The organism is Brevibacterium salitolerans (assembly GCF_039531405.1).
Classification (GTDB): Bacteria; Actinomycetota; Actinomycetes; order Actinomycetales; family Brevibacteriaceae; genus Brevibacterium; species Brevibacterium salitolerans.
In genome coordinates this window covers 1-49,176 of record NZ_BAAAPZ010000020.1, presented here as the reverse complement: position 1 = coordinate 49,176, position 49,176 = coordinate 1, and the positions used below count along the sequence as shown (strand labels likewise).

The 49,176-nt window shown below is 70.9% G+C and carries 37 protein-coding genes; 13 read left to right on the top strand and 24 right to left on the bottom strand.

The window, feature by feature from the left end:
* Positions 1-688: 688 nt before the first annotated feature.
* Positions 689-1,540 carry an HNH endonuclease signature motif containing protein gene (locus tag ABD240_RS17155; RefSeq protein ID WP_425547068.1) on the top strand — a complete coding sequence of 284 codons (852 nt, stop codon included), beginning with the start codon at positions 689-691 and terminating at the stop codon, positions 1,538-1,540.
* 179 nt (positions 1,541-1,719) lie between these two features.
* Here the strand turns inward: ABD240_RS17155 and qcrB are convergent, their stop codons facing one another.
* The 4 genes from qcrB to ctaE are packed head-to-tail and all read right to left on the bottom strand — an operon-like array spanning position 1,720 to position 5,944.
* Positions 1,720-3,354, bottom strand: a complete 1,635-nt coding sequence (gene qcrB, locus ABD240_RS17020; protein WP_291796109.1) for a cytochrome bc1 complex cytochrome b subunit — start codon at positions 3,352-3,354, stop codon at positions 1,720-1,722.
* A complete protein-coding gene (gene qcrA, locus ABD240_RS17015) occupies positions 3,351-4,421 on the bottom strand; it encodes a cytochrome bc1 complex Rieske iron-sulfur subunit (RefSeq protein ID WP_291796106.1) in 1,071 nt (356 codons plus the stop codon). The genes qcrB and qcrA overlap by 4 nt, the downstream gene beginning before the upstream one ends.
* Positions 4,422-4,467: 46 nt before the next feature.
* Positions 4,468-5,253: a cytochrome bc1 complex diheme cytochrome c subunit gene (qcrC, locus tag ABD240_RS17010; protein WP_291796103.1), complete on the bottom strand. Its 786-nt coding sequence runs from the start codon at positions 5,251-5,253 to the stop codon at positions 4,468-4,470.
* A 49-nt stretch (positions 5,254-5,302) separates the two neighbouring features.
* On the bottom strand, positions 5,303-5,944 hold the full coding sequence (ctaE, locus tag ABD240_RS17005; RefSeq protein WP_486303410.1) for an aa3-type cytochrome oxidase subunit III: 642 nt from the start codon (positions 5,942-5,944) through the stop codon (positions 5,303-5,305).
* Positions 5,945-6,286: 342 nt separating this feature from the next.
* Here ctaE and trpD point away from each other — a divergent pair, with 342 nt between their 5' ends.
* Positions 6,287-7,294: an anthranilate phosphoribosyltransferase gene (trpD, locus tag ABD240_RS17000; RefSeq protein WP_425547069.1), complete on the top strand. Its 1,008-nt coding sequence runs from the start codon at positions 6,287-6,289 to the stop codon at positions 7,292-7,294.
* Here trpD and ABD240_RS16995 read toward each other — a convergent pair.
* From ABD240_RS16995 to ABD240_RS16985, 3 genes are read right to left on the bottom strand one after another with little or no spacing between them, the layout of a single operon-like run.
* A complete protein-coding gene (locus ABD240_RS16995) occupies positions 7,281-9,020 on the bottom strand; it encodes a DEDD exonuclease domain-containing protein (RefSeq protein ID WP_291796098.1) in 1,740 nt (579 codons plus the stop codon). The genes trpD and ABD240_RS16995 overlap by 14 nt on opposite strands.
* A gap of 39 nt (positions 9,021-9,059) precedes the next feature.
* A complete protein-coding gene (locus ABD240_RS16990; protein ID WP_291796095.1) occupies positions 9,060-9,482 on the bottom strand; it encodes a hypothetical protein in 423 nt (140 codons plus the stop codon).
* The gene (locus ABD240_RS16985; RefSeq protein ID WP_291796092.1) at positions 9,479-10,258 is read right to left on the bottom strand and encodes an alpha/beta hydrolase; all 780 of its coding nucleotides are present in this window, start codon (positions 10,256-10,258) and stop codon (positions 9,479-9,481) included. The genes ABD240_RS16990 and ABD240_RS16985 overlap by 4 nt, the downstream gene beginning before the upstream one ends.
* Positions 10,259-10,383: 125 nt before the next feature.
* On the opposite strand from ABD240_RS16985, the gene ABD240_RS16980 reads away from it, so the two are divergent.
* Both ABD240_RS16980 and ABD240_RS16975 read left to right on the top strand, forming a co-directional pair.
* Positions 10,384-11,085 carry a lysophospholipid acyltransferase family protein gene (locus tag ABD240_RS16980; RefSeq protein ID WP_291796089.1) on the top strand — a complete coding sequence of 234 codons (702 nt, stop codon included), beginning with the start codon at positions 10,384-10,386 and terminating at the stop codon, positions 11,083-11,085.
* Between the two features lie 220 nt (positions 11,086-11,305).
* The gene (locus ABD240_RS16975; protein WP_291796118.1) at positions 11,306-11,869 is read left to right on the top strand and encodes a MerR family transcriptional regulator; all 564 of its coding nucleotides are present in this window, start codon (positions 11,306-11,308) and stop codon (positions 11,867-11,869) included.
* An 80-nt stretch (positions 11,870-11,949) separates the two neighbouring features.
* On the opposite strand, the gene ABD240_RS16970 is transcribed toward ABD240_RS16975, so the two are convergent.
* The 3 genes from ABD240_RS16970 to ABD240_RS16960 form a co-directional block, all read right to left on the bottom strand.
* Positions 11,950-12,828, bottom strand: a complete 879-nt coding sequence (locus ABD240_RS16970; RefSeq protein ID WP_291796086.1) for a ParA family protein — start codon at positions 12,826-12,828, stop codon at positions 11,950-11,952.
* A gap of 61 nt (positions 12,829-12,889) precedes the next feature.
* Positions 12,890-15,898, bottom strand: coding sequence for an AAA family ATPase (locus ABD240_RS16965; protein WP_344338794.1), 3,009 nt, complete (start codon positions 15,896-15,898; stop codon positions 12,890-12,892).
* On the bottom strand, positions 15,895-17,106 hold the full coding sequence (locus tag ABD240_RS16960; protein WP_344338792.1) for an exonuclease SbcCD subunit D: 1,212 nt from the start codon (positions 17,104-17,106) through the stop codon (positions 15,895-15,897). Before ABD240_RS16960 ends, ABD240_RS16965 begins: the two co-directional genes overlap by 4 nt.
* Positions 17,107-17,279: 173 nt before the next feature.
* On the opposite strand from ABD240_RS16960, the gene ABD240_RS16955 reads away from it, so the two are divergent.
* From ABD240_RS16955 to ABD240_RS16945, 3 genes are read left to right on the top strand one after another with little or no spacing between them, the layout of a single operon-like run.
* Positions 17,280-20,681 (top strand): pyruvate carboxylase, encoded by a 3,402-nt coding sequence (locus ABD240_RS16955; protein ID WP_344338790.1) that lies wholly within the window; start codon positions 17,280-17,282, stop codon positions 20,679-20,681.
* Positions 20,674-21,165: a peptide deformylase gene (def, locus tag ABD240_RS16950; protein WP_291796073.1), complete on the top strand. Its 492-nt coding sequence runs from the start codon at positions 20,674-20,676 to the stop codon at positions 21,163-21,165. The genes ABD240_RS16955 and def overlap by 8 nt, the downstream gene beginning before the upstream one ends.
* A gap of 32 nt (positions 21,166-21,197) precedes the next feature.
* Positions 21,198-22,061 carry a 3-hydroxybutyryl-CoA dehydrogenase gene (locus tag ABD240_RS16945; RefSeq protein ID WP_291796070.1) on the top strand — a complete coding sequence of 288 codons (864 nt, stop codon included), beginning with the start codon at positions 21,198-21,200 and terminating at the stop codon, positions 22,059-22,061.
* 75 nt (positions 22,062-22,136) lie between these two features.
* Here the strand turns inward: ABD240_RS16945 and ABD240_RS16940 are convergent, their stop codons facing one another.
* From ABD240_RS16940 to ABD240_RS16930, 3 genes are all read right to left on the bottom strand, one after another.
* A complete protein-coding gene (locus tag ABD240_RS16940) occupies positions 22,137-22,589 on the bottom strand; it encodes a hypothetical protein (RefSeq protein ID WP_344338788.1) in 453 nt (150 codons plus the stop codon).
* Between the two features lie 38 nt (positions 22,590-22,627).
* Positions 22,628-24,010, bottom strand: coding sequence for a dicarboxylate/amino acid:cation symporter (locus ABD240_RS16935; protein WP_291796062.1), 1,383 nt, complete (start codon positions 24,008-24,010; stop codon positions 22,628-22,630).
* A gap of 75 nt (positions 24,011-24,085) precedes the next feature.
* The gene (locus tag ABD240_RS16930; protein WP_344338786.1) at positions 24,086-25,417 is read right to left on the bottom strand and encodes an aspartate aminotransferase type Ic; all 1,332 of its coding nucleotides are present in this window, start codon (positions 25,415-25,417) and stop codon (positions 24,086-24,088) included.
* 63 nt (positions 25,418-25,480) lie between these two features.
* Here ABD240_RS16930 and ABD240_RS16925 point away from each other — a divergent pair, with 63 nt between their 5' ends.
* Positions 25,481-26,566: an Ldh family oxidoreductase gene (locus ABD240_RS16925; protein WP_344338785.1), complete on the top strand. Its 1,086-nt coding sequence runs from the start codon at positions 25,481-25,483 to the stop codon at positions 26,564-26,566.
* The gene (locus ABD240_RS16920) at positions 26,563-27,453 is read left to right on the top strand and encodes a class I SAM-dependent methyltransferase (protein ID WP_344338784.1); all 891 of its coding nucleotides are present in this window, start codon (positions 26,563-26,565) and stop codon (positions 27,451-27,453) included. The genes ABD240_RS16925 and ABD240_RS16920 overlap by 4 nt, the downstream gene beginning before the upstream one ends.
* Here ABD240_RS16920 and ABD240_RS16915 read toward each other — a convergent pair.
* A complete protein-coding gene (locus tag ABD240_RS16915; protein WP_344338783.1) occupies positions 27,404-27,871 on the bottom strand; it encodes an Hsp20/alpha crystallin family protein in 468 nt (155 codons plus the stop codon). The two genes, ABD240_RS16920 and ABD240_RS16915, sit on opposite strands and share 50 nt — an antisense overlap.
* A 473-nt stretch (positions 27,872-28,344) precedes the next feature.
* Here ABD240_RS16915 and ABD240_RS16910 point away from each other — a divergent pair, with 473 nt between their 5' ends.
* Positions 28,345-33,501: a DUF7507 domain-containing protein gene (locus tag ABD240_RS16910; RefSeq protein WP_344338781.1), complete on the top strand. Its 5,157-nt coding sequence runs from the start codon at positions 28,345-28,347 to the stop codon at positions 33,499-33,501.
* A gap of 52 nt (positions 33,502-33,553) precedes the next feature.
* On the opposite strand, the gene ABD240_RS16905 is transcribed toward ABD240_RS16910, so the two are convergent.
* The 8 genes from ABD240_RS16905 to ABD240_RS16870 form a co-directional block, all read right to left on the bottom strand.
* Complete coding sequence (locus tag ABD240_RS16905) at positions 33,554-34,744, bottom strand: YbfB/YjiJ family MFS transporter (RefSeq protein ID WP_344338779.1); 1,191 nt, start codon at positions 34,742-34,744, stop codon at positions 33,554-33,556.
* Complete coding sequence (locus ABD240_RS16900) at positions 34,741-35,790, bottom strand: NAD(P)H-dependent flavin oxidoreductase (protein ID WP_344338776.1); 1,050 nt, start codon at positions 35,788-35,790, stop codon at positions 34,741-34,743. Before ABD240_RS16900 ends, ABD240_RS16905 begins: the two co-directional genes overlap by 4 nt.
* A gap of 118 nt (positions 35,791-35,908) precedes the next feature.
* Positions 35,909-36,865, bottom strand: coding sequence for a TIGR01777 family oxidoreductase (locus tag ABD240_RS16895; protein ID WP_344338774.1), 957 nt, complete (start codon positions 36,863-36,865; stop codon positions 35,909-35,911).
* Positions 36,862-37,545, bottom strand: a complete 684-nt coding sequence (locus ABD240_RS16890) for a TetR/AcrR family transcriptional regulator (protein ID WP_291792224.1) — start codon at positions 37,543-37,545, stop codon at positions 36,862-36,864. The genes ABD240_RS16895 and ABD240_RS16890 overlap by 4 nt, the downstream gene beginning before the upstream one ends.
* Positions 37,546-37,658: 113 nt before the next feature.
* Positions 37,659-38,099, bottom strand: a complete 441-nt coding sequence (locus tag ABD240_RS16885) for a transglycosylase family protein (protein WP_291792227.1) — start codon at positions 38,097-38,099, stop codon at positions 37,659-37,661.
* A gap of 188 nt (positions 38,100-38,287) precedes the next feature.
* Positions 38,288-40,669: an ATP-binding cassette domain-containing protein gene (locus ABD240_RS16880; protein WP_344338771.1), complete on the bottom strand. Its 2,382-nt coding sequence runs from the start codon at positions 40,667-40,669 to the stop codon at positions 38,288-38,290.
* A gap of 20 nt (positions 40,670-40,689) precedes the next feature.
* Positions 40,690-41,847 carry a winged helix DNA-binding domain-containing protein gene (locus ABD240_RS16875; protein WP_344338768.1) on the bottom strand — a complete coding sequence of 386 codons (1,158 nt, stop codon included), beginning with the start codon at positions 41,845-41,847 and terminating at the stop codon, positions 40,690-40,692.
* Between the two features lie 11 nt (positions 41,848-41,858).
* Positions 41,859-42,212, bottom strand: coding sequence for a hypothetical protein (locus ABD240_RS16870; RefSeq protein WP_291792237.1), 354 nt, complete (start codon positions 42,210-42,212; stop codon positions 41,859-41,861).
* Positions 42,213-42,312: 100 nt separating this feature from the next.
* Here ABD240_RS16870 and ABD240_RS16865 point away from each other — a divergent pair, with 100 nt between their 5' ends.
* The gene (locus ABD240_RS16865; RefSeq protein WP_291792239.1) at positions 42,313-42,657 is read left to right on the top strand and encodes an RNA polymerase-binding protein RbpA; all 345 of its coding nucleotides are present in this window, start codon (positions 42,313-42,315) and stop codon (positions 42,655-42,657) included.
* 69 nt (positions 42,658-42,726) lie between these two features.
* Here ABD240_RS16865 and ABD240_RS16860 read toward each other — a convergent pair whose 3' ends face one another.
* Entirely contained in the window at positions 42,727-43,488 is a 762-nt protein-coding gene (locus ABD240_RS16860; RefSeq protein ID WP_291792240.1) for a polyprenol monophosphomannose synthase, read from the bottom strand.
* 230 nt (positions 43,489-43,718) lie between these two features.
* Positions 43,719-44,711, bottom strand: a complete 993-nt coding sequence (locus ABD240_RS16855) for a metal-dependent hydrolase (protein WP_344338764.1) — start codon at positions 44,709-44,711, stop codon at positions 43,719-43,721.
* 36 nt (positions 44,712-44,747) lie between these two features.
* On the opposite strand from ABD240_RS16855, the gene ABD240_RS16850 reads away from it, so the two are divergent.
* On the top strand, positions 44,748-46,439 hold the full coding sequence (locus tag ABD240_RS16850) for an exonuclease domain-containing protein (RefSeq protein ID WP_344338762.1): 1,692 nt from the start codon (positions 44,748-44,750) through the stop codon (positions 46,437-46,439).
* Positions 46,440-46,493: 54 nt separating this feature from the next.
* The gene (gene secA2, locus ABD240_RS16845; RefSeq protein WP_344338759.1) at positions 46,494-48,782 is read left to right on the top strand and encodes an accessory Sec system translocase SecA2; all 2,289 of its coding nucleotides are present in this window, start codon (positions 46,494-46,496) and stop codon (positions 48,780-48,782) included.
* Positions 48,783-49,176: the final 394 nt, after the last annotated feature.

The following is a 49,176-nucleotide window of genomic DNA, read 5'->3' as shown; positions in this document are numbered from 1 at the left end:
GTGGAGGAGCGGACTCTTGATCAGCTCATGTTCGATCTCGCGGCACTGGCAGCACCGGCAACCTATGTCCCCCTCGACATTCACGCACCCGACTGCACACGCACTGCTACGTGTGCGGGAACGGAAGCTGTACGCGCTACCACGCCGGCCGGAGGTATCGGCGACTGCGCCGGTGGCGGTGAGGGGAGAGCCGCGACCGTTGCTTGCGCTGACGGCAGGCACTCTGCACTGGCCTCACCCTCCCTGCAGTCTTCACCGGAAGGGTCTCTGCCGCCGGTGGTGGAGAAACGCCGGATCCGGCTCACCAACCCTGCTGGTGGCCCACCGATAGAGACCTATGCTGTGGTGCATGTGCCACTCCAGGGTGATCGTGCCCGGCCCGGCACGATCACTGCTGCTCATGCGCTGGTGATCGCTGATTCCCGGAGACGACGCCTCCCACCCCCACCAGCAGTAACGACAACCACGGCACCAGCAGAAAGCGCAACAGCCGCGGTCAGACCCGATATTGACAGGTGAAAGCGCCCCAGAACCCACAACCACGGAGAGAACCCCACCCCCAGCCGCGGGGAGGAGTGTGCCTACACCTGGGTCTCCCGCGGGACAGCCCGTCGAGGCCGTGTTGCCGCCGCTTGTGCGGGTGCAGTGTCCGACTGAGGGTGAGTGGCTTTCCCAGCAGGCCACGGTCATGGTCACCGTGCCCGTCCTCCACCTCCTCACTTCACCCACCTCGACCGGAGAGGCCTCAACGGGAGAGGTCCCGGCCGGGGAGGTGCCTGCCGAACTCACTGGTCTCGCACCCATCCCTGCCGACGCTGCCCGTCAGATCGTCTCCACCCAGTCGGTGCTCTACCGGATCCTCACCGACCCCCTCACCGGCACCGTCCTGGATGAGACCGCACAGACCTACACCATCCCGGCCAACGTCCGCCGGACAGTGACGGCGAAGCACGAGCAGTGCGCGGCCCCCGGCTGCACACGGACCGCGCTGCGTTGCCAGGCTGATCACATCCTGCCCTTCAACCATCTCCTGCCCACCCAGGGTGGGCTCACAGTTCCGGAGAACCTGCAGCCGTTGTGTCAGCCGTGTCATCAGCTCAAGACCCAAGGCCTCTTGACCGTGAAGAAGGACGGCGGGGGTGTGAGCCGGTGGTCGGGGCCCTTGGGGCGCGAATCCGTGACTCTCGCCCCGCCCAGTCCTCATGAGGTGCAGGCAGCGGTACAGCTCCAGAGCCTGCTCCACGGGAGAACACACGACAGCGGCGCTGCGGACGAGAGCACGTCAGCGCGAAAGAGCAGTCCGTCAGTCGAGGCAAACGAGGCGGGTACGACCACGGCTGCTGGTGCGGCTGCTGGTGTGGCTGCGGGCACTGGGCTAGTCGGGATCACTGAACCGAGCCCCGGGAATCCGGGAGTAGCCGTAGTGCATGCAACAATGGGTGGGAGCGGTGCCGAGTCGCGCCGCACCGACGACACCGGTGCGCAGAGTGCCAGCACCCGGCCTGCGATCTGGAGACAGGACGAAGCACCCCCGTTCTGACACGATTCCCGCCTTCCGTTCCCAGCCCTCTTCTGCGTAGCCGCTTTCAAGCACCGCACCGCCCCGTGGCACCGCGTGAATCTGACCATGAACAGACCGAGGCCCGGCGGGATGTTTCCATCCCGCCGGGCCTCGGTCTGTGTCATACCTGGGACATGCGTCCCGTCAGCGGCTGAGGATCACTTCTCCAGCTGCTCGGAGTGGCTGCCGCCCTCGACCTCGTGGTGGTCGTGGTGGGCCGCATCCAGCTCGGCCTTCGTCACCGGGGTGACGCGGTCCTCGTAGAACGCCTTGGCCATGCGAGCGCGGATGCGCTCACCGCGGCTGATCTTGCCGTCCTTGCCGGGCTGCGCCGGGAGCGGCGCGGGAGCCTCGAACGCGGTCAGCTTCCACATCTCCTGCGGCGTGAGGGCCGTGTGGCGCTCCTGGAACTCACCGTGCGGAAGGCGGATGACCTGTCCGGACTCGTGCCCGTGGAGGACGAGCTCACGGTCCTTCCGCTGCAGGCTCATGCAGATCCGGCGCGTGAGGAAGAACGCGATGACCGGTCCGACGAAGAAGAGCACGCGGAAGATGTAGATCATGTCGTTGAGCGACATGTGGAAGAACACCGCCACGAGGTCGCCCGAGGCGCCGGCCCACATCACGCAGTACCAGACGATTGCGGCCACGCCGAACCCGGTGCGGGTGGGGGCGTTGCGCGGTCGGTCGAGGATGTGGTGCTCGCGCGTGTCCTTGGTCAGCCAGGACTCGAGGAACGGCCACAGAGCCATCGCACCGAAGAAGACGCCCATGATGACCACGGCGATGTTGATGTTGAGGCTGATCGGGTACCCGAAGATGTAGAACTCCATCCAGCCCGGCATGAGTCGGAGGATGCCGTCCGCCCAGCCGATGTACCAGTCGGGCTGGGTGCCCGCGGAGACGGGGGAGGGGTCGTAGGGACCGTAGTTCCAGATCGGGTTGATCGTGAACAGACCGGAGATCAGCGCCAGCAGACCGAAGATCATGAAGAAGAAGCCGCCGCCCTTTGCGGCGAAGGTGGGGAGCACGGGCTCGCCCACGACGTTCTTCTCCGTGTGTCCGGCACCGGGCCACTGCGTGTGCTTGTGGATGACCACGAACATGAGGTGGATGCCGATGAGCGCGATGAGCACCGCCGGCACGATCATGATGTGGAGCGTGTACAGCCGGGACACGATGTCGATGCCGGGGAACTCGCCTCCGAAGAGGAAGAACGAGATGTACGTGCCCACGAGCGGCAGTGACTTGAGGATGCCGTCGATGATGCGGAGGCCGTTGCCGGAGAGCAGGTCGTCCGGCAGCGAGTAGCCGGTGAAGCCGGCAGCCATGCCCATCGCCACGAGGGCGACGCCCACGAGCCAGTTGAGCTCACGCGGCTTGCGGAAGGCACCGGTGAAGAAGATGCGCAGCGCGTGGATGGACAGCGCGGCCATGAACAGCAGCGCCGCCCAGTGGTGCATCTGCCGGATGAAGAGTCCGCCGCGGATCTCGAACGAGATCTCGAGCGTCGACTGATAGGCCTCGGAGATCTCCATCCCGTAGAGCGGGGTGAAGGGGCCGTGGTAGACGACCTCGGCCATAGCCGGCTTGAACCAGAAGGTGAGGAACGTGCCGCTCAGGACGAGGACGATGAAGCTGTAGAGCGCGACCTCGCCGAGCATGAACGACCAGTGCGCGGGGAAGATCTTGCGGCCGAACTCGCGGACGGCAACGGAAGCCCCGGTGCGCTGCTCCGTCCATGCGGCGGTCTTGCCGATGGCGGTGGTGGGCTGCTGTGTCGCGAGGCTCATGCGCTGGTCTCCCTCGTGTTGATCTCCCAGAAGGTCGGACCCACAGGCTCGGTGAAGTCGGACTTCGCGACGAGGTATCCCTCGTCGTCCACCTCGATGGGCAGCTGGGGCAGCGGCCGCTTGGCGGGTCCGAAAATGACCTTGCAGTGGTTGGTGACGTCGAAGGTCGACTGGTGGCAGGGGCACAGCAGGTGGTGCGTCTGGTGCTCGTACAGCGCGACGGGGCAGCCGACGTGCGTGCAGATCTTCGAGTACGCGACGATGCCGTCGACGCCCCAGTCCTCGCGCTCCGGGTCCGTGTTGAGCTCACGCGGGTCGATCCGCATGAGGAGGACGGCGGCCTTCGCCTTCTCGTCGAGACCGTGGAAGGCGTCCGCGGCGTGCGGATCCTCCTGGACCAGGTTCTCCGGGATGACGTGGAACGCGGAGCCGATCGTGACCTCGGAGGCCTTGATGGGGTGCAGCTCCTCGGCGCTGGGGATCATGCCGATGTCCTTGCAGAGGCGGACGCCGGGGCCCCACAGGGTTTTGAAGAGCGCGTCACCGGGGAGCGGGCCCAGATCGCGGAACACGAGGATCGCAGGCAGCGGCGCGATTGCCACGGCCGCGATGAGCGTGTTGCGGAGGAGGGACCGGCGTGCGATGCCGGACTCGTTCTTCGCCTGGTCGATGATCTCCAGGGCGATCGCCTGGTCCTCCTCGGAGCCGGCGATGTCATGCCGGTCCTCGACGACCTCGACGTCCGTGATCAGGTTCTTCGCCCAGAGCACGATGCCGATGCCGATGCCGAACAGGGCCGCCGCTGCCCCGAGCCCGATCGCCGTGTTGTGGAGGCGGACCTGTGTGAGGGTCTCGCCCACGGGGAACAGGAAGTAGGCGACGATGAACCAGACGGTTCCGATCATCGAGAGGATGAACCACGCGGCGATCTGGCGCTCCGCTGTGCGCTCGGCAGCGGGATCGCTGTCAGTGATGCGGGGCTTGTGCTCGCCGAACCCCGGGTTCTGGAACCCGTTCAGCTCGTCGAGCTGCGCGCCGGTGCCGCCGCTGTGCTCTATCGAGGTCATTCGCTTCCTCGTCTATAACTCGTAACGGATGGTGAAGTCGTTGTGCTCACTTGGAGCGGGCAGTCAGCCAGACGGTGATGCCGATGACGGACGCGAGACCGAAGAACCAGATGAAGAGTCCCTCGGAGACGGGGCCCAGCGAACCGAGCTTGAAGCCACCCGGGGAGGTCTCCTCGGAGACCTCGCGGATGTAGGTGACGACGTCGCGCTTCTCCTCGGGGGAGAGGTTGGCGTCGTTGAACATGGGCATGTTCTGCGGGCCGGTCTGCATGGCCTCGTAGAGGTGCTTCTCGGAGACCTCGGAGAGGTTGGGGGCGTACTTGCCGCGCGTCAGCGCGCCGCCGGCGCCCACGACGTTGTGGCACATGGCGCAGTTGGTGCGGAAGAGCCCGCCGCCCGCCGCCGCGTCGCCCTCGGCCGTGTTGAGGTACTCCTCCTCCGGCACGGCCGGGCCGGGGCCCAGCGAGGCGACGAAGCCGGCCATCTGCGAGATCTCCTCGTCGGAGAACTGCGGCGCCTTGACCTGTGCCTGCGGGCCGTGCATCTGCAGCGGCATACGGCCGGTCCCCACCTGGAAGTCGACGGCTGCGGCGCCGACGCCGATGAGGCTGGGGCCGTTCTCCGTGCCCTCGGCATTGATGCCGTGGCAGGTGGCGCAGTTCGTCACGAAGAGCTTGTTGCCCTTCTCGATGTCAGCTGCGCTGTACTCGTCCGCCTTCGCGGTGGTGCTGCTGGAGAAGAGGGCGTAGGCGCCGCCCGTCAGGAGCAGGCCCACCAGGAGCAGTACGACGAGAGCCATCGGGTGGCGGCGGCGTGTGGCGAGAAGCTTCACTGTGAGGTCCTTTTCTGATGCGTCTTCGTTTGGCGTGTGACGAGCCGGGTCACTTGAGGATGTAGATGACCGCGAAGAGGCCCACCCACACCACGTCGACGAAGTGCCAGTAGTAGGACACGCAGGTCGCGAAGGTCGCCTCACGGTGTCCGAAGCGCTTGGCGCCGTAGGCACGTCCGATCACGAAGAGGAAGGCGATGAGGCCGCCGATCACGTGGAGGCCGTGGAAGCCCGTGGTCATGTAGAACACGGAGCCGTACCCGTTCGAGTTGATGGCGATGCCGTGGGAGACGAGGGTCGCGTACTCCATGATCTGGCCGGCGACGAACACCGAACCGAGCAGGAAGGTGAGGTAGAACCACTCGATCATGCCCCACGACTTCACGTTGAGCAGGCTGCCGGTGCGTGCCGGCTGGAACTTGTGCTCCGCCTTCCACACGCCGATCTGGCAGGTGAAGGACGAGGACACGAGGATGAGGGTGTTCACCAGCGCGTAGGGGATGTCGAGCTTCGCGGTCTCGGTCGCCCACTGGTCGGGTACGACCGACCGGATGGTGAAGTACATGGCAAAGAGCGCGGCAAAGAACATCAGCTCGCTTGCCAGCCAGACGATGAACCCCACGGTCGTCGAATCTGGCCGGTTCACCGAGGGATGAACTGGCGCTGAGGAGGATGCAGCTACGGTTGACACGCCCCCATTATTACCCGGTTTGCAGGGGGATTTCACCTTCCGCACAGGTAGCGCGGGCCTCTTCTTCTACAGCGTGTAGGAAGAACCCGCATGCTGACGCGGATCGCGAGCCTGTGAGATCTGTGAGAAAAGTTTCGCCGGGGCCCCGCACTCGGTGTGTCGCCCGCTTGTATAGGCTGGCGCAGTGCCTTTCGGCACACGCCAGATCACCGATCACGAGGGAGTGCTCCCGTGCCCGTCTCCTCCGCCGCCGACAACGGCCTCGTCCACTCTCCCGCCCACGGAACGGAGGGCGACGTCCTCGTGGGCGTCCGCGAATGGCCGGATCTGCTCGTGGGCCTCATGGCGGGCAGGCACATGGACGAGGCGACGGCGGCCTGGGCGATGGACGCCATCATGTCCGGCGAGGTGCCGGACGTGACGATGGCCGCGTTCCTCGTGGCGCACCACGGCAAGGGCGAGACGGTGGAGGAGATCTCCGGCCTCGTGCGGGCCATGCTGGACCACGCGGTCCCGCTGCCGGGCCTCTCCGACGCCGTCGACATCGTCGGCACCGGCGGCGACAGGGCGAAGACGGTCAACATCTCCTCGACCGCCTCCTTCGTCATCGCCGCGACCGGCCAGCGCCTCGTCAAGCACGGGAACAGGGCGACCTCCTCGGCCTCCGGGTCGGCGGACGTCCTCGAAGTCCTCGGTCTCACGCTCGACCTCACGCCGGAACAGTCCGTCGCCCTGGCCGACGAGGTGGGCATGGCCTTCGCCTTCGCCAACGTCTACCACCCGTCCATGCGCTTCATCGCCCCGGTGCGCAAGCAGATCGCCGTGCCCTCCGCGTTCAACATCCTCGGCCCGCTCACCAATCCGGCCCGCACCCGGGCCACGGCGGTGGGCGTCGCAGACCCCGCGATGGCGCCCCTCGTGGCCGGCGTGCTCGCCGCCCGGGGCGATTCCGCGCTGGTGTTCCGCTCCCGCGACGGCCTCGACGAGTTCTCCACGACCGCCCCCACGGACGTCTGGGAGGTGCGTGACGGCGCGGTGACGGAGCACACCGTGGACGCCCGGGACCTGGGCCTGGCGCGGGTGACCAAGGAGGATCTGCGGGGAGGGGACCCGGCCTACAACGCCTCCGTCATGCGCGCGACCCTGGCCGGCGAGCGCGGGCCGGTCCGCGAGGTGGTGCTGCTCAACGCCGCCGCGGCCCTCGTGGCGGCGGGCTCAGCGGCGGAGGCGCCGCTGGAGGAGCGGCTCACCGCCGCCCTGCGGCGCGCAGAGGCCGCACTGGACTCCGGCGCCGCGGCGGCGAAGCTGGACGCCATGATCGAGGCCTCGCGGCGTCTCACGGAGTCCTGACCGCTCCCGGCCTGGCTGCGGCGGGCCACTCCGCGCGAGCATGTGCGAAGCCCGCCGCCGGTTGCTCCCATGCCCGGGCGGCCGTGACCGCCCGGGTTCGTCCGGCGCCCAGCCATGCCAGCAGCAGATCGGTCTCCTCCTCCCACGTGTGGGGTGCCGTGCGCTCCCAAACCGGGACGTACTCCGCCGAGCTGCTGAGCGCGGCGGCTGTGCGGGGCACTCCCGCCGCCTGCGGGCTGGTGCCTGCGGCCGCGAGCCGGCCGTGCCGGATGACGGCGATGTCCCAGCCGCCCCCGTCCCGGGGTGAGGCGGCGGCGAGCTCCGGCACCGCACGCAGGCACGTGCGGGCCTCCTCGGCGGCAGCGGTGGCGAGCAGAGCCTCCACGGCGTCCCGGACCTCTGCGGCGGCCTCATAGCGCTGCTCGCCCGCGAGCGCGCCGATCCGTTCCCCGGCCGCGCGGAGGAAGCCGTGCGCGTCCCCGGTGAAGAGGCCGTGCAGCTCCGCGAGCGCCTCCGTGTAGGCCTGCGCGTCCGTCTGCCCCGCGCACGGGCCGTGACAGCGCCCGACCTGCGCCGCGGCGCACGGTGCGAAGGAGGCGGATCCGACGTGGGCGGTGCACGTCTTGAGCGGGAAGACCTGTTCGAGGAGGCGCTTCACCACCGTGGCCCGCTTCTGCGAGCGGAAGGGTCCCAGCACCGTCTCCGCCTCCTCGTGGGCCGGGGTGAGCGTCCGCACGACGGAGAGCCGCGCGAACGCCTCCCGGGTGAGCACGATCCAGTGGCGTCGCTGCGGCTGCCGCGACCGCCGGTTGTAGGGCGGGTCGAGCTCGCCGATGAGGCGGACCTCCCGCACCCGCGCCTCCAGCTCCGTAGCGCAGACCAGCGGACTCACCTCCTGGGCGGCGGTCACCATCTCCGTCATGCGGCCCCGCGTCTCCCCGGCGGTGAAGTAGGAGCGCACGCGCTGCCGGAGATCGCGGCTGGATCCGATGTAGAGCACCCGGCGGGAGCCGTCGAGGAACGTGTAGACGCCAGGCGCGTGCGGGAGCCCGTCCGCCAGGTGGGTCTTCCTCCTCCGCTTCGCCCAGCCGGCCGCGCGGACGGTGCCGAGGTCCTCGAGCGTCTCGATCCCGTGGGAGCCGCAGATCTCGAACAGGCCGTGGAGCACGTCCACGGTGGCGCGGGCATCTGCGAGCGCGCGGTGGTCCGGTGAGACGCGGGCGCGGAAGTGTGCCGCGAGGGTGCTGAGCTTGTGGTTGGGCACCTCCGAGCGGGGGAGCAGCCGCCGGGCGAGGGTGACGGTGTCCAGGACCTGCGGGGCGGGCCAGGGGTAGTCCAGGTGGGCGCAGGCGCGGCGCAGGAAGCCGATGTCGAACGGCGCGTTGTGCGCCACGAGCACGGCACCGGAGGCGAACTCCAGGAAGGCGGGGAGCACGGAGGTCAGCGGAGGGGCGTCCGCGACCATCGCATTCGTGATGCCCGTGAGCCTGCTGACGAAGGGGGTGATGGCCGTGCGCTCCGGCTTCACGAGCGTCTGGAACTCGCCCTGCACCTCGCCTCCGCGCACGCGGACGGCGCCCACCTCGGTGATGTCGTCCGCGCCGTTGGAGGCGCCGGTGGTCTCGAGGTCGACGACGACGAAGTCGACCGTGTGCAGGGGTGTGCCGAGGTCCGACAGCGAGAGCTGGCCGGTGCGGGTGTGCGTGTGGGTGCGGTCGAACGGCATGCGCTCATGGTGCCACGCGGCACGGACGCGGGAACCGGCTCAGACCTCCCCGCCGTCGGCCTCGGGGTTCCGCGACCCGGGGAGGCGGGTGAAGAGCACCGCGGCCGAGGCCAGGGTGACGGTGAGCAGCGCCAGCAGCGCCCAGCCCGGCAGGGGACGCAGGAAGACCGCACCGAGTAGCAGCGCGAGCAGGCCGCCCAGTGCGCCCACGAGCCCGAGCACCAGGGTGGGGGAGGCGGTGCGCCAGCCGACGGGCTCCGGCTCCGGGGGCGACCAGTCCTCGTCGTCGAGCACGTCCCGGATCTCCTCGGGGCTGACCTCGGGCACGGCCGCAGTCTGTCCGCGGAGCTCCGCGACGAAGGCCTGCCACTCCGCGTCCGCGATCCTCTCCGCCTCCGGGAGGGCCTCTGGGTCCTCGCGGTCGTCCCGGTCGTCCGGCTCGCGCTCCTCCCGGCCGCTCATGCCCCGCCTCCCGGCGCGCCGGAGGCGACGGCCTGCCCGAGTGCCCGCCGGATCCGGTCCGCGATGACGGGGGCGTCGTAGTCCACGGTGGCGACGTGCCTGCTGCGCCGCAGGGGCACCGTGGTCAGCGGTGCGGTGAGACGGCTGCGGAGGATGCGATGGCTCCGCGGGGAGACCACGGAGTCCGCGCCGGAGAGGCAGCAGGTGACCGGCGCGCGGATGGCCCACAGGCGGTCGCACAGGCCGGGGAGGGCCGCGTGGAAGCTCCGCAGTGCGGCCAGCGGCGTGCGGTCGCCTGCGTGCTCGCTCACTCCGGGCATGGCGATGTCGTCGCCGATCGCCGGGATGCTCGGCACCACCCGCCCGAGCACGGGCAGGAGCGGTGCGAGCGGGGAGTCGATGCGGAGCGCGGGGTTCACCAGCACGAGTGCGGCCGGATCGCGCTCGACCCCGAGCGCGCACGCCAGCGCTCCGCCCATCGAGAGCCCTGCGACCACAACGGCCGGATGTGCGGCGGCGAGGCGGTCGTACTCGGTGAGGGCGGCGCCGAGCCAGTCGTCCCAGCCCGTGCGCGCGAGCTCCTGCCAGGTCCCGCCGTGCCCGGGCAGCAGGGGGACGCTCACGGTGATCCCGGGGAGGCCCGGGCCGGGATCGCGCGCGAACTCGTCCGCGAGGGAGAGGAAGGCCCCGGGGGAGCCGGTGAAGCCGTGGAGCAGGAGCACCGCGGGCGCCTCGGCGGCACCCTCCCTCAGCCACGGCGAATGGGGATCCATCATGCCACCAGCTTCCCACACGCGGGCGCGGCCCGCTCGTGGGAAGCTGCTCGTTGTACTGTGAGAACGCGGTCCCGCCGTACGTCCGCGGGGGCCGCTGACGTTCGAACGGAAGGGACGGGCCGGCGGTGCTCTACTGGTTCCTCAAGCATGTGCTCGCAGGCCCCGTGCTCAGGGTCCTGTTCCGGCCGTGGGCACGCGGGGTGGACAACCTGCCCGAGGCCGGCCCCGCGATCGTGGTCGCGAACCACCTCTCCTTCATGGACTCCGTCTTCGTGCCGCTGGCGCTGCCCCGCCGGGTGGTCTATCTGGCGAAGGACGAGTACTTCCGGCGGCCCGGGCTGCGCGGCGCCCTCGTCCGGCGCTTCTTCCTCGCGACCGGGCAGCTCCCCATGGATCGCAGCGGGGGCGCCGGTGCCGAGGCCTCGCTCGGCATGGGCCGGAAGGTGCTCGAGGAGGGAGGCGTGCTCGGCATCTACCCCGAGGGCACGCGGAGCCCGGACGGCAGGCTGCACCGCGGCAGGACCGGGGCCGCCAGGCTGGCACTGGCCACGGGTGCGCCCGTGGTGCCGGTCGCGGTGGTCGGCACCGACAGGCTGCGGCCGGCCGGGGCGCTCCTCCCGCGGCTGCGGCGAGTGGGTGTAATCGTGGGGGAGCCCCTACACCTGGGCGGCCCGGACCCCACCGCGGCGCACGACCGGTTCGCCCTGCGGCGGACCACCGACGCCGTCATGGACGAGATCATGCGGCTGTCCGGACAGGAGTACGTCCCCTCCTACGCCGCCCACGCCAGGGCGCGCCTGCTGACCGCCGAGCGGCCGGGCGGATGAGGTGATGTTCGATTACTGCGGTAACGGCGACACGCCGAAATCGTTACCGGGAGGGTCCGTGCATGCGGTCGCCCCGGTGCGTAGCTTCTGTATGTGCCCGTTACCCCGGTGTGCCGCGCAGGCGGGTGTAGAATCGACTGCACCCAAGGCCTCGCTCACGCCCAGCTTCCCCCTGGGGTGTAAAGGAGGAGTCGGTGTGAACCGCTCTGAACAGGAACAGATGCAGGACCGCTCCCTGCTGCGATCGACGCAGGGACTGCTGTTCGACGACGACATCCCGGACCTCGACGACGAGGCCGGCTACCGCGGACCCACCGTGTGCAAGGTCGTCGGCATCACCTATCGCCAGCTCGACTACTGGGCTCGCACCGAGCTCGTGGTCCCCTCGATCCGTGCGGCGACCGGCTCCGGCTCACAGCGTCTCTACAGCTTCCGCGACGTGCTCGTCGTGAAGATCGTCAAGCGCCTGCTCGACGCGGGCGTCTCCCTCCAGCAGATCCGCGTGGCGGTGAGCCACCTGCAGGATCAGGGCGTGGAGGAGCTCTCCCAGATCACCCTCATGAGCGACGGCTCGAGCGTCTTCGCCTGCACGAACGCGGACGAGGTCATCGACCTGGTCCAGGGCGGACAGGGCGTCTTCGGCATCGCGGTGGGACACGTGTGGCGCGAGGTCCAGGGCACGCTCTCGGAGCTGCCGAGCGAGCGGCCCGCGGACGAGATCCCGCCGGCGGCCCTGGACGAGCTCGCGGCGCGCAGGGAGCGCAGCTCCCGCAACGCGGGCTGAGGCCCGCACACACAGCAGGAGGCCGGAACCGGGGGAGCGGTTCCGGCCTCCTGCTGTGTCTTCGTCGGGGAACGGCGTCGTCAGGGAGCCGTGGGGCTCGGCGGCGGGCTCTGCGGAGGCTGCGGGGGCTGCTCGCCGGCTCCGGCCGCGGCGGTCCCGCTCTCCCGGCGTTTGCGCATGGCCGAGGTCCGCAGGGCCCTGTCCAGGAGGGCGTCGAAGGCCCCCGCCAGCTCGCCTGCGACCTTTCCGGGCCAGGCGTGGATGGGGCGGGCCGAGCCCTGCGCCTGCTGGAGCACGGTGCGCTCCGGGATCGGTGGGCTGAGGACCAGGGGACCGAACATGTCGCGCATCTCCTCGATGCGGTACTCGTGCTCGCGGGACTTGGTGCGCACGCGGTTGGGCACGATGCCCAGCGGCTGGAGGTCCGGCGCCCCGCGCCGGCGCAGCTCCGCGATCGCCCGCAGCGCACGGTCCGCGGCGGCCACAGAGAACAGACCGGGCTCCGTCACGACGGCCACCCGCTGGCTCGCCATCCAGGCGGCACGGGTGAGGCCGTTCATGGAGGGCGGGCAGTCGATGATCACCACGCGGTAGTCGTCGGCGATCGCGGTGAGTGCCTCGCTGAGCCTGCGCAGGTAGCGCTCGGAGAGCGTCGGCCTGTCGAACTCCGCCGCGCGGGGGCTGCCCGGGATGACGTCGAGGGCGCCCTTGGCGTCCCCGGACCAGCCCGAGGGCACGATCGCCTGGGTGATGATCTTCGTCTTGGGCGCGGCCAGCACGTCTGCGACGTCGAGCGGCGTCGTCACCGGCACGTCAAGGCCCGTCGAGGCATCCGCCTGCGGGTCCATGTCGACGACGAGGGTGGGCAGGCCGCGGTTGTACGCGGCGGAGGCGAGGCCGAGCGCGACCGAAGTCTTCCCGACGCCTCCCTTGAGGCTGGAGACACTGATGACGAGCACGGCATCTACCGTAGCGGATGAGGAGGCCCATTCCGTGGACGAGGTGCGCTGTGTCTGCCTCCTACCGTGCCGTGACGACGGATCCGCCCGGTCCCGGGGTCACGAGGAGGCGGGTCGGCAGCGTCTGACGGAGCTCGCTCACGTGCGAGATGATGCCGATCGTCCGTCCGCCGCTGCGCAGGCCGTCCAGCACGGCCAGCACGTCCGCGAGCGCGTCGGGGTCCAGTGTGCCGAATCCCTCGTCGAGGAACAGCGTCTCCATCTCCGCGCCCGCACTCGAGGCGCGGACCGTGTCCGCAAGGCCGAGGGCCAGTGCGAGGGCGGCCATGAAGCTCTCACCGCCGGAGAGGGTGCGGGGATCGCGCGATTCGTCCGTGAAGGTGTCGACGACCCGCAGCCCCAGCCCGGCGCGCTTCTCCCGGGGCCCCTGGGCGAGTGCGTGCTCGAGGCGGTACCTGCCCGCGGTCATCGCCAGCAGCCGCTCCGAGGCCTGGGCCGCGACCTCGGCGAATGCGGCGGTGAGTGCGAACGACGACAGGGACATGCGCTGGGCGGCGTCCCGGCTGGTGCCCTGGACGAGCTCCGCGAGGTCGATGTCCGCGAGCCACTCCCGCAGCTGCGCCTCCTCGTCGCCGCGCGCGGCCTCCGCCTCCCGGAGCGAGGCCCGGGCCTGACCGGCGGCGGAACCGGCGATCGCGGCGAGGTTCCGGGCCTCCTCCGCTCGCTCCCGCCAGTCCTGTGCTGTCGAGGCCGCGGCGGCCGCCCGCGCGGCGAGCTCCTCGTCGCCGAGCGGGTCCTCGAGCGCGCGCCGCACCTGTGGCGACGCCGCGCGGTCCTGCAGCCGGGCGGCGTCCGTCTGTGCCTGTGTCACGTCCGCCTCCAGCCGGGAGAGCGGGAGAGCGGCGGCAGCGGCGAGATCCTCCTCGTCCGCGAAAGGCGAGTCCCCGAGCGCCTCAGCGAGGTCCCTCCGCCTGAGCGAGCGCTCCCGCTCCGCCGTTCGCGCGGACTCCTCCGCCTCCGTCCAGGCCCGGTGCAGGGCCTCCAGATCGTCGAGGACGCGCAGGAGCCGGGCGGCGGCCTCCGCGGTCCGCGGCATCTCCATCCCCAGGTCCGTGAGGCTCTCCGGCGTCTCCTCCGGGGCCTCCGAGGCCTGGTCCGCCCGCGCGCGGGCCTCCGCGGCCGCCGTGCGGGCGGAGGCGTGTGCGGCCTCCGTCCGCGTGTGGGCGGTGCGGAGGGCCTCGGCTCGGGCGGCGCACTCCTTCACCCGTGTCCGCAGGACGCGCCGCGCCTCGAGCAGCTCCTCCCGCCTCGACATCTCCGCCCGGACCTCGGCCCATTCGCGCTCCAGGGCGTCCGGATCGAGCGCGGAGGCCTTCTCCTGCCGGGCGGACAGTGCGGTCTCGGCCGCCTCGAAGCGGGTGCGAGCGGCGGCGAGGCGCTCCCGCGCGCCCCGCTCGGCGGCCTCGGCGGCCTCCTCCTGCTCCGCGGAGGGGGAGCGGGGCGGCAGCTGCGCCGGCGCCGGGTGCGCGCGGCTGCCGCAGACGGGGCACTCCTCGTCGTCGATGAGCGTCTGTGCGAGCCGGCCGGCCAGGCTGAGCCGGATCTCCCGGCGCAGGTGCACGAGCGCGGAGGCGGCCTCCTCGGCCTCCGCGGCGGCCGTCGCGTACTCCTGCTGCGCGACCTCCTTCTCCGCCGCGGCCTCAGCTGCCGCGCGGAGCGCCTCCCGCTGCCCGCGCAGCGTCTCCGTCCGCTCCGGGGCGGACTCGGTCGCCTCGATCCCGCTCTCGGCGTCCTCGAGCGCGCTGCGAGAGGCGGCGAGCTCCTCCTCCGCCGTCCGGAGGGCGGTCTGTGCCGCCGCATGCTCCGCCTGTGCCTGCTCCGCCGCGGCCTCCGCCCGCGCTGCGGCGGCGGAGAGCGCGGCGGTGCGCTCCATGCGTGTGTGGGCCTCCGTGAGGGCGGAGCGCGCACGGGTGAGAGCCTCGGCGGTGACGGACTCGGGAGAGCGGTCCTCCGGCAGCGCGTCCGCGAGCCTGCGGCGCGCCCGCTCGCGTTGCGCACCGGCGGTCTCCGCGAGGCGCCCGGCGCTGCGGGCCTCGTCTCGGAGGCGGAGCAGGGGCGCGGCTGCCCGGGCGCGCCGCAGCTGCTGCGCGGTCTCCCTCCGCGCATTCTCGCCCGCCTCCCACTCCCTGCGGGCGTCCTCGAGCTCCCGGAGGGCGGTGCGGTCCTCGGCACGCTGCCGCAGAGCCGCGGCGTCCTCGGAGGTCCGGTCCGCCAGCTCCTGCGCGAGTGCGGCGCTGTGGGCGCGGACCTCGCAGGCCTCCCGTGCGACGACGGCGGCCGTGCCGAGGTGGGCGAGCAGGTCCGTGAGCTCCGCGGCTCCCGCACGGGGGAGGGGCAGCTCCTCCCAGGAGGTGCGGGAGGCGCGCTCCATCTGGAACCGGCGTCTCTCCTCGGCGGTCTGGGTGTGGCGGCGGGCCTCGGTGGCGCGGGCGGCGAGGGCCTTCTCCACCTCCGCGAAGTGCTCGGTGGCGAAGAGACGGGTGAGGATCCCCTCCCGCTCGCCGGGGTCGGCGTGGAGGAAGGCCGCGAACTCGCCCTGGGGGAGCAGGATGAGCTTGGTGAACTGCTCACCGGTGAGGCCGAGGAGATCCTGCAGGAACGACTGCACCTCCTGCGCCGTGCGGCCGATCCCGTTCCACTCGCCGTCGACCCGTTCGCTCAGCGCCACCCTGTGGGCCTGCACGGTGGTCCCCGTGCCCCGCTTGCGGGGACGCGCGTACTGCGGCGAACGCTCGACCCGGAACCGCCTGCCGCGCACGGAGAACTCCAGCCGGACGCGGGTGGGCGTGTGCGGCGGCGCCAGCGCGGAGCGGAGCTCCCGGGCGGCTCCGCGGGCTCCGGGGACGGTGTTGTAGAGGGCGAAGCAGAGGGCGTCGAGGAGCGTGGTCTTCCCCGCTCCCGTGGGGCCGGCGATGAGGAAGATCCCGTCCTCTCCCGCGGCGTCGAAGTCGATGCGCTGCAGATCGGAGAAGGGGCCGAATCCCTCGATCTCGAGAATGTGGGGTCTCATCCGCGCCCCCGTGCGCCGGCCGCGGTCTCGGACTGGCTGAGGACGGTCACGAGCGCGGACTCGAAGCGCTCTACCGCGTGCGCCGGCGCCGCCGCGCCCCGCTGCGCGCGGTGGAACTCCTCGAAGACCTGCCGGTCCGTCCGGCGGGCAGCCGCGGCCGCGGTGAGGGCAGGGCGCGGCGCGGCCGGCTCGGACAGACCCTTCCACGTCATGCGGACGAATCCGGGGAAGGCCCGGCGCAGGCGCTCCAGCGCGCCCGGGACCCGCCGGGCGTCCGTGAGCTCCGCGCTCACCAGCGCGTCCTGGTGTCCGGCGGCCTCGCCCAGGACGGCTTCGAGCGGACCCGTGAGCGTGCGCAGCCGCACGAACTCCGGGATCGGGTGCTCCATGACGGCCGGCTCCCGGTCCGGGCCGGAGAACTCGACCTCCAGCACCCGTTTGGTCTGCCCGCTCTCGCCGAAGGAGAACGGCAGCGGGGAGCCCGAGTAGCGCACCCCGGGTGCGAGGTCCTGCGGACGGTGGACGTGGCCCAGCGCCGCGTAGTCGCAGTCCGCGAAGACGGCCAGCGGTGCCGCACCCACCCCGCCCACGGAGATGTCCCGCTCCGACTCGCTGGACACGGAGCCCGTGACGAAGGCGTGGGCGAGGACGACCCTGCGATCCGCGGGAAGGCCGGCGGCCTCGCGCTCCGCGTGCACGGCGCGGATCCGGTCCATGGCCGCGCCGAGCACCGCTGTGTGCGTGCGCGCAGGCGCGCCCATGCGCTCCCACACGAGCGCGGGCTCGAGATAGGGGATGCCGTGGACGGACACCCCCGGTGCGGGATCGTCCGGGGACAGCATGCGGCCGTCGTAGCCCAGCCGCACGGGGCGGTCGATGTCGCTCAGCCGGGTGCGCAGGTGGAGTCCGGCGGCCGACAGCTGACGACGCCCCACCCCGAGCCGGATGAAGGAGTCGTGGTTGCCGCTCGTGGCGATGAGCCGGGTGCCCGTCGCCAGCAGCTCAGCCGTCGCGCGGTCCCACAGGTCCAGGGCGTCCGGATGGGGGATCGCCCGGTCATACACGTCGCCGGAGACGAGGACGGCGTCGATCCCGCGCTCCGCCACCAGGGGGACGAGCCAGTCGAGGAAGCGGGCGTGCGCGTCACCCACGTCGAAGCCGTGGATGCGCCGGCCGAAGTGCCAGTCGGAGGTGTGGAGGATCCGCATGGCCGGAACCCTAGCGGAGGCCGCGGACACAGGGGCTCGGGCGGGAGCCGACACGGGCGTCCCCCGGTCTGTGGACCCCGGCACAGTGAGTGTCCCAGCCCACTTGTACAGTGGTCCTGTTCCGCTGAAGTGCGCCGTGCGACCGCGCGGCGACTGGAGAGAAACGAGTTCGAATGTTCCGAAAGGTGCTAGTCGCCAACCGCGGTGAGATCGCGGTCCGCGCATTCCGCGCAGCCTATGAGCTGGGTGCGGAGACCGTTGCGGTGTTCCCCTACGAGGACCGCAATTCCGAACATCGCCTGAAGGCGGACGAGGCCTACCAGATCGGCGCCGTCGGCCACCCGGTGCGTGCGTACCTCGACGTCGGCGAGATCATGCGGGTCGCCCGGGAGTCGGGAGCGGACGCGGTCTATCCCGGCTACGGCTTCCTGTCCGAGAACCCGGAGCTGGCCCGTGCCTGCGCCGAGGCCGGCATCACCTTCGTGGGCCCCCAGGCGGACGTCCTCGAGATGGCCGGCAACAAGGTCCAGGCCCTCGACGCCGCGCGCCGCGCCGGCGTCCCCACCCTCGCCTCCACCCGTCCGTCGGCGGACATCGACGAGCTGCTGGCCCAGGCCGCGGAGATGGAGTACCCGCTCTTCGTCAAGGCCGTCGCCGGCGGCGGCGGCCGCGGCATGCGCCGCGTGGACGACGCGGACGCGCTCGTCGAGGCGCTCAAGGCCGCGATGCGCGAGGCGGAGGGCGCGTTCGGCGATCCCACCGTCTTCATCGAGCAGGCCGTCCAGCGCCCGCGCCACATCGAGGTGCAGGTGCTCGCGGACAACGACTCGAATATGATCCACCTGTTCGAGCGCGACTGCTCCATCCAGCGCCGCCACCAGAAGGTCGTGGAGATCGCACCGGCCCCCAACCTGGATCCGGCCGTGGCCGAGGCCCTGCGCAGCGATGCGCTGCGCTTCGCGAAGGAGATCGGCTACCAGAACGCGGGCACCGTCGAGTTCCTGCTCGAGACGGACGGCCCCCGCGCCGGCAAGCACGCCTTCATCGAGATGAACCCGCGCATCCAGGTCGAGCACACCGTGACGGAGGAGATCACGGACGTGGACCTCGTCCAGTCCCAGCTCCTCATCGCCTCGGGCCTCTCGCTCGAGGAGGCCGGCCTCTCCCAGGAGGAGGTCCGGATCAAGGGCGCGGCGCTCCAGTGCCGCATTACGACCGAGGACCCGGCGAACTCGTTCCGCCCGGACACCGGCACCATCACCGCCTACCGCTCCGCGGGGGGCGCGGGCGTGCGCCTGGACGGCGGCACCGCCTACGCGGGGGCGGAGGTCTCCGCGCACTTCGACTCCATGCTGGTGAAGTGCACCACCCGCGGCCGCACCTTCGAGCAGGCGGTCGACCGCGCCCGCCGCGCCCTGGCGGAGTTCCGGATCCGCGGAGTGGCCTCGAACATCGGCTTCCTCAAGGCCGTCCTCGACGAGCCGCAGTTCCGCGCGGGAGACCTCGCCACCACCTTCATCGACGACCACCCGGCGCTGCTGGACGCGCGCTCCGGCGCGGACCGCGGCTCCAAGATCCTCGACTACCTCGCGGACGTGACGGTCAACCGGCCCCACGGCTCGGCGCCGCTGAGCATCGACCCCGCGGTCAAGCTGCCCTCGCTGAGCGGGGTGCCCGAGGCCCCGGCCGGCTCCCGGCAGAAGCTGCAGGAGCTCGGCCCGGAGGGCTGGGCGAAGGCCCTGCGCGCGCAGACGGCCCTCGCCGTCACGGACACGACGTTCCGCGACGCGCACCAGTCCCTGCTCGCCACGCGCGTGCGGACGCGGGATCTGCTCGCACCGGCGGAGCACATCTCCCGCCTCACCCCGGAGCTGCTGAGTGTGGAGGCCTGGGGCGGCGCCACCTACGACGTGGCGCTGCGCTTCCTGGGCGAGGACCCGTGGGAGCGGCTGGAGAAGCTGCGCGCCGCGATCCCCAACATCAACCTGCAGATGCTGCTGCGCGGCCGCAACACCGTGGGCTACACGCCGTACCCCACGCAGGTGACGGACGCATTCGTGGCGGAGGCGGCGGAGTCCGGCATCGACATCTTCCGCATCTTCGACGCTCTCAACGACGTCTCCCAGATGCGCCCGGCGATCGAGGCCGTCCGCGGGACCGGCAGCGCGGTCGCGGAGGTGGCCCTGTGCTACACCTCGGACCTCCTCAACCCGGCGGAGGAGCTCTACACCCTCGACTACTACCTCCGGCTTGCCGAGCAGATCGTCTCCGCCGGCGCCCACGTGCTGGCCATCAAGGACATGGCGGGCCTGCTGCGCCCGGCGGCCGCGGCCAAGCTCGTCACGGCGCTGCGCGAGAACTTCGACCTGCCCGTTCACGTCCACACCCATGACACTGCCGGCGGTCAGCTCGCCACGCTCATGGCGGCCTCGGCTGCGGGAGCTGACGCCGTGGACGCGGCGAGTGCGGCGATGTCCGGCACCACGAGCCAGCCCTCCCTGTCCGCACTCGTGGCGGCACTGGAGCACACGGACCGCGACACGGGGCTCAGCCTCTCCGCCGTCTCGGACCTCGAGCCGTACTGGGAGGCCGTTCGCAACGTCTACAAGCCCTTCGAGTCCGGTCTGCCGGGCCCCACGGGCCGCGTGTACCGTCACGAGATCCCGGGCGGGCAGCTCTCCAACCTCCGGCAGCAGGCCGTCGCGCTGGGCCTGGGGGAGAAGTTCGAGGAGATCGAGGCCATGTACGAGGCCGCGGACCGCCTCCTTGGCCACCTCGTGAAGGTCACGCCGTCGTCCAAGGTCGTGGGCGATCTGGCCCTGCATCTCGTGGCCGTGGGCGCGGATCCCGCGGAGTTCGAGGAGCACCCGGAGCGCTTCGACGTCCCGGACTCCGTCGTCGGCTTCCTCTCCGGTGACCTGGGCGACCCCCCGGGCGGCTGGCCGGAGCCGTTCCGCACCAAGGCACTGGCGGGCCGCACGCACAAGGCACCCGAGGCGGACCTCGATCCCGCGGACGCCGCGCTGCTGGAGAAGTCCGGCCGCGAGCGTCAGGAGACGCTCAACCGGCTCCTGTTCCCGCAGCCCACCAAGGAGTTCACGCGGATGCGGGAGTCCTACGGGGACCTCTCCGTCCTGGACACGCAGCTCTACCTCTACGGCATGGAGGAGGGCGAGGAGCACTCGGTGCAGATCGACAAGGGCAAGTCGCTGCTCCTGGGCATCCAGGCGGCAGGCCCGGCGGACGAGCGCGGCATGCGCACCATCATGTGCACGCTCAACGGGCAGCTGCGTCCCATCTCCGTGCGCGACCGGTCCGTCAAGGTCGACGTCGCCACCGCGGAGAAGGCGGATGCGGACAACCCCGGCCACGTGGCCAGCCCGTTCGCCGGCGTCGTCACCCTCCAGGTGGCCGTCGGCGATGCCGTCAAGGCCGGCCAGACCGTCGCGACGATCGAAGCGATGAAGATGGAAGCCTCCATCACCGCCCAGATCGACGGCACGGTCGCCCGGCTGGCGATCGGACCGGTGCAGCAGCTGGAGGGCGGCGACCTGGTCGCGGTCATCGATGCCTGAGAGGTCCATCCGCCGCTACGGCGATCCGGTGCTGCGCACCGTCTGCACGCCGGTCACGGAGTTCGACGCCGCGCTGGCCGCGCTCGTGGACGACCTCGCCGCCACCGCCGCCCCGGAGGGACGGGCGGCGGTGGCGGCGCCGCAGATCGGCGTGTCGCGCAGGATCTTCGCCTACCACCTGGACGGGCGGGTGGGCCACGTGGTCAACCCGGTCGTCGTGGAGACCGGGGGAGAGCTCCGGGACATCGACGAGGGCTGCCTGTCCGTCCCCGGCCTGTGGTTCCCCATGCCCCGGTGGGAGTACGCGGCGGTCACGGGTCAGGACGTGCGCGGCGAGGAGATTCGTGTCGAGGGTGAGGGCGTGTTCGCCCAGATGCTCCAGCACGAGACGGACCACCTCGACGGCACCGTGTACGTCGAGAAGCTGCCCAAGGAGCGGCGCCGGGAGGCGCTGCGGGCCATCCGCCAGGCCGACTGGTTCTGAGCGGCCTGAGGGAAGACGAGAGGGATACGCACATGATGATCGAACGCGCCGGAGTCGTGGGCTCCGGACTCATGGGATCCGGCATCGCCGAGGTCCTCGCCCGTGCCGGCCTCAGCGTGGTCGTGCGCGACATCAGCACGGAGGCCGTGGAGGCGGGCCGGACCCGCATCACGAAGAGCCTGGACCGCGGTGCCGAACGCGGCAAGATCACCGCCGAGGACCGTGACGCGGCGCTGTCGCGTCTCACCTTCACGACGGAGCTCGCTGACCTCGCGGACTGCCAGCTCGTCATCGAGGCGGCGAGCGAGAACGAGGAGATCAAGAAGGTGATCTTCGCGGAGCTCGACGCCATCGTGAAGGACGAGGAGGCGATCCTCGCCTCGAACACCTCGTCGATGCCGATCGTGCGCTTCGCACAGTCCACGAACCGGCCGGAGCGGGTGCTGGGCATCCACTTCTTCAATCCGGCGCCGGTGCAGCCGCTCGTGGAGCTCGTGGTCTCCGCACTCACCGATCCCGCCGTGGTGGACACGATCGAGGCGTTCGCGAAGGAGGTGCTGGGCAAGGTGACGATCCGGGCGCAGGACCGCCCGGGCTTCGTGGTCAACGCCCTGCTCATCCCCTTCCTGTTCTCCGCCATCCGCATGGTGGAGTCCGGGCAGGCGAGCAAGGAGGACGTGGACCTCGGCATGGTCAACGGCTGCGCGCATCCGATGGGGCCGATCGCGCTGGCGGACCGCGTGGGCCTGGACACCTGCCTCTTCGTGGGGCAGAGCATCTACGAGGAGACGGGCGATCCCGCCTCGAAGCCGCCGGTGCTCCTCTCCCGCATGGTGGATGCAGGCCTGCTGGGCGTGAAGTCCGGCCGGGGCTTCTACGACTACGCGAAGAAGTGAGCTGAACCGAGCGGAGCCGCCGGTGACGGCGGCTCACGAGCGGCCCGGGACATCGTGGATGCCCCGGGCCGCTGCTCATTTCCGCGGCCGGTACTCCGCGCCGGTGAGCGGAGCGACGGCGGACCAGCCCGTACCGTCCCCTGGTTCGTCCTTGAGTGCGGTCAGTCGTTCCTGAGCCCGGACCGCGTCCTCGGCCCGGGCGAGGAATGCGGCCTCCGCCTCGACGTTCAGTGCAGGTCGGGCCGACGAGACGCGGCGCACGTCGTCCGTGTCCTCCGCGGCGTCGTACTTGACCGCGAACCGCGATCCGAGCTCCGCCGCGACCCGGCGGGCCAGGCTCTGCGTCTGCTGCACGTCGCGCCGGGTGGGTGAGGCATAGCAGGCCTCCTCCCACTCCCGCAGATCCGCCACGAGCTGTTCCGAGAGGCCGGACTCGCCGTAGTCGACCGGCCCGTCCAGCCAGAGCACGGAGTCGGCGTAGTCGGGGAACATCCGGACGAGGTGGGTCCGCGCGTGATCGTCGTCCATGAAACCACGGTACCTCGGCGCGGCCGGGCGCCCTCCGCTCAGCGCCCGGGCGTCTCCTCAGCGAAGGCGCGCTGCGCCGCCGCCGCATAGGCCTCGCGGTCGAGGATCTTCTCGCGCGCTGCTACGATCACCGCGACGAGCGACTGCCCGGTGACATTGAGCGCCGTCCGGCCCATGTCGAGGATCGGGTCGATCGCCAGCAGCAGGCCCACACCCTCGAGGGGGAGGCCCAGCGTGGAGAGGGTGAGGGTGAGCATGACGGTCGCCCCCGTCATGCCGGCGGTGGCCGCAGAACCGAGCACGCACACCAGCACGATGAGCAGATAGTCCGTGAACGTGAGCTGCACGCCGTAGAAGTTCGCCACGAAGATCGCCGCGAGCGAAGGGTAGATCGCCGCGCAGCCGTCCATCTTGGTGGTCGCGCCCAGCGGCACTGCGAACGAGGCGTAGTGCGCCGGCACACCCATGCGCTCGGTCACCGTCTGCGTCATCGGCATGGTGCCCAGGGAGCTGCGGGAGACGAACCCCAGCGACGTCGCCGGCCACACGCCGCGGAGGAAGGAGCGGACTGAGAGCCCGGAGACGCGCAGGAGCACGGGGTAGACGACCAGCGCCACGACGAGCATGCCGATGTAGACGTCCGCCGTGAAGACGCCCAGCTGGCCGATGGCCGTCCAGCCGTAGCTCGCCACGGCATTGCCCAGGAGGCCCACCGTGCCGATGGGCGCGAGCCGGATGACCCACCACAGGAGCTTCTGGACGATCGCCAGTGCGGACGAGGTGAAGCGCAGGAACGGGTCCGCCTTCTCCCCGACGCTGAGCACGGCGATGCCCACGGCGATGGAGATGACGAGGATCTGCAGGGCGTTGAAGCTCAGGGCAAGGGTGCCGTCGTCGCCGGCCGAGCCCTCGAGCCCGATGAAGTTCGCGGGCACGAGCCCCACGAGGAAGTCCAGCCAGCCGCCCTGCGTCTGCGAGGCCTCTGCGGCCGAGGCGTCCACCCCGGTGCGCGAGCCGGGGCTGGTGAGGAGGCCCAGGGCGATCCCGATGACGACGGCGATGAGCGAGGTGAGCGCGAACCACAGCAGCGTCTTCCACGCGAGCCGGGCCGCGTTCGTCACCTGCCGCAGGTTCGCGATGGAGCTCACGATCGCGAGGAAGATGAGCGGGGGGACGAGCGCCTTGAGCAGCGTCACGAAGATCGAGCCGATCGTCTCCAGCGTGAGCGTGAGGCCGTTGGGCCCGGGCCCGCCGTCCTCGCCTGCACCGGGGACCTCGCCGAGCGAGGCGGCCACGAGGCCCAGCACCACGCCGAGCACGAGGCCCGCGAGGACCTGCCAGCCGAACGGGATCCGGGCGACGAGGGCGAAGGGGTTGCGGCTGCTGCGCTGTGCCGCTGCGGCGGAGGTCGACGAAGTCACCGGGCGAGCCTAGGCCGCAGGTGGTCCAGATTTCAACCAGATGACGCGGAAGTCACAGGGCGGCCGCGCAGGGCCTCAGACGCCCGAGGCCCGCGCTTCGAGAGTCGCCAGCCGCACGCAGGCGGCCACCACCTCTGCGGCTGTCTCGACCTCCTCCAGCGGCGGCATCGACGGGGCGACGCGGATGATCGCGTCATCCGGGTCCAGGCCGTACGGATGCGTGGCCCCCGCGGGAGTGAGCTTGACCCCGGCCTCCCCGGCGAGCTTGACGACGCGGGACGCGGTGCCGGGGGAGACGGCGAGGGTGATGAAGTAGCCGCCGCCGGGATTGGTCCAGGCGGCCAGGTCCTCGGGTCCCAGCACGCGGGAGAAGACCGCGTCCACCGCCGCGAACTTGGGGGCGAGCAGGGCGGCATGACGTCGCATGTGCGCGAGCACGCCCTCGCTGGAGCCGAAGAACCGTGCGTGGCGCAGCTGATTGACCTTGTCCGGTCCGATCGAACCGGCACCGGTGTGGGTGAGGAACCAGTCCGTCATGGCCGGCGAGGCGGCGAAGAAGGCCACGCCGGCACCGGCGTGGGTGATCTTGGAGGTGGAGGCGAAGGTGAGCACCCTGTCGGGGCGACCGGCCTCAGCGGCGAGGGCGAGGACGTCCACCGGCTCCGGGTGCGGCTCGCGCAGGTGGTGGAGGGCGTAGGCGTTGTCCCACATCACGGTGAAGTCCGGTGCGGCCGTCTCCAGTGCCAGCAGCGTACGCGCGCGTGCGGGTGAGATCGACACCCCCGTGGGGTTGGAGTGCACCGGCACGAGCCAGATGCCCTTGATGCTCGGATCCTCCGCGGTGAGTGCCGCCACCTGCTCCGGGTCCGGACCCTCGGCGTCCGCGGACACGGGCACCAGCTCGAACCCGAGAGCCTCCGCGAGGCCGAAGTGCCGGTCGTAGCCGGGGACCGGGCACAGGAACCGGGGAGGCGCGCCGGTGCGGACGGCCTCGGCGGCCCAGGGTGCGGGCGAGTCCGGCCGCCCGTGGAGCAGGGCGAACGTGAGCGCGTCCTTCATGAGCGTGAGCGAGGAGTTGCCCTGCGCGAGGAGCTGGTCCACGGGCGCCTGCAGCAGCGGGGCGAAGATCTCCCGCAGCTCGCGCAGGCCCGCGGCTCCGCCGTAGTTGCGGGTGTCCGTGCCGTCCGCCGCACGGAAGCTCTCACCGTCGACGCAGCTGAGCAGGCCGTCGGAGAGATCGAGCTGCGCGGCCGAGGGCTTGCCGCGGGTGATGTCGAGGGAGAGCCCGGCCGCGGCCAGGCGTTCGTACTCGGCGCTCGCGGCGGCCAGCTGTGAGGCGGGGTCTGCGGCGGCGTCGGAGGAGGGGGAGTGCGCGGCGGGGGAGGCGGATGCATCGCTTACGGACATGCGGCCATCTTAGTGAATGAACGCCTCGCCGGCGTGATCGGGGTCTCGATACCCTTGGGTCCCATGAAGCGCTACGCACCCCACACCGTCCGTGCCCAGATCGACTCCGTGCTGCAGGGTCTGGGGGCGGATCCCCGCACCCGTGAGATCTGCACGGAGGTCATGTACGACACGGATCTCATGGGGGTCGACTCCCACGGGATCTCCATGCTCCCCTACTATGCCGCGGAGGTCGCCAACGGGAACCTCGTCCCCGATGCCCAGCCGGTCGTCGCCCACGCCGCGGGCGCCGTCGCCCGGATCGACGGCATGCGCACCTTCGGCCACACCGGAGCGCACCTGGCGATGACGAAGGCGATCGAGGCGGCGCAGTCGTTCGGTGTGGGGATCGGCGTGGTCAATCGCTCCAACCACTACGGTGCGGCGGGCTATTACGCCCGCATGGCCGCGGACGCCGGCCTCATGGGCATCTCCCTGTGCTCCACCGCCAACGCCCTGCAGATCCCGCACGGCGCGCGGTTCCCGCTCATGGGCACCAATCCCATCGCCTTCGCCGCACCCGTGCCGGGTGAGAATCCCGTCCTCGTGGACATGGCCACCAGCGTCGTCCCTCTCAACAAGGTGAAGGTCTACGGCCTCAAGGGCGAGCCGTTGCCGTCCGAGTGGGTGGCGGACCCGGACGGCAACCCCGTCTACGACGCCGCGGAGGTCTACGAGCGGCTGGAGTTCGGCAAGGACGGGGGAGTGGGGCTGCTCCCGCTGGGCGGCGAGACGTTCTTCGGGGGCGGGCACAAGGGCTCTGCGCTGGCCACCATGGTCCAGATCCTCTCCGCCGCGCTCTCCGGCGCGGGCCAGCCCGGCAACGTGGACGGCTACCAGGACATCGGCTACTTCTTCCTTGCGATCGACCCGGCGTTCTTCGGGGCGCCCGCCGAGGCGGGCGAGTACGTGCGCGAGCTGCGGAACACCATCCGCGCCATGGAGCCCACGGACCCGCAGCGGCCGGTGCAGGCCACCGGCGACCGCGACTTCCTCACCCGCGAGGAGCGCTCGCGCGAGGGCATCCCGCTGGCGGACGCGCTCGTCGACGGCCTCCGCGAGCTCTGCGGGCGCGTGGGCGCGGAGTTCACCCTGGCCCCGCAGCAGTGACCGGGACCTCCACGGGAGGAGGGGACTGGGCGGGGACCGGGCAGCGAGCGCGCAGTCCGCGCCTCGACGCGCAGGCGCGGAGCAGAGGCACGGTCTTCGGCGGTGCGGCCGAGCTCTACCACCGGGTCCGGCCCCGCTATCCGGAGGCGGTCTACGAGTGGATCGGGGAGATCCTCGCCGAGGCCGGGCTCACCGGGCCCGGCCGCGCCGTCGACGTGGGCGCCGGGACCGGGCTGTTCGGCGCCGGTCTGCGCGCCCGGGGCTGGGAGGTGCTCGGGGTGGATCCGGATCCGGACCTCCTCACGCTGCACCCGGATCCGGCGGTGCTCGGCACGGCGGAGGATCTGCCCGTGGCGAGCGGGAGCGCCTCCCTCGTCACCGTCGCCCAGGCCTGGCACTGGATGGACCCCGAGGCGGCCTCGGCGGAGTTCAGGCGTGTGCTGAGCGCGCCCGGGGCGGCGGTCGTCGTGCTCAACCAGCTCGACGTGCGCACCGACTGGGTGCTCCGGCTCAGCAGGATCATGCACGCCGGTGACGTGTACCGGCCGGAATGGAGGCCAGAGCTCACGGGCATGGGTCCCGTCCGGACGGGGGAGTTCCGCTTCACCACGCCGGTGACGGTGGACGAGGTGGTGGCACTCGCGGCCACGCGCACCTACTGGCTGCGCAGCGACGAGCGGATCCGTGCGCGGGTCGAGGCCAACCTCCGGGAGTTCCTGGCCGGCGAGGGGCTGGAGCTCGCGGCGGCCTCGGGTGCGGTGGACGTGCGCGGGCAGACGGAAGGGGAGCCCGTGGTCTACGAGCTCCCCTATGTCTGCCTGGCCTACGCCGCGGCGATCACTCCGCCGGCTTCGTCTCCGCAGGCTTCTCCTCCGCGCGGGAGGTGAGGACCTCGGAGCCTCCGTGGGAGTGCGCCACTGCGATCTTGCGCGGCTTCGCCTCGTCGGCGACGGGGATCGTGAGGGTGAGGACGCCGTCCGAGTAGTCCGCCGTGATCTTGTCGACGGCCACCCGGTTGCCGAGGGTGAGCTGGCGGGCGAAGGTGCCCGTCGCGCGTTCCCTCGTGAGCCACTTGACGTCCGCGCCCGGAGCCGAGGCGGTGCGCTCGGCGCGCACCGTGAGCGTGCGGTCCTCGACGTCCACGTCGATGCTCGCCGGATCCACGCCGGCCATGTCGATGCGTGCGACGAACGTCTCGCCCTCGCGGTAGAGGTCCATCGGCAGGGCCAGGGAGTTGGGGGTGCGGGTCACGTCCGTGAAGAAGCGGTCGAGATCGCGCAGGGGGTTGAACGAAGCAGTTGCCATGGTGGAGGTCCTCCCTTTCCGTTCTCAGGTCCGCGATGAGGTCCTTGAGCGGCCTCACCGCGCTTACATTGAGCCTAACGCACTCAACCGGGTGCGCATTCCCTTGGAAGCTGGGACGTGGCTGAGCTTTCACTGCGCGGAAACCGGATCTAAGGCGCGCACATACGGACGTGCGTCCCGGATGGGCTGATGCATGAGAGGTCCCGTTCCTTCTCCAGCGTAGAAGCGCTTGTTCTGCTGGAATCCCATATGCTCGATCGCTTGTGCAAACGTGGGGGGGGGGGGGGGAGTGCGTAGGGGTGCGTGCGGGTGGAGGTGCCGAGGGAGGCGGGCTCTGCGAGCGTTCTTCACGGGGGGAGTCGCACCCGCAAGGGCCGGGAGTAGGCAGGTGTCGTTCTGCGGTCTCTGCGCTCCAACTGGAATCCTGACAATTGACCGAGTGTGTGATCTTGCTCTAATTTTGGGGGTGACCGATGGTCGCGACCGTGTCGGCGGATGCTTCTGCTCTCCCCCGGCCAGTAGCGGCACGCATAGTTGGGAGGGCGCTACTGATGAGTATGTTGATTCGCCTGGCGCGGGGACCGTGGAGGAGGCGAATAGGCAGACCGATCGCTGCCTTCGTCGCGCTCCTGCTGGTTGCCGCGATGCTGGTTGTCGTCGACAGAGGGGCGCAAGACGCGCAAGCGGTGCCAGTAGGTTCCGAATACCCGCAGTCCTGGCAGATCAGCGGCAACACTGCGCGCGGCACCACTGCCAGCGGCGTCGGCGTGACGATGACGTTGTCCGGCGCGGGCACATCGTACTGGGGCAACTCGGGCGGCGACCCGATCTTCACTGGCCCCCGCCCTTCATACATCCCGAATACGAGAACTGCGGCGCTGCGCTTCGGTTCGCAGAATTGCACGAACACTGCAGTCGATGGCTGTGGCGTGACCACCTACCGCTTTGACAGGCCGGTGAAGAACCCGATTCTGTATGTGACCGATTTCGGTGCAGCAGTCGGCGATGGCAACTCCCGTGCAACGAGCTTCAAGAACCACCCCATGACGGTCCAGAACGGGACGTTCGCCCTGGACTCTGCGAACTCGCAGTCTCCGCGGATGGAGATCAAGGGCAGCGGTTCCACCATCGGGCTCATCAACCCCAATAGCTATCGCGGCACGAGCATCGCGAATGCGACGAGCTGCGGCACGTTCGGCTGCGGCGCCTACCTCGTTGCGACCGACTCACCGACGATCACTGAGCTGACCTTCACCTTCGGCTACGAGGGCACAGGTACGAACCTCGACTACTGGGGCCAGATCCTCGGGGTGACGCCGGCGGAACCGGGCCTGGAGCTTGAGAAGAGCGCCTCGCCTACGGAGATCAGCGCGGCCGGTGAGGAGATCGCCTACTCCTTCGAGGTGACGAACACGGGGGAGACCGAGCTGACTGACCCGCAGATCAACGAGACACAGTTCTCCGGTACCGGCGACGCGCCGGAGATCACATGTCCGGCAGGGACGCTCGGAATCGGGGAGTCGGTGACCTGCACCGGTACCTACACCGCGACGCAGGCAGATGTCGACGCCGGTTCGATCACGAACACGGCGACGGCGACGGCGACCGCACCGGGCTCTGCGCCGGACCCGACCTCGAACGAGTCCAGCGCCGAGGTCACCGCTGCCGCGGATCCCTCGCTTGCGATGGAGAAAACGGTCGACGGCGAGTTCGCTGCAGGAGAGGAAGTGACATACTCCTTCGCGGTGACGAACACCGGCAACGTCACGCTGTCCCCGGTCGAGATCGAGGAGACCGAGTTCACCGGCAACGGGGATGTCCCGCAGGTGACCTGCCCTGCGGATGCCGACGCGCTCGCACCGGGCGATTCGGTGACGTGTACTGCGACGTATACGCTTACACAGGCTGATATCGACCAGGGCTCAGTCGAGAACACCGCACACGCGAACGGCGCGCCTCCGGGTGAGGGCGACCCCGTCCGCTCGGAGGACGACAGCGCGCAGATCCCCTTCGAACCGGTTCCGGCGCTCACGATCGAGAAGACCGCGAACCGGGACACCCTGGAGCTCGGCCGCCGCATCACCTACTCCTTCGCAGTGACGAACACCGGCAATGTCACGCTCAGCGATATTGTCATCAACGAGACTGAGTGGACCGGTGCCGGGGAGCTCTCGGAGGTCTCCTGCCCGGCCGGGGCAGGAGCGCTGGCACCCGGAGATGCGGTGACCTGTACCGCGACCTATACGGTGCAGCAGGCCGATATCGACCGCGGCTCCATTGCGAACACTGCGACCGCGCAGGGCGTGCCGCCGGGTGGGGACGATCCTGTCGTCTCGGACCCCGACGAAGCCGAGGTGACGGTTGACCCGGCCCCGGGCATCGCGATCACCAAATCCGCGGACACGACTGACCTCGAACTCGGCGATGAGATCGTCTACTCCTTCGTCGTCGAGAATACGGGAAATGTGACACTTCATGACATCGTCGTGAATGAGGGCGAGTTCACCGGTACGGGTGAGATGTCGGAGATCAGCTGCCCGGCGCTGCCGAACGGGCTGGCGCCTCTGACCTCAGTCACGTGCACGGCGACGTATACGGTGACACAGGAGGACGTCGACAGCGGCACTCTCGAGAACACGGCCAGCGTCACCGGCACTCCGCCCAGCGGTGAGCCGCCGACAGACGAATCGACGGTGCGAACCCCCAACGACCCTGATCCCGGTCTGTCCATCGAGAAGTCGACGGCGTCAGAGGATCTCGTCGAGGGCGAGGAGATCACCTACTGGTTCCGGGTGCAGAACACGGGCGATGTCACGCTCCGCGACATCTCCATCGACGACAGTGATTTCAGCGGTGCGGGCGAGCTCTCCGAACCGGTCTGCGAGGACGGCACCCCAGCTCTGGAGCCGGGAGCCGTGGTGTGGTGCTCAGCCACGTATACGGTCACCCAGGACGATGTGGACCGCGGTTCCATCCGTAACGTCGCGACGGCGACCGGCACCCCGCCGCAGCCGGACGATCCGGTGACGAGCGAGTCCAACGAGGTCCAGGTGCCTGCAGAACAGACCCCGGCCGTGGGCCTGGTCAAGACCGCGGCGCCGGACTCCTACGACGTGGGTGACGAGATCACCTACTCCTTCGCGATCACGAACACCGGCAACGTGTCGCTGTCGGACCTCGCGGTTACGGAGGGCGACTTCAGTGGCACGGGTGAGCTCTCGGAGATCGTGTGCCCTGCGGAGCCTACGACGATTGCCCCGGGCGAATCGGTGAACTGCACCGCGACCTATACGGCGACCGCCGAGGATGTGGATCGCGGTTCGCTCGAGAACACTGCGACCGCACAGGGCACGCCGCCCGAGGGGGAAGCGGTGACCTCCGACCCCTCGCAGGTGCGGGTGCCTGCGGAACAGAATCCGGGTCTCGAAGTGGTCAAGACCGCGGATTCGGACACTCTCGTCGCGGGCGAGACCATTACCTACTCGCTGATGGCGACGAACACCGGCAACGTCACGCTTACGGACGTGCGGGTCGAGGAGGGTGAGTTCTCCGGTGCCGGCGAGATGCCGGTCGTGACCTGTGCTGAAGACAGTGTCACGCTCGCGCCGGGTGAGTCGGTGACCTGTACCGCGAGTTACGAGGTGGTGCAGGCCGATGTGGACAGTGGCAGCCTGCGCAACACGGCGATTGGCACCGGCTCGCCCCCGGACGGTGGGACGGTGGAATCGCCTCCGGGCGAGAGCACCATCCCGGCGGATCCGCAGCCTGGCCTGGAGCTGGTGAAGAGCGTCGATACCGATGAGCTGATCGTGGGCGAGGACATCACCTACTCGTTCGAGGTCACGAACACCGGAAATGTGACGCTGCACGGCATCACCATCGACGAGACGGACTTCTCGGGCTCGGGCCCGGCCGTTGACATCTCCTGTCCGCCTGAGGCAGCAACGCTGGCCCCCGGTGACTCAGTGACCTGTTCTGCGGTGTACCGGGTGACGCAGGCTGACGTCGACAGCGGTTCACTGGAGAACACTGCGACTGCCCAGGGCACTCCGCCCGGGGGCGATTCGGTGGATTCGCCGCCCTCGGAGGTGATCATCACAGAGGATCCGCAGCCGGGCCTCGAGCTGGTGAAGTCCGCTGACGCGACGGAGCTGGTCGCAGGTGAGACCATCACGTACTCGTTCGTGCTGACGAACACGGGCAACGTGACTCTCACGGGCGTGCAGGTCGATGAGGAGTCGTTCAACGGCAGCGGTCAGCTTTCTGAGCTCGAATGCCCCGAGGGGGACTGGCTGCAGCCGGGCGAGCAGTCGATCTGCACTGCGACCTATGAGGTGACGCAGGCCGATGTGGATCGTGGCACGCTGGAGAACACGGCGACCGCGACGGGCACTCCACCCACGGGCGATCCGATCACGTCCGACCCGGGCATTGTCACCATCCCGCAGGACGCTGAGCCGGGTATCGAGATGATGAAGACCGCGACGCCTGCACAGGGTGGACAGGCCGGTGAGGAGATCACGTATTCCTTCGCTGTGACGAACACGGGTAATGTCACGCTGAGCGGTATCACTGTCAATGAGGGTGAGTTCACCGGTAGCGGAGAGCTGTCGGAGGTGGTGTGCCCGGACGAAGCTGCCTCGATCGTGCCAGGGCAGACGGTGACGTGCACGGCAACGTATGTGCTCACGCAGGCCGATGTGGACGCCGGCGGTGTGACGAACACTGCGACCGGCACGGGCACACCCCCTGAGGGAGGCTCTATCGAGTCTCCGCCCTCGGAGAACGAGTTGCCGATCGTTCCGCAGCCTGGGCTTGACATCGTGAAGTCCTCGGATGCTGACGCGCTCGTGGCCGGTGAGACGATCACGTACTCGTTCGTGGTGACCAACACAGGAAACACGACACTGACTGATGTTGCCGTTGCGGAGGGGGAGTTCACCGGCTCCGGTGAACTCTCTGCCGTGGAGTGCGGCGAGGCAGCTCTGTCGCTGGCTCCGGGTGAGCAGATCACCTGCACGGCCACCTATGAAGTGACGCAGGCTGATGTGGATCAGGGGGCGCTCGAGAACACGGCGACCGCGACCGGTAACCCGCCCGAGGGCGACACGATTGAGTCTCCGCCTTCGACCGATCGGATCCCGCGGGACGCGGAGCCAGGCCTCGAGCTGGTCAAGACCGCGGATCCGGAACAGGTGTCCGAGGCCGGTGAGGAGGTTGCGTACTCCTTCACGATCACGAACACGGGCAATGTCAGCGTGCACGATGTGGGAGTGGAGGAAGCCGAGTTCTCCGGTGCTGGTGTGCTCTCGGCAGTCACCTGCCCGGAGGAGGCCGGGATGCTGCTCCCGGGGCAGTCGGTCACGTGCACGGCTGCGTATACGGTAGTGGCCGCGGATCTGACCGGGGACACGCTCACCAATGTTGCAACTGCAACTGGCAACTCGCCGGGTGGGGACCCGATCAGCTCGCCACCCTCGCAGGCGGACGTGAAGACGGTCGAGCCTGAGCGGGAGCACCCGCGTCTGCCCAGGACGGGTGCGGAACTGGCGGGCCTGCTTGGACTCACGCTGGTGCTGCTGGCAGCTGGTAGCGGACTGATCTATATGAGCAGGCGCCGCAGCAACTGAGAATGAGAGCCTGCGGAAGCAGCAGTGCCGGGGCGAGGCGGTGGACATGACTTCATGGCGTCACCGCCCGTCCCAGTCCGAGAGCGGACAGCCCAGTTGCGAGCAGCAGCACAGAGCCGGCGACGGCGAAGGCTGCCGCATAGCCCGCACCGAGGACGGGGATGACGACCAGCGGGCCCAGCACCTGGCCGAGGCCGTAGGCCGCCGTGAGCTTCGCGGCCGACTGCGGCACCCCGAGCGCGGTGCCGATCCCGAGGGCGAGCATCGTGATCGGCACGAAGGTGCCGCCGAAGAGGAGCGCGGCGAGGACCGCCCAGCCCGGTGAGCCGGTGAGGGCCGGGATGAGGGCACCCGCGGTCTGGAGTGCGAGAGCGAGCGCGAGGGCCGCGCGCAGGCCGGTGCGTGCGGCGCAGAGCGACCAGAGGAACGGCGCGACCATGCCTGCCAGCCCCACGGCGAGCCAGACGATGCCGCCGGCCGCGAACCCGGCGACGCCGGCACCCTCTTCCGCGGGCCCCACCGCTGCGACGGCGTCGACGAGGAAGGTCCCGATGACGATGTAGCCGAGTCCCTCCGCGAAGTAGAGGCACATGAGGAGGACCCACGCGCGGCGCCGTGATGCGGGCGGGAGCGGCATCGCCGTCGCGGCCGGGGACTGCTGTGGCGGCTGCCTCTCCCGCACCGGCTGCTGTGCGGGGGAGAGGAGGAGAGGGAGCAGCAGCGCCGCGCTGAGGACGGCTGAGCCGATCCACAACCCCCGCCAGTCCGCTCCCGCGCCTGCGAGCAGCGTGCCGGCTCCCGTGAGCGCGATGCCCGCTCCCACGCCGCCGAACGCGAGTCCGCGGGACCGGGCGGCCTCGGCGGCGCTCGCGGTCGCAGCGGTGAGGGACGCGTGGAGTCTGCCCGTGCACGCGATGAAGAGGACCGCGCTCGAGAAGCCGGCGACGAGCCGCAGCGCGGACCAGGCGAGCGTGCTCGAGGCCCCGAGCATGAGCACCTCCGAGGCGACGAGCGCCAGGGCGTTGGCGGTCACGAAGAGCCGCGAGCGTGCCGCGTCCCGGCCGGAGAGCGCGAGGGCGCCCAGCAGGTAGCCCACGTAGTTGGCCGTGGCGACGAGCGCCCCGGTCTGCTCGGTCATGGAGGTCTGGGCGATCATCACCGGCAGGAGCGGGGTGAAGACGAACCGGCCCACGCCCATCGCCGCGGCCAGCCCGAGGCCGAGGGTGACCGGGTGTGCGGTCATCGGCCGGCGAGCTCCGCGAGGATGTCCGCGGCGGGGGCCTCCCGGCAGGCGGCGAAGCCGGTCCCGGCCCAGAGGTTGAGGTTCTCGGGATCGCCCGCGGCGTTCGCCTCGCCGCGGAGCCCGGCGGTGAGGAAGTGGAGCTGCGGGTAGAGGCGCGGGGCCGCCTCGCCGTGCCGGCGTGCGAAGTCGTTGGCCACGGTGCGGGCGGGGCGTCCGGAGAACGCCGCGGTGAGCATGGTCTCCCGGTCCCGGAGCTCCAGGAGCGCCGTCCTGTGCGTCTTCTTCGTCCCGGCCTCGGCGGCGGTGAGGAAGCGGGTGCCGACCTGCACCGCGGAGGCTCCGGCCGCGAGCAGCGCGCGGACGTCCGCCGCCGTCGCGACCCCGCCGCCGGCGAGGACGGGCTTGCGCGTGAGTCCGGCGGCCAGGCGGGTGAGCTCCGCGGCCGTGAGCCCCGGGTCCGGGGCGTCGGCATCCGCGATGTCCACGCCGGTGACGCTCGCGCGGTGGCCGCCCGCCTGGAAGCCCTGCACCCCCACGGCATCCGCGCCGCTGGCCGCAGCGGCGCGGATGCCCGCCTCGGAGGTGGCGTAGAGCACCACGGCCTTCCCGGCGGCGTGGAGGTCCCGGATCTCTGCGGAACTCGGATGGCCGAAGGTGAAGGAGACGGCGGCGGCGGGGGAGGAGGCGGCGACCTCGAGCTTCTGCGCATAGGAGTCGTCCGTGCCGAGAGGCGCGTCCGGCAGCAGCGTCTCCGGGTGCCCGGACTCCACCAGCCGCGTGCGATAGGCCTGAAGACGCGCCCGGGTCTCCGGAGTGTCCGGCGCAGGAGACGCGGCGAAGAGATTCACGCCGAACGGCCGGTCCGTGAGCTCCGCCGTGCGGCTGAGATCCGCGGCGAGCCGCTCCGCGCTGAGGTATCCGCCGGCGAGGAAGCCGAGCCCGCCGGCACTGCTCACCGCGGCGCAGAGCTCCGGTGTGGAGGGTCCGCCGGCCATGGGCGCCAGTACGAGTGGAACCTCGAAGTCGATCCCTGCGATCTGCGGCATGCGTCTGCTCCTCGTCCTCACCAGTTGCGGATGGCCTCAGCCTAGTCCGCAGGAGTGCTGCCGCCGGGACGAGGGGACGCCCGCAGATCTTTACTTAACATAATGTAGATTATCGGCGTTACCCCAGCTGTACGGGGAGCAGGCCGGAAGGGGTCTGTGCGGCGATGTCGTCGAGCGCCCAGGCGGCGTGGGGAAACCGGAACGCGAAGCCGCCTGCGAGCAGCTTCTCCGGCGCGACCCAGCGGCTCTTGAGGACGAGCTCCGCCTCGGTGCGGATGATCCGCGCGCCGGCCTCCAGCGACCACGCCGGCAGCGGCAGTCCCAGGCGCGTGCCGAGACCGCCGAATCGCGCCCGCGTGAGCGCCATGAACTCCCGGTTCGTCACCGGGTGCGGGCTCGCGAGATTCACCGGCCCACTGAGATCCGGGCGGTCGATGAGATGGCGTACGGCGCGGTGCACGTCCTCGATGTGGATCCAGGACAGCATCTGCCCGCCGTCGCCCTGCCTGCCGCCGAATCCCATCCGCGCGAGGTTCACCATGGGATTGAGCGCGCCGCCCGGGCCCATGACGATCGACGTCCGCAGGGCCACGCGCCGGATTCTCGCCTCGTCGACGGGTGCGTCGAAGAGCTCCTGCTCCCAGGCGCGTGCGACGGCGACGGAGAAGCCCGTGCCCAGCTCCCCCGCGGCCTCGGTCTGCGGGCGGTCTCTCGCGTCTCGGTAGATCGTGCCGGTGCTCGCATTCAGCCACACCGGCGGCGGTGAGGCGCAGGCGGCCAGGGCGAGCCCCAGTCTCTTCGTCGTCTCCGTCCGCGAGCGGAGGATCTCGTCCGCGGTGCGCTTGGTGTAGCGGCAGCTCACGGACCGGCCTGCGAGGTTGACGAGGGCGTCCGCCCCGTCCAGAACGGGCGTGAGGTCGTCGTCCCAGGCGGCATCGACCGCGGCGGCTCCCCGCCCGCGCGGCGACCGGCCGATGGTGCGGACGGTCCAGCCGTCCTCCGTGAAGCGCCTGTGCAGGTGACGTCCGATGTATCCGCTCGCCCCGGTGAGGACGAGTGTGCGCGGAGCGGTCATCGGCGTGCTCCTTCCGGCCGGGGGCTCTCCTCGAGCCGATCCATGAGGTCGAGTGCGTCGTCCGCGAGGCGCCCCGCACCGGGAAGCCGCAGCAGGGTCAGCAGGCGGCCGAGGAGCGGAGCGAGCCCGTCGACGAGGGTCCGCGTGCGCGCCTGCGACTCGCTCCGGTCGAGGACCCAGAAGAGTGTGACGCCCATGTGTGCGAGCCAGAGCAGATGCGGCAGCCTCTCCCCCAGTCGTCCGCCGGGCGTGCCCTTCGAGGCGGATGCGACCTCGCCCATGAGCCCCACGGCCGCCCCGCGCGGACGCTCGGAGGCCTGCGAGAACGGGCTGAGCCCCGAATCCGCCGGCAGCGCGCTGCGCAGCAGGACGCCGCCGAGGCCGTGGTGCGGCGTCATGACGTCGAGGCCCGCGTGAAGCGCCTCCGCGAGGTTCTCACTCAGTGCGGCGCCGGGGCGCAGGCGCGGCAGGGCGGCCTCCCTGTGCTCCTCCTGGATGCGGACGTAGAGCTCCTGGACGAAGGCGTCCTTGCCCTCGAAGTGGTAGTAGGCGTTTCCGGTAGCGACGCCCGCCTCCGCCGCGATCTGTCGCATGGTCGTCGCCTCGTAGCCCTGCTCGGCGAAGAGGCGCAGCGCGGTCTCGGCGAGCAGGGCGCGGGTGCGGTCGGACTTCCGGGTCATGCCGCCACCGTACACGTATTTGAACGTGTTCAAAAGGCCTTGGCGAGGCAGAGAGCGGCACCGGACCCGCGGATGGATCCGGTGCCGTTCTCTGCCGTTCCGGGTGACGGGCCTCAGCTGGCGCCGAGACGGGGCTTGCCGGAGTCTCCGGAGCCTTCGTCCTTCTTCCCGTCGTCCTTCTTGCCGCCGCCGTCGTCGGCCGCACCGTTCTCCTTGGTGAGCCCCGCCTTCTCGCCGCAGGTCGGCCAGGCGCCCGGGCCCTGCTCCTCGAGCGTGTTCTGGGCGACGCGGATCTGCTCGGTGCGGCTGGCCTCGTGCGGCATGCCCTCCCCGCCGAAGGCCTCCCACGTCTGCTGCGAGAACTGGAGTCCGCCGTAGTAGCCGTTGCCGGTGTTGATGTGCCAGTCGCCGCCGGACTCGCAGTCCGCGACGCGGTCCCAGACGGAGTCCGAGGCGGCCTGTGCAGGCGCGGCGCCGAGCATTCCCGCCGCCGCGACGGCGCCGGCGCCGCCCAGCAGCGCGAGCGAGCGGATGCCCTTCCTGAGGTGCTTCACGGTGTCGTCCTCCTCGATGCGCGGAGCATCATCGGGTGCGTGTGTCTCCTGCGGTGTTACCGCACAGTGGCCTGTTCGTTATCAAGCCGTTATGCACGCTAGCGAACACCGCCGCGGCTGCGAAAGCGGTTTCGCGGCCGCGGCGGTGTGCGTTCCCGGCGAAGTTCCTCCACGGGGACTGACCGGGCTCAGCTCTGCACGTACTCCGCGAGGTGGGCGCCCGTGAGGGTGGACTCCCCCGCCCGTGCCTGGGCGACGAGGTCCGCCGGGGTGCCCTCGAACACGACGGTGCCGCCGTCGTGGCCGGCCCCGGGCCCCACGTCGACGAGCCAGTCCGCGTGCGCCATGACGGCCTGGTGGTGCTCGATGGCGATGACGGTCCGGCCGCTGTCCACGAGCCTGTCCAGCATGGCGAGCATCGCCTCGACGTCCGCGAGGTGCAGGCCGGTGGTGGGTTCGTCGAGGACGTAGACCTCTCCCTCGCCGGCCATGTGCACGGCGAGCTTGAGCCGCTGGCGCTCTCCGCCGGAGAGCGTGGTGAGCGGCTGGCCGAGTGCGATGTAGCCCAGTCCCACGTCCACGAGGCGGCGCAGGATCCTCACCGCGGCCGGCACCTTCGCCTCGCCGGCGGAGAAGAACTCCAGCGCGGCGGCCGCCGGCATGAGCAGGACCTCGGAGATGTCCTTGCCGCCCAGCCGGTACTCGAGCACCTCGGCCTGGAACCGCCGTCCCTCGCAGACCTCGCACGGCACCGCGACCCCGGCCATGGTGGGCACGTCGGAGTAGATGACCCCGGCGCCCCTGCACGAGGGGCAGGCACCCTCGGAGTTGGGGCTGAAGAGCGCGGGCTTCACCCCGTTGGCCTTCGCGAAGGCCTTGCGCACGGGCTCGAGCAGGCCCGTGTAGGTTGCGGGATTGGACCGCCGCGACCCGCGGATGGCGCCCTGGTCGACGATCACCACGCCCTCCCGTCCGGCCAGGGAGCCGTGGATGAGCGAGCTCTTGCCGGAGCCTGCGACGCCCGTCACCACCGTGAGGGTGCCGGTGGGCAGATCCACGTCCACGTCGCGCAGGTTGTGGAGGTCCGCCCCGCGGATCTCCAGGACGCCGGTCCGCTCCCGCACGGCGGGCTTGAGGCGTGCGCGGTCGTGGAGATGGCGCCCTGTCGGGGTGTCCGCGCTCGCGAGCTCCTCGACGGTGCCGGTGAAGACGAGCTCTCCGCCCCGGGCGCCCGGCCCGGGGCCCAGATCCACCACGAGGTCGGCGATCGCGATGGTCTCCGGCTTGTGCTCGACGACGAGGACGGTGTTGCCCTTGTCCCGCAGCCGCAGCAGCAGCCGGTTCATCCGGTCGATGTCATGGGGGTGCAGGCCGGTGGTGGGCTCGTCGAACACGTAGGTGACGTCCGTGAGCGGTGAGCCCAGCTGCCGCACCATCTTGATCCGCTGCGCCTCTCCCCCGGACAGCGAGCCCGAGGAGCGGTCGAGCGAGAGATAGCCCAGTCCCAGGTCGACGAGGCCGTGCAGCAGCTCCCGCAGACCGTCGACGAGAGGCGCGAGCTCCGGCAGGGAGAGGCCGGCCACCCACTGTTCGAGGTCGCTGATCTGCATGGCGCAGGCGTCCGCGAGGGAGATGCCGTCCACGAGGGACGAGCGTGCAGTCGCGTTGAGCCGCGTGCCGTCGCACTCCGGGCAGCGCACATAGGTGAAGGCGCGGTCGACGAACTCGCGGATGTGCGGCTGCATGGACTCCCGGTCCTTGGACAGCATGGACTTCCGGGTCTTGGGGACCAGCCCCTCATAGGTGGAGTTGATGCCCCGGAACTTCACCTTCCGCGGTTCGCTGTGGAGGAAGTCGTGCAGCTGCTGCGGGGTGAAGTCGCGGATGGGGACGTCCGCCGGGACCAGACCGGACTCCGCGTAGTAGCGGACGGACCAGCCGCCGGGCTTGTACCCGGGGATCGTGATGGCGCCCTCGTCGAGGGAGAGGTTCTCGTCGTAGAACTGCGTGAGGTCCGCGTCGTGGACGACCCCCAGACCTTCGCACCGCACGCACATCCCTCCCTGGACGGTGAAGGAGCGGCGCTCCCTCTTCGTCGATCCGTCCGGCTGCTCGACGGTGAGCGCGCCCGCGCCGGAGGCGGAGGCGATGTTGAAGGAGAAGGCGTTGGCCGGGCCGATGTGCGGGGAGCCGGCCTTGGAGAACAGGATCCGCAGCATGGCGTTGGCGTCCGTGGCGGTGCCCACGGTGGAGCGGGGGTTGGAGCCCATGCGCTCCTGGTCCACGATGATCGCGGTGGTGAGGCCCTCGAGCCGGTCCACGTCCGGCCGCTGCGGCGAGGGCATGAAGCCCTGCAGGAAGGAGCTGTACGTCTCGTTGACGAGGCGGCGGGACTCCGCGGCGATGGTGTCGAACACCAGAGAGCTCTTGCCGGAACCGGAGAGGCCGGTGAACACCGTGAGCCGCCGTTTGGGCAGGTCGATGCTCACGTCGCGGAGGTTGTTCTCCCGCGCGCCCTGCACGCGGATGAGGGAGTGGGCGTCTGCGGGATGCGTCTGCGGGGAGGTCATGCGTGAGAGCCTATATGCGCTCATTCCCTCACGTGGGGGAACGCGGCGAAGAGCTTCTCGAAGCGGAGCCGCTGGGCGGCGGAGACGTCCGCCAGCGGTTCGAGGACGAGCCTGCGCCTGCCCGCGGGGCCCGTCCGGCTCCAGATCCCCACGAGGCGGCCCCGGCGGAACGCCCCGCGCTTGAACACGCCGTTGTTGCCCGGCACCAGCGCCGTGTGCTGCTCCTCGCTCATGAGGAAGAGCCGGTCGCCGTAGCCCAGGACCAGCTCGTCGAACCCCGGGAGCAGCAGCTCGCGCATGGCCTGCCGCTGCGTGCCGGAATCCGCATACTCCTCGAGCAGGCCCGGGCGGAACCAGAGGCGCTCCTCCCCCGGCAGCCCGGCCTCGGCCGGCAGCGCTGACTCCAGTTCGTCCTCGACGAGCGGCAGGGCCTCCCGGATCCGGGTGAGCGGCAGCTTGGTCCACCAGGCGAAGTCCCGCAGGGAGGCGGGCCCGTGGGAGAGCAGGTAGCGCCGCAGCAGCTCCGCCGTCGCCGCGGTCCGGTCACCGTCGAAGCGGTCTGCGAGCCCGGAGTGCGGCGGCAGCCAGCTGTCTGCGTGGACGACGGCGGTCTCCCCCTCGCGCCACGGTCCGTAGGCCGCCGTGCCCGTGGAGATGAGGTGGACGAGCAGGTGGTAGCCGCGGCCCCCGGCCGGGTCGATCCCCGCGCGCTCCCACGCGTCGAAGACCTCCGCACGCGGCACTCCCCTGCCGGAGCCCGCCGCCGAGGCCGGGCCCACGAGCGTCTCGAACACCTCCCGCGCGGTGCGGACGTGGGCGTCCTCGAGCCCCAGCCGCGGGCGCCGCCGCACCGCGGCGCGCACCGGTGCGGCGGCGCACAGCTCCGTCATCCAGCGCAGGTCCCGCGCAGGGGCGACGAACACGGTGCCGCGCATGGGATAGCCGCGGACCAGTGCCCCGGAGTCGAACGCATCCGTGACGGCGGCGATGCCGGCGTGGGAGCGCAGTGCGAGGGAGGCCAGCACGCCGGAGAGGTCCTGACCCTGCAGCGCGCCGAGCGAGGAGGCGACGGCGTGCGGGGCGACTGCGGGAGAAGAGGTGCCCTGCGGTGGGGTGAGGCCCTGGGCGAGGATCCGCAGACCGGCGAGGCGCCGGTCCGCGGTGAGGGAACGAGCCACGGACCGGGGGCTCAGGAGCGCAGCAGGCGACGGGCCCGGCGCGCGCCCACGCTCACACCGGCGCGTGCGGTGGCGAAGACGCGGTCGGTCCGCTCGCCGCGCCCGGGCACACGCTCACCGGCCGCCGTGAGGAGATCGGTGAGGCGCTCCTCCGTGCGGTCGACGGCCCCGCCCGGTGCCGCGGCACGGCGGGCGCCGGTGCGCGCGGACCGGGCCGCGGCCTCGGCGACGTGGACGGCCGTGCGGCCGGCGGTCGTGGCGGTCCGGGTGACTGTGTCCGCCGCTCTGCGCAGCCGGCGGCCCGTGGTCCACTCGACCTTCTCGAAGACGTCGTCCGGCTCGATGGGCTCGCGCATGCTCGTCATGCGGTCAGTCTAGCCTCCGGGGACGGAAGGGGGAATGCGCGATGCGGGTACACTGTTGTGTTCGGTGCAGACCTCCCCAACCTGAAGAGATGAGTGACAGATGAGCGAACGCAGCCTTCGCGGCACGCAGCTGGGCTCCCGCAGCCTCGAGTCCGAGCAGGGAGTCGAGCCGGCTCCGCGGCAGATGGTCGAGTACAGGTGCGAGGACGGCCACACGTTCACCGTCCCGTTCTCCGTCGAGGCGGACGTGCCCGCGCAGTGGGATTCCGGCACGCACGGCATCGGTGTGCGCGTGGACGGCGGCGAGGCCGAGGAGGAGGAGACCAAGCCGGTCCGCACCCACTGGGACATGCTCCTCGAGCGCCGCTCCTTCGAGGAGCTCCAGGTGCTCCTCGACGAGCGCCTCGAGTTCCGTCGCGCAGGCGGGGTCACGAAGGGCCACTGAGTCCGGTCGCCGGCGTCACAGACAGCTCCGCCCCGCACCAGCAGGTGCGGGGCGGAGCTGTCTCGCCCGTCAGCGACCGCTGTGCGCGGGAGTCCGGCGCCTGCCCAGGAGCTCCCTCACCTGCTGCAGGCGGCGCTGTGCGCCCCAGCGGGCCACCTGCGTGAGCGCCTCGGTGATGATGTCGCCGTCCATCTTCGAGCTCCCGAGCTCGCGTTCGATGAATGCGGTGGGCACCTCCGCGATCGTGAGTCCGGCGGCGAGCACGCGGCGCGTCATGTCGATCTGGAAGCAGTAGCCGGCCGACTGGACGCCGGTGAGGTCGAGGGCCTCGAGCGTCGTCCGCCGGAACGCCCGGAAGCCGGCGGTCGCATCCGCCACTCCCATCCCGATCGCGGCGTTGGCGTAGACGTTGGCCGCGCGGGAGAGGAGGTGCCGGCGCAGCGGCCAGTTGACGATGGCGCCGCCGGGCACCCACCGGGAGCCGATGGCCAGGTCCGCGCCGTCCTCGACGGCGCGGAGCAGCAGCGGGAGATCGCGGCCGCGATGGGAGCCGTCCGCGTCCATCTCGCAGATGATCTCCCAGTCCCCCTCCAGCGCCCACCGGAAGCCGGCGAGATAGGCCGCTCCGAGGCCGCCCTTCCGGGTGTTGTGGAGGACGTGGATGCGGGGGTCCTCCTCCGCGCGGCTGTCCGCGTACTCGCCGGTGCCGTCCGGTGAGCCGTCGTCCACGATGAGGACGTCCGCCCGGGGCGTCCACTCGAAGAGCCGGTCCAGCGTGTGCGGGAGTGACTCGATCTCGTTGTAGGTGGGGATCACGACAAGTGTTTTCATCGCCGCCACTCTAGCGGAGGAGCCTGCATGGCGTGGGGCAGCCGGCGACGGAGCCTTCGGGCCGCACAGGGCCGGCAGTATGCCGTTGTCAGCACTGTGCCAGTGCCATGCGTTGTCTAATGGCTCCGCCGCCGCGACCGGCCCCACGGATGAGGCGCGGGGACGAATCTACCGATATGCACGGGTGCGGGGCAACCGGTCGCGGTCCCCTGTATGCGGGACCGCGCCGCTCAGACCCGCACGCCGCGCACCCACACCCCGCGCGGGACCGGAAGGGGGCTCTCGCCGGAGAGATCCGGCAGGCCGGCCGTGCCGGAGCGGGGATCCGTGCTCCAGGCCGCGAGGCGGGCGTCCGCCACCTGCACCACGAGCTCGCCCGTCCGCCAGCGCACCGCTGTGGCCTCGGCCCCCGGTGCCAGCACGCCTCCCTCGAAGCTGCCGACGGCGCGGAAGCCGAACCGCGTGGCGGCGTTGAAGGCTGCTCGCGCGGAGATGCCGGCCTCGGTCCGGAACACGGCGGCGGCGAGGGTCTCCCAGGGCTGCGGCCGCCCCTGCGCGTCGACGGCGTCCAGAGCGAAGCTCAGCTGTGCCCCGGCGCTCATGAGCGGGGCGAGCGGCTGTGCGCGCGCTGCGGGATCGAGCGTGATCCCCACACCGGCGGCTGCCAGAGGGGCGATGTGACGCTCCTCGATCCCGCAGCGGACGAGCACGCGCCAGAGCCCGCGCTGGGCACGCGTGCGCGTCTGCGCGTCCGCGAGGGCGGCGAGCACGGCGTCGAGCTCCTCACCGGTGTCCGCGACGACGTAGAGGCTTGTCCCGTCCTCCGCCCCGAGCGCGCTCGTGAGCTCGGCCGCCCGCACGGCGCGGCGGGTCCCCGCGTCCGCGAAGGGATGGGCGAGGACGGAGAGAGCGGCGGGGGCGGCCTCGGCGAAGGCGCTCAGCGCCTCGGGCGTTCCCAGTGCGTGCACCGTCGTGATGCCGGCGGCCAGGAGCGCCTCGGGGTCCGCGGCCGGTCCGGACCCGTCGAGGAGGAGGCCGGCATGGACGAAGCCCGGCGTGAGGAAGTCCCCGTCGAGGTCGATCTGCTCGCCGGGCATGGTGCGGGCGGCCTCGTCCTCGCCCACCCAGGAGACGAGGGGGCCGGAGAAGGCGAGGGCGGTGGCGAAGGGGTCGACGCTGGAGTAGACGTCGCCGGAATGGAACACGGCAGTTGAATCGGTCATCGGAACAGTGTCCCACGCCCGGGATAGGCTCGGACCGTGACCTCTCCTCTCCTCGTGCTCGACACGCCGACGCTGTACTACCGGGCCTTCCATGCTCTGCCGGACACCCTCCGGTCCCCGCAGGGGCGTCCCGTCAACGCCGCCAAGGGCCTTCTCGACGTGCTCTGCCAGCTCGTCGACCAGTGGGGTTCGCGCCGGCTCGTCGCGGTGATGGACGCGGACTGGCGGCCGGACTTCCGCACGGCCCTGCTGCCCTCGTACAAGGCCCATCGCATCACCGACGACGCGCGGGGCACGGAGACGCCGCCGGACCTCGAGGCGCAGCTGCCGCTGATCTTCGACGCGCTCTCCGCCCTGAGCATCCCCATCGCGGAGGTGCCGGGCACGGAGGCGGACGACGTCATCGCCTCGATCGTCGCCCAGTGCCTCGACGAGGACATCGTCATCGTGAGCTCCGACCGCGACCTCCTGTCCCTCCTGCAGCCGCAGCGGCGCGTGCGCGTGCACCGTCCGCGCACCGGCGGCCGCTGGGAGACGACCGGCGCGGCAGAGCTGCCTGCGCTGTTCCAGGTGGGCACCGGCGCGGAGTACCGCGCGCTGGCGGCGCTGCGGGGAGATCCCTCGGACGGGATCCCGGGTGCCCCCGGGATCGGAGACAAGACGGCGGCCAGGCTCATCGCCGGCTGGGGAGGCCTCGAGGAGGTGCTCGCCGCGGCCGCCCGCGGTGAGAAGGATCACGGCCTCTCCCCCAAGCGCCGGGAGGCGCTCGTGGAGCACGCGGACGCCATCCGCGCCGGCCATGCCGTGATGGAGGGGCTGCTGGACCTCGAGGTCGCGGAGTTCGTGGCCGGGGCGGGGACGGCGCCGGATCGCGACCGGGCGCTGCGCCTGGGTGCCGAACAGGGCCTCGAGCGTTCGATCGCCCGAGCGCTGGCCGCTCTCACCGGTGAGACGGTGCAGGTGCGGAGCGCGCCCCCGGCGGCTGCTGCCGCACCGGCACCGGTGCCTGCGCCGAAGGCCGGCGCTCCCGGGTGGGCGCAGCGCTTCGTCGCCTTCGACCTCGAGACGACGGGCGTGGATCCGCACTCCGCACGCATCGTCTCGGCTTCCCTCGTCCCCTTCGAGGGCGGTGCCGAGCGGCCTTCCCGGAACTGGCTGGTGGATCCGGGCGTGGAGATACCGGAGGCCGCCCAGAGGGTCCACGGCATCAGCACGGAGCGGGTCAGGGCGGAGGGGACGCCGGCGGCCGAGGCCGTGCCGCAGCTCCTCGCCGCGGTCCGGTCCCTCCGGGAGTCCGGCACCCCGCTGGTCGGCCACAACATCGTCTACGACCTCACGGTGCTCGCGGCGGAGGCTGCCCGCATCGGTGTGCTCCCCTCCCCCGCGGCTTTCCTGGACCTCCTGCCGCCCGTGCTGGACACCCTCGTCCTCGACAAGCAGGCAGACAGGTTCCGCCGCGGGCCGCGCACTCTCGAAGCGCTCTGCGGGCACTACGGGATCAGCCTCGTCGATGCACACGACGCCTACGCCGATGCCCGCGCGGCGGGTCTCCTGGCGCTGGGGCTGGCGGCGGCCTCGGCGGAGCTCGCCGGCACCTCGGCGGAGGACCTCCACGCCCGCCAGATCGAGTGGAAGCGGACGCAGGCGGCCGGCCTCCAGGAGTGGCTGCGGCGCAAGCGCCCGGACGCGGTGGTCTCCGGGGGTTGGCCGCTGGAGCACGACCGCTGAGACGGCGACGGGCCGTGAGCGTGCACTCAGCTCCGCCTGCATAGACTGACGCCCATGGGACTTCTCACACGACTCCTCAATCGACCGGGCTCGCAGGCGGACAGGCGGGTGGGCCGCTTCCTCCGCTCCAGTGCGGAGCTGGAGACGCTCGGTGAGGAGTTCGCGGAGCTCACCGACGAGGAGCTCACGGCACGGGCCGGCGAGGTGTTCTCCTCCGGCAGTCCGGACGAGCAGCGCATCCGCTACGCGGCGCTGGCGCGGGAGGCGGCGGACAGAGCCCTGGGCGAACGCCCCTACGACACGCAGCTCACCGGCCTCGCGGGCCTCCTCGACGGCACCGTCGTGCAGATGCTCACCGGTGAGGGCAAGACGCTCGTGGGTGCGCTGGCCGCGGCCGGATATGCCCTGCAGGGACGCCGCGTGCACGTCGTGAGCGTGAATGACTACCTCGCCGTCCGGGACCGCGACTGGATGGCCCCGGTCTTCGAGCTGCTGGGAGTGGAGGCGGCGGCGATCTCCGGCGCCGCTCCGGACGCGCAGCGACGGGAGTCCTACCGGGCGGCCGTGGTCTACGGCTCGGTCTCGGAGATCGGCTTCGACGTCCTCCGGGACCGCTTCCGCCTGCCCGGTGAGGAGCTCCGGATCCCGGAGCGCGACGTCGTCATCGTCGACGAGGCGGACTCGGTGCTCATCGACGAGGCCCGGGTGCCGCTCGTGCTGGCGGGCTCGACCGAAAAGGAGGACGCCGACCGTGCCATTGCGCGGCTGGTGGCCGGGTTGGATCCGGAGGAGCACATCGAGGTGAGCGAGGACCGCCGTTCGGTCTCGCTCACCTCGGCCGGCATCGATCGGGTCGAGGAGGAGCTGGACGCGGACCTCTACGGTGCGGACACGGACCGGCTTGCGGCGGTGAACATCGCCCTCTACGCGCGCATGCTCGTCCACCGCGACGTCGACTACATCGTCGTGGACGGCGAGATCAAGCTCGTCGATGCCGCGCGCGGGCGGATCGCCCAGCTCCAGCGGTGGCCGGACGGACTGCAGGCCGCGGTGGAGGCGAAGGAGAGCCTGGAGACCTCGGTGAGCGGCGAGATCCTCGATCAGATGACGGTCGAGGAGCTCATCCACTCCTATGCGCGCGTGTGCGGCATGACCGGCACGGCGCTGGCCGTGGGCGATGACCTGCGAGAGTTCTACGACCTGGAGATCGTGCCGGTGGACCCGCACGAGCCGGTGATCCGCGTGGACGAGCCGGATCGCCTCTACACCTTCCAGGAGTCCAAGGAGCGGGCGATCGTCGAGGAGGTCGCCGCGGCGCACGCGGAACGGCGTCCGGTGCTCATCGGGACGCGCTCCGTCGCGGAGAGCGAGTCGCTGGCCGCGCGCCTGCGCGAGCGCGGGATCGAGTGCGAGGTGCTCAACGCGAAGGACGACAGCCGCGAGGCGGAGATCATCGCCCGCGCGGGCCGGGCGGATGCGGTGACCGTGTCCACGCAGATGGCCGGACGCGGCACGGACATCCGGCTGGGCGAGGAGAGCGACGACGGCGCGGCGGACGTCGCCGAGGCCGGGGGCCTGCTGGTGATCGGCGCCGGCCGCTACGAGTCCTCCCGTCTGGACGACCAGCTGCGCGGCCGTGCGGGGCGTCAGGGCGATCCGGGCACCTCGGTGTTCTTCACCAGCCTCGAGGACGATCTCATGACGCGCGTGCCCGAGGCCCAGCGGTTCGTGGAGGAGGGTGATGAGACCGGTCTCATCGCCTCCAAGCGCGCAGCTGCGCTGGTGGAGCACGCGCAGCGGATCGCCGAGGGTGAGAACACCGCGGTGCACCGTGACACGTGGCGCTTCAACGAGCTGATGGCCAAGCAGCGGCAGCTGGTGCTCACGCGCCGTGAGGAGATCCGCACGGGTGAGCGCGGACCGGAGGAGCTGCGCGAGATGCTGGGAGCCGAGCGGGTCTCGGAGATCGAGGAGGCCACCTCGGCAGACGTCCTGGACGCAGCGATCCGCGATGTGATGCTCTTCCGGATCGACGAGCGCTGGGTGGAGCACCTGGCGTTCCTCAATGACCTGCGCGAGGGCATCCATCTGCGGACGCTGGCGCGGGAGAAGCCGCACGAGGCGTTCAACACGGAGTCGATCGAGGCGTTCTCCACGTTCTGGGACGATGTGCTCGCCGCGGCCTGCGATGTGCTGGAGGAGGCGGAGTTCACGGAGGACGGCGTCGATCTGCCCGCACACGGTCTCAAGCGCCCGTCGTCCACGTGGACCTATCTCACGACGGAGAACGTGTTCGGCTCGGACATCGAGAACGTGGTGAAGCGGGTGCGCGCGCGTCGGTGAGGTGCACGTGTGTGGGCGCACGGTGCGAGTGCTGCTGGACGGGCCGTGTGATCATGTGACTCGGTAGGAGCGGGCCTGTCGGACTCTGTGGAGTTCGGCGGGCCCGCTCTGCTGTGCGCGGGCGGTCTCTGCTGTGCGCGGTGTCTGTGATCGTCGTCAGCAGTCTGTGTTCTCTCAGTCGAGGGCGAGGGCCTTTCACCTGTGGTGTCGGTGCTCTCAGGGCGTGGGCGGGAGTTGTGTCCGTGCCTCACGATAGATTCGAACCAGATGAATCTTTGAGGCTGGACACGCACAGTTGAGGAGGTGACGATGATGTCACCCCGGCCATTGCCCGCACTCCCGGCACACCCCGGCCGCCCCGCACTCCCGCCGCTGCTCGCCGGCACCGGGACAG

Excerpts from the sequence above, each read along its gene's own strand:
- ABD240_RS17155 (WP_425547068.1), top strand. The coding sequence starts at position 689 with ATGGTCACCGTGCCCGTCCTCCACCTCCTCACTTCACCCACCTCGACC.
- qcrB (WP_291796109.1), bottom strand. The coding sequence starts at position 3,354 with ATGAGCCTCGCGACACAGCAGCCCACCACCGCCATCGGCAAGACCGCC.
- qcrA (WP_291796106.1), bottom strand. The coding sequence starts at position 4,421 with ATGACCTCGATAGAGCACAGCGGCGGCACCGGCGCGCAGCTCGACGAG.
- trpD (WP_425547069.1), top strand. The coding sequence starts at position 6,287 with ATGGCGGGCAGGCACATGGACGAGGCGACGGCGGCCTGGGCGATGGAC.
- ABD240_RS16995 (WP_291796098.1), bottom strand. The coding sequence starts at position 9,020 with ATGCCGTTCGACCGCACCCACACGCACACCCGCACCGGCCAGCTCTCG.
- ABD240_RS16990 (WP_291796095.1), bottom strand. The coding sequence starts at position 9,482 with ATGAGCGGCCGGGAGGAGCGCGAGCCGGACGACCGGGACGACCGCGAG.
- ABD240_RS16985 (WP_291796092.1), bottom strand. The coding sequence starts at position 10,258 with ATGATGGATCCCCATTCGCCGTGGCTGAGGGAGGGTGCCGCCGAGGCG.
- ABD240_RS16975 (WP_291796118.1), top strand. The coding sequence starts at position 11,306 with ATGCAGGACCGCTCCCTGCTGCGATCGACGCAGGGACTGCTGTTCGAC.
- ABD240_RS16965 (WP_344338794.1), bottom strand. The coding sequence starts at position 15,898 with ATGAGACCCCACATTCTCGAGATCGAGGGATTCGGCCCCTTCTCCGAT.
- ABD240_RS16960 (WP_344338792.1), bottom strand. The coding sequence starts at position 17,106 with ATGCGGATCCTCCACACCTCCGACTGGCACTTCGGCCGGCGCATCCAC.
- ABD240_RS16955 (WP_344338790.1), top strand. The coding sequence starts at position 17,280 with ATGTTCCGAAAGGTGCTAGTCGCCAACCGCGGTGAGATCGCGGTCCGC.
- def (WP_291796073.1), top strand. The coding sequence starts at position 20,674 with ATGCCTGAGAGGTCCATCCGCCGCTACGGCGATCCGGTGCTGCGCACC.
- ABD240_RS16945 (WP_291796070.1), top strand. The coding sequence starts at position 21,198 with ATGATGATCGAACGCGCCGGAGTCGTGGGCTCCGGACTCATGGGATCC.
- ABD240_RS16940 (WP_344338788.1), bottom strand. The coding sequence starts at position 22,589 with ATGGACGACGATCACGCGCGGACCCACCTCGTCCGGATGTTCCCCGAC.
- ABD240_RS16930 (WP_344338786.1), bottom strand. The coding sequence starts at position 25,417 with ATGTCCGTAAGCGATGCATCCGCCTCCCCCGCCGCGCACTCCCCCTCC.
- ABD240_RS16925 (WP_344338785.1), top strand. The coding sequence starts at position 25,481 with ATGAAGCGCTACGCACCCCACACCGTCCGTGCCCAGATCGACTCCGTG.
- ABD240_RS16915 (WP_344338783.1), bottom strand. The coding sequence starts at position 27,871 with ATGGCAACTGCTTCGTTCAACCCCCTGCGCGATCTCGACCGCTTCTTC.
- ABD240_RS16910 (WP_344338781.1), top strand. The coding sequence starts at position 28,345 with ATGGTCGCGACCGTGTCGGCGGATGCTTCTGCTCTCCCCCGGCCAGTA.
- ABD240_RS16905 (WP_344338779.1), bottom strand. The coding sequence starts at position 34,744 with ATGACCGCACACCCGGTCACCCTCGGCCTCGGGCTGGCCGCGGCGATG.
- ABD240_RS16900 (WP_344338776.1), bottom strand. The coding sequence starts at position 35,790 with ATGCCGCAGATCGCAGGGATCGACTTCGAGGTTCCACTCGTACTGGCG.
- ABD240_RS16895 (WP_344338774.1), bottom strand. The coding sequence starts at position 36,865 with ATGACCGCTCCGCGCACACTCGTCCTCACCGGGGCGAGCGGATACATC.
- ABD240_RS16890 (WP_291792224.1), bottom strand. The coding sequence starts at position 37,545 with ATGACCCGGAAGTCCGACCGCACCCGCGCCCTGCTCGCCGAGACCGCG.
- ABD240_RS16880 (WP_344338771.1), bottom strand. The coding sequence starts at position 40,669 with ATGACCTCCCCGCAGACGCATCCCGCAGACGCCCACTCCCTCATCCGC.
- ABD240_RS16870 (WP_291792237.1), bottom strand. The coding sequence starts at position 42,212 with ATGACGAGCATGCGCGAGCCCATCGAGCCGGACGACGTCTTCGAGAAG.
- ABD240_RS16865 (WP_291792239.1), top strand. The coding sequence starts at position 42,313 with ATGAGCGAACGCAGCCTTCGCGGCACGCAGCTGGGCTCCCGCAGCCTC.
- ABD240_RS16860 (WP_291792240.1), bottom strand. The coding sequence starts at position 43,488 with ATGAAAACACTTGTCGTGATCCCCACCTACAACGAGATCGAGTCACTC.
- ABD240_RS16855 (WP_344338764.1), bottom strand. The coding sequence starts at position 44,711 with ATGACCGATTCAACTGCCGTGTTCCATTCCGGCGACGTCTACTCCAGC.
- secA2 (WP_344338759.1), top strand. The coding sequence starts at position 46,494 with ATGGGACTTCTCACACGACTCCTCAATCGACCGGGCTCGCAGGCGGAC.